We start from the raw sequence: 57,671 nt of genomic DNA, 5'->3' as shown, positions 1-57,671 counted from the left end.
TGCTCGCCGGCGAGGGCCTCGCCTCGTACGTCTGCGTCGGCGACCCGGAACTCCGTATCCCGGCCGAGGCCGGACCCGGCACCCCGTCGGCACCCGCGGCCGGCACCCGGGCCCCGGCCCGCAGCGCCGCCCGCCCGGCCGCGGCCGTCGCCGCCGTGACCGCACCGGTGCCGCTCCCGGACGAGCCGCGCGCCGCCCGCCGACTGGTGCAGTCCCGGATCGTCCGCCGCGCCGTGGCCGCGGGCGACCGCCCGGAGGCCGACCTCGCCCTCGCCGACCGCCTGGCCGCCGCCGGCCGGCCGGACCCCGCCCCGGACGGCGAACTCGACCGGACGCTCTGCGAGTTCCTCGCCGCCACGCTCGCCCACCGCGGCCCGGACGTGCACGACTACCTCAGCGGATCGGTCGGCTACAGCCCCGAGGAGCCCACCGAGCTGCGCCACCACTGCGGCCACCGGCTGCTGCGGCTGCGCGTCGTGCCGCGCGACCTGCCCGCCGGCGCCCTCGCCCTGTACGTCTGCGAGCGCTGCGGCTCCGCGCACACCCTGCCGCCCGGCGGCGAACCGCCCCGCGTCGTGCTCGGCCCGGAGACGCTCACCCTGCACCTCGCCCGGCCGCTCGCCACCGGAGGCCGGTGCACCGCGGCCCGGCAGCCGATCGGCGGCCGGCCCGAAGCCGCCCTGCCGGTCACCGAACTCGCCCCCGGCACCCGGGAGGTCACCGTGCCGCTGCCGCGGGACGGCGCCCCCGGGCTGCGCCGGATCGCCGTCGCGCTGGTCGCCGACGGCGAGTTCTCCGTCCACCAACTCCCGCTCACCGAAGCCCGATCCACCCGCACCGCACCACGAAAGGCAGGCCGGCCGTGCTGGACGCCCTGACGACCCGCTGGGACAAGGACCACCGAGACGGCACCCACCGCTCCCGGGCCCCCGCCGACACCCTGGCCGACTACGGCGGACGGATGGCCCGGCTGGGCATCACCCGGCTGGCCAACATGACCGGCCTGGACTGGCTGGGGATCCCGGTCTACAACGCGATCCGGCCCAACTCCCGTTCGCTGTCCGTCTCCCAGGGCAAGGGTGCGACGCACGACGCCGCCCGGGTGTCCGCCCTGATGGAGTCGATCGAGTACTGGCACGCCGAGTTCTTCGAGGGCGCGCTGCGCCACGAGTCGTACCGCGAACTCGCCCGCCGGCAGCCCGTCCTGGACGTCTCGCGGCTGCCGCTGCGCGGCGGCCTCGACACCGTCGGCGAGGGCTCCCGGGAGACCCCGGCCCGCGCCGGACTCCGCACCGACCTGCCGATGCTGTGGACGGAGGGCTTCGACCTGCTCGCCGGCTCGCCGCTCTGGCTGCCGTACGACAACGTCCGGCTGAACAAGGTGGGCATCGACTACGCGGCGACCACCTTCCGGGTCAGCTCCAACGGCCTGGCCTCCGGCAACAACCTGGTCGAGGCCGTCATCCACGGCATCTGCGAACTCGTCGAGCGCGACGCGCTGACCATGTGGTGGCAGGGCGTCCGCACGGCCGCCGACATCGCACGGACCAAGCTCGACCTCGACTCGGTCACCGACCCGGTCTGCCGCGGGGTGCTGGACGCCTTCGAGGAGGGCGGCATCGAGGTCGCCGTCTGGGACGTCACCTGCGACACCGGCATCCCCACCTACCAGTGCTGCGTGGTGGAACGCGCCGACCGGGTCGCCTGGCGGTCCTTCGGCGCCTGCTGGGGCTACGGCACCCACACCTCCCCCGCGGTCGCCCTCTCCCGCGCGCTCACCGAGGCGGCGCAGAGCCGGATCACCGTCATCGCGGCCAGCCGGGACGAGAACTTCCGCACCATGTACAAGGCGCAGAACGACGAGCGGACCCTCGCCCGCACCCGCGAGGTGTTCTTCGCCGCCCCCGGCACCCTGCCCTTCGACACGAGCCGCGGCATCGACCACCCCACCCTCAACGAGGACCTGCGCGCCGTGCTGGACCGGCTCGCCGGGGCCGGCATCGAGAACGTCGTCGCCGTCGACCTCACCAAACCGGAGATCGGCATCCCCACCGTCAAGGTCGTCGTACCCGACCTCGAGTTCTACTCCCTGTTCATCGGCTACACGCCGGGCCGCCGGGCCCGGCGGCGGCTGCTCGGAGCCCAGGAGGCCACCCGGTGACCGTCCACGTCTTCCTCGGCCCCAGCCTGCCCGTGGAGCGGGCCCGCGCCGTCCTCGACGCGCAGTACCACCCGCCGGTCAGCTGCGGCGACGTCACCGAGCTGGTGCTCGACCGGCAGCCGCCGGAGGCGATCGTCCTGGTGGACGGCCTGTTCGAGCAGGTGCCGACCGTCTGGCACAAGGAGATCCTGTTCGCCCTGGAACGCGGCGTGCGGGTCTTCGGCGCCGCCAGCATGGGCGCGCTGCGCGCCGCCGAACTCGCCCCCTTCGGCATGGAGGGCGTCGGCGGCATCTACGAGCGCTTCGCCTCCGGCGAGTACCAGGACGACGACGAGGTCACCATCGTGCACGCCCCGGCCGAGGACGGGTACCTGCCGCTCTCCGAGGCGATGGCCAACCTCCGCGCCGGGCTGGCGGCCGCGCTCGCCGCGGGCGCGGTCACCGCCGCCACCCACGACCTGCTGGTGGACGCCGCCAAGCGGCGCTTCTACCCCGACCGTTCCTGGGGCCGGCTGTACGCCGACGCGAAGGCCCTGGGCGTCGCGGCGGAGGAGACGGCGGCGCTGCGGGCGTACGTCCGGGAACACCGGCCGGACGCCAAGCGGGCGGACGCGCTCGCCGTGCTGCGGCACGTCGCCGGACTGCTCGACGGCGGGCTGGAGCCGCCGGTCGTCGACTTCGCGCTGGAGCCCACCTACTACTGGGAGAAGCTGCTCACGGTCGTCCGGCAGCAGCGCGCCGAACGCGAGCTGCACGAGCGGCTCGGCGCCGGGCCCGCGGAGGTCTACCGGCACCTCGCGGAGCACCGGCCCGCCGTGCTGCGGGCCGCGCTCTGCGACGTGCTCGCCGGCCAGGAGTCCGCCCGGCTCGGCCTGCTCGTCGCCGAGGAGCGGACCGCGCACCACCGGACGGTGCTCGACGGCACCGCACTGCCGGAGGCCCTGCGCGACGGCCTCGCCGTCCGCGAGGCCACCGCGGAGGCGCTGACCGGCCGGCTGCGCGCCTCGCTCGCCGGACCGGTGCTCGCCCGGCTGGAGCAGGAGGGCCTGGCCGGGCCGGTGGCCGCCGCACTCGGCGCCCCGGACGCCGCCGGTGCCGCGGGCGGCAGCCCGGCGGACGGCGTGCCGCTGCCCGCGGGCCGCCGCGAGTGACCCGACCCGGCAACGGGACCGCCCCCGGCACCGTGCAGGTGCCGGGGGCGGTGTGCGTGCTGCGGGCGGATCAGCCGCGGCGGGCGGCGGCGACCAGGCCGGCCACGTGGCCGACCGCGTCCGCCACCGGCACCTGCACGGTCTCGCCGGAGGCCCGGTCGACGACCTCGACCAGGCCCTCCTTCAGACCGCGCGGGCCGACGGTGATCCGGTACGGGATGCCGACCAGCTCGCAGTCGGCGAACTTCACGCCCGGGCGCTCGTCCCGGTCGTCCAGGACGGTGTCCACGCCGGCCTCGCGCAGGTCCCCGTAGAGGCCCTCGACGACCTTGGTGGTGTCCTCGTCCGCCTTGCCGATCGGCACGATCACGACCTCGAACGGGGCGACCGGGACCGGCCAGACGATGCCCTTCTCGTCGTGGTGCGCCTCGACCACCGCGGCGATCGCGCGCTCGACGCCGATGCCGTAGCTGCCCATGATCGGCTTGACCCGCTCGCCGTCCGGGCCGAGCACGGTGATGTCCAGCGCGTCGGTGTACTTGTAGCCGAGCTTGAAGATGTGGCCGACCTCGACGGTGCGCACCACCTGCAGCGGCTCGCCGCAGGTCGCGCAGGGCTCACCGGCCGAGATCTCGCGGAAGTCCGCCCAGCCGGTGGCGGTGATGTCCCGGGCGACGTCGACGCCGCTCAGGTGGACCCCGTCCCGGTTGGCGCCGGTGGTCATCGAGCGGCGGCCGCGCAGCGCCTCGTCCACCCAGACCGCCGGGCCCTCGACGCCGACGGCGCCCAGGCTGCCCGGGGCGGCGCCGAGCGCCTCCTTGATCTCCTCGGGGGTCGCCGGGCGCACGGCGCGGGCCGCGGTGGCGTCCAGGAGCTTCTGCTCGACCAGGGCGTGGTCGCCGCGCATCAGCACCAGGGTGAGGGCGCCGTCCAGCACGTAGACCAGGGTCTTGATCTGGCGGTCGGCGGGCACGCCGTGCTTGGTGGCCAGCTCCTCGATGGTGCGGGCCTCCGGGGTGTCGAAGGGCTCGGGGGCGGCGGGGCCCTCCGGGTCCTCGACGGCCGGCAGGGCGGCCGCGGCCTTCTCCATGTTGGCGGCGTAGCGGCAGGCGGGGCAGTGCACGACCAGGTCCTCGCCGGCCTCGGTCGGCGACATGAACTCGACCGAGGCGGAGCCGCCCATGGCACCGCTGGAGGCCTGCACCGGGATCGCGGGCACGCCGAGGCGGGCGAAGATCCGGGTGTACGCCTCGTGGTGCAGGTCGAAGGAGCGGTCCAGCCCGGCCTGGTCGAGGTCGAAGCTGTACGAGTCCTTCATGGTGAACTCGCGCACCCGCAGCAGGCCGGACTTCGGCCGCGGCTCGTCACGGAACTTGGTCTGGAACTGGTACCACATCTGCGGCAGCTGCCGGTACGAGGCGAGCTCGTCGGCGAGGGTGGTGAAGATCTCCTCGTGGGTCATGCCGAGGGCGATGTCGGCGCCCTTGCGGTCCTTGACGCGGAACATCTCGTCGCCCATGACCTCCCAGCGGCCGGACTTCTGCCAGATCTCCGCCGGGTGCATCGCCGGGAGCAGCCACTCCTGCGAGCCGATCCGGTCCATCTCCTCGCGCACGATCCCGACGACCTTCGACCGCACCCGGACGGCCAGCGGCAGCAGCGAGTAGTGGCCGGCCATCAGCTGGCGGACGAACCCGGCGCGGACCAGCAGCCGGTGGCTCGCCGCATCGGCGTCGGCCGGGTCCTCGCGCAGCGTCGGGGTGTACATCTGGGACCAGCGCATATCTGTCTGTCTTTCCTGTCTGGGTGTCAGAACTGTCCGGTGGAAGGCGCCGTGGCACCCGGGCCGGCGTCCGTCGTCCGCCCCGGCGGTGCGCGGGGCCGGGCCCGGACGCCCGCCGGCCGGCTGCCGCGGCACCGGTGCGGCCGAGGTGAACGCTACTGGATCCGGCAGCCGGGGTGGGCGCGGACGGCCGGGAGGCACCCGTCCGGTCAGGCGCCGCGGAGTCCGTCGAGGCCTTGCCGCAGGGCCTCCCGCAGCACCGCGAGCTCGTTGCCGACCGCGATCAGGTCGAAGCCCTCGGCGGCGTACTGCCGGGCCTGCTCCGGCCCGCCGGCGAAGATCCCGGCGAGCCGGCCGTGCCGGCGGGCCGCGGCGAGGACGGCCGCCCGGGCCCGGTCCATCGCCGGGCCCGTCACCACGCCGGGCTGGCCGAGCGAGCAGGCCAGGTCGCCGGTGCCGACGAAGAGGCCGTCGACGCCCGGCACCGCCGCGACGGCCTCGGCGGCCGCCACCGCCTCCGGCGACTCGATCTGCACCAGGCAGGTGGTGCGCTTCGCCGCGTCCGCCAGGTAGCCGGGCACGTCGTGGAACCAGCCGGAGGCGCGCGCCGGGTTGACGCCGCGGGTTCCGAACGGCGGGTACCGGCAGGCGTCGGCCGCGGCCCGCGCCTCCTCGACGGTGTCGACCTTGGGCACCATGACGCCGGCCGCGCCGAGGTCCAGCGCGTGCTCGATGTGGTGCCGGTGCAGGTACGGGACGCGGACGAGCGGCGCGCACGAGGAGCCGGTCAGCGCCTGCAGCATCGGCAGCAGGTCGCCCTTGGACATCGGCGAGGCCTCCAGGTCGAGCACGGCGAAGTCCAGCGGCAGGGTGCCGCAGAGCTCGGCCACCGTGCTGCTGCCGCTGAGCAGGAAGAGGCCGAGCGAGGGCCCGTCCGGGCCGGTGCGGCGGGCGAGCGGCGGCCAGCCGTCCAGCAGCGGGTGGCGGCGGGTCTCGGGTGCGGTCACGAGGGGGTCCTCCGGGTCGGGTCGGCGGGTCGGTGCTGCGGGCGGGCCGCCAGGGCGGCGAGCTCCGCCCAGAGCCCGGCGGGCACGGTGAAGGCGTCCGGCGTCCCGGCGGTCCCCGCCGGGGCACGGCCGGGCAGCCGGGCGGCGGGACGGCCTGGGGCGGTCGGGACGGTCCGCAGGTGCGCCTCCAGCCGGGCGGCCTCCCGGCCGACGGCGGCCGCGGAGCGGCCCAGCGCGTCCACCGGGAAGGCCACGAACAGGCCGCCGTTGCCGGTGCCCCGGGGCCGCGCGGCGTGGCCGGCCCCGGCGACCGCCCCCGCCAGCACCTCGACCAGGGCGGCCAGCGCGTGGCCCTTGTGCTCGGCGGCCCCGCCGAGCGGGCGCAGCGCGGCCCGCGGCGGCTCGGTGTAGAGCAGGGCGGGGTCGGTGACGGGCCTGCCGTCCGGCCCGGTCAGCAGGTCCGGCGGGACGGGCCGGCCGGCCAGCAGCGCCGAACGGACGGCGCCCTCGGCGGCGGCGCTGGTGCTCATGTCGACCACCAGCGGCGGACCGGGCGGGGCCGGGCAGGCGAGCAGGACGGGGTTGGTCGCCCACACCCCGGCGGTGCCGCCGGCCGGGGCGACCCGGGCGCCGGCGCCGCGGAAGTTGACGAAGCCGAGCAGGACGAGCCCGCGCTCGGCGACCTCCCGGCCGAGCGGGGCGAGCCGGCCGAGGTGTCCGGCGCCGCGCAGCCCGACCACGACCGGGCCGAGGTCCGCCGCGCGGGAGAGCTCGGCGACCAGGCGGCGGCGGACCTCGGCACCGGGGGCGTCGGCGCCGAGCAGCAGCGAGCCGGTCGGACCGGTGCGGCGGACCCGCGGCCGGGCTGCCGGGGCGAGCCGGCCGGCCGCCGCCTCCGCGAGGTACTCGGGTACCCGCAGCAGGCCGTGCGAGGGCCGCCCGTCGAGTTCCGCGGCGACCAGGTCGTCCGCGGTCGCGGCGGCCGTCCGGGCCGGGAAGCCCGCCCCGGCGAGGGCCGCCCGGCAGACCGCGGCGGCCTCCGCGGCGGTCACCCGGCGAGCGGGTGCGGGGGCCGCAGGCACAGCAGGCGCAGCAGGCGCAGCGGGTGCGACCGCCCGGGGGGCCAGGTCGGCGGCCTCCCGGGCGGCGATGGTGTCGACCACGCCGTCCAGGGTCAGCCGGTCGGTGTCGACCAGCCGAACCCCGGGGACGTCCGGCACCTCGGCGTCGAGATGGCCCCAGGCGAGCCGGCCGTCGGCCTCCTGCATCTTGTGGTCGCCGCGGATGCGGGCGGCGAGCTGCCCGGGCCCGGCCCGCAGGCCGTAGAAGACCCACTCCAGGCCCGGGTCGGCGAGCAGGTCGGCGAAGCGGTCGAGGGTGCGGCCGGGCAGCATGACGCCGCTGACCACGACGACCTCGGCGCCCCACTCCCGGTAGGAGGCGAGCAGGGCGCGCAGGTTGCGGTCGATCAGCGCGTACTGGCGCTCGTCGGCCCGCCAGGGGTAGACGTCGGCGGCGGTGTCGGTGTCGATCAGTGCGGCGGGGCCGCGGTAGCGGCGGACCAGCCGGCGGCCGACCTCGGTCTTGCCGGCGCCGGGGGCGCCGGTGACCACGACGACCCGCAGCGGGGGCGGGCCGCCGGGCCGGGGCGGGGCGGTCACGTCCGCGGCGAGATGTAGGCGACGGAGGTGGTGGGCCGCCCGGTGGCGGCGCAGGGCGCGGCCTCGGAGGCCTCGCGGAAGCCGAGCACCTCGCCGAGTCCCCAGCCGGCGACCTCCAGGACGCTCTCCCGGGTGTCGGCGAGCGGGGCGACGGCGACGCCGCGCTCGGCGAGCACCTCGCGGGCGGCGTCGGCGCGGTCGACCGGCCGGCACTGGCGGCGGGCGAAGCCGCGGGCCCGCCGCAGGTAGCCGGCGCCGACCTCGGCGACGGCGGCGGGCAGCAGGGCGGCCAGCGAGCCGAGGTCGTCGGGCAGCAGCACGGCCTCCTCGCGGGTGTCGCAGCGCACCACGACGGCCCGGATCCGGTCGCCGGGGCGCCGCCGCGGCTGCAGGTAGACCCGGAGCGGCACGCCCTGGCGGCGCCAGCGGCGGTGGTGCCGGCCGGCGGCCGTACGGCCCTCGCCGGCCCGCAGTTCGCAGCGCAGGCCGCGGGCGGTGAGCAGGTCGACCAGCCGGCCGGCCTCGGCCTGCTGCTCGGCGTCGTCGGTGGTGAGGGTGAGCGCCACGTGCACGGGGGCGAGGTCGGGGTGGACGAGCAGCCCGCCCTCGGAGTCCATGCCGAGCATCAGGTGGGTCAGCACCAGGCGGCGGGTGAGCGCGCCGGTGACGTGGTGGGTGTGCCGGCGTTCGGCGCCCTCGCGGAAGCCCACGTCGTACAGCTCGGAGAAGCGGCTGCCCTGGCCGTAGAGGCAGCCGGTCTGCAGGGTGCCGCCGTGCGGCAGCGGCACGTCCCCGCCGATGGTGGTCTCGGAGACGGCGGTGTTGTTCGTCCACGGCGGCCGCCGCGTCCACAGCACCGGGACGTGCATGTCGGTGCAGAGCCGGTCCGCCATCGCGACGGCGTCGACGAGGCCCTCGCGGGCCTGCGCGGCGTCGGCGAAGCAGGCCTGGAACTCGTAGATGTCGGGGGCCTCGATCGCCCGGAAGACGCTGCGTCCGGAGCGGGCCGGACGGAAGTAGCGGGCCCGGCGGTAGGTGCGCAGCGGCAGGTCGTGGCGGGAGCGGACGATCCGCGCCCAGTGGGTGTAGACGGCGCCCTCGCCGGTCGGGGTGAGCACCATGCGGCGCCGGTCGGCGGCCCAGTCGCCGTCGTCCCCGGCGTACAGCAGGGAGCCCTCCAGCGACATGAGCCGCCGGGTGGGTTCGAGCACCGAGTCGGGGACGAGCATCGGGTAGTCGTACTGCTCGTAGCCGTGCCGTTCGTAGGTGCGCATGGCGATCTCGTCGAAGCGGCGGATCAGCCGCATGCCGTGCGGCAGGGTGACGGTGGCGCCGGGCAGTTCGATCGGGTCCTGGTCGAGGACGTCGGCCTCGCGCAGCCAGCGGGCGAACCGGCCGAGGTCGAAGCCGCCGTCCTGGAGCGGGGTGTCGACGAGCGCCCGGACCCGCGTGCCGTCGTGCGGCGGGTGCCAGGGCAGCGCGGGCTCCGGGACGGGCGGCGGTTCCGGCAGCACCTCGCCGTGGTGCGGCAGCAGCGGGGCGGTGTCAGGCCGTGGCGGTCGCACGGGCACCCCCGTCCGTGCTCGCGGCGCCGAGTTCGGAGACGCACAGGCGGAACTTGCCGGTGGAGGACTCCGGCATGCGGGTCAGGCTGTCGAACTCGACGGTGAACGGGTACCCGGTGTGGTGGCGGATCCGCTCGGTGAGTTCGGTGGCGGTGCCCTTGCGCAGGCCGTCCGGCGTGTAGACCTTGATCTGCAGGCGGTCCGGCTCGCTCTGCACCACCTGGAACCAGTGCACCTCGGGGAAGCGCATGAACAAGTAGGAGAACAGGTAGGCGTCGATGTGGTCGCCGGACGGCGTCACGATGAGGTCCTGCAGGCGCCCGGCGACCGGGGTCATGCACGGGTAGGGCAGCGCGGAGGTGTGCGGCAGCGGCGCCGCGAGGTCGCTGGTCTCGTAGCGGATCAGCGGCATGGAGCGGTTGTTGAGGGTGGTGAGGACGAGCCGGCCGGTCTGCCCGTCCTCGCAGGGGTCGCCGTTCTCGTCGAGGAACTCGACGAAGACGTTCTCGGACTGGATCAGCATCGGCCCGCCGCCGGGCTGTTCGTGCGACACGATGTTGGTCTCCCGCATCCCGTACTTGTCGTAGACGTCGCAGCCGAGCACCCGGCCGATGGTCTCCCGCAGGGCGGGCGGCAGCGGTTCGGAGGTGCCCTGGACGGCGCGCAGGCCCGGGATCCGGACCTGGCGGCGCTCGGCCTCCTTGGCGATCAGGTGCATGGCGTTGGAGTAGGTGCTGACCAGGGCGGGCCGGAAGCGGACGAGCCGGTCGAGCACCGACTCGATCAGCTGCGGGGACAGCCGGAAGGTGTTGAACTCCCGCCGGTTGGTGAGCAGGTTCTCGGCCCGGTCGGTGAGCTGCTTGAACGACCAGTAGATCTCCGAGCCCCACAGCAGGACGAACGGGTCGCCCAACTGCCAGCCGCTGCACCACTCGTAGGTGCGCAGCTGGTGGGCGCGCATCCACAGCCGGAAGTCCGCGTCCTGCTGGAACTGGGCGCGGCGGCCGGTGGAGCCGGACGAGAAGTTGGTCTGCAGGGTGGCCCGGTCGGCCTCCGAGGAGAGCAGGGCGTCCTGCTCGCGGAGCAGCACGTCGCGGCTGAGCACCGGGAGCTTGCGCAGGTCGGCCGGGGACTCCAGGTCCCGCAGGCCGCGCTCGTCCATGATCCGCCGGTAGTACGGGACGGTCCGGTAGGCGTGCCGGACGGTGGCGCGGAGCTTGTCGAACTGCAGCTCGGCGATCTCGGCCGGGGTGCGCTCCTGGTTGGCGCGGAGCCACTCCAGGCGCTCGCGGACGGAGCCGCGGCCGCGCAGGCGCTGTTCCTGCCAGTAGAGCGGGCCGGCGATTCCTCGGGGAAGATGCATGACTGACGGCCTTTCAGCGGCGGTGGATCCGCCGGTAGCGGGTCAGGGGCAGCGGCGGCGGGCCGCTGGGGGCGGCGCACCCCGGGCGGTCGGCGAGCCAGGCCGCCCGCCGGTGCGCGAGCTCCTCGATCCGCCCGCCGAACCAGGCGGCGAGGATCGCCGAGTGGCTGTACGAGGTGCGCGGGTCCTCGATGTCGTGGTTGTCGTCCCAGTCGTAGAAGACGGCGTCGCGGCCGGCTGCGAGGGCGCCGGTGATCTCGGCGACGACGGTGTCGGGCACCAGCCGGTCCAGGACGTACAGGTAGGCGGGCAGGTAGACCAGGTAGCGGGCGGTGACCAGGTCGGTGGGACGTCCGGCGAAGCTGACCGTGGAGGCCGCGTAGTCGAAGCCGGGGCCGCGCCGCTCGTCCGGCGGCCGCTTCTCGGCGGGCCGGGCGAGCAGGCTCAGGTCGGTGCGGCCGTCGACGAGTTTGAGCGCCTGCCAGACGTTCTCCAGCGACTGGGAGGTCTGCGCGGTGCCGGGCACCGGGATCCGCCAGCGGCGGTCGCGGTGGAAGGGGTTCATGGTGGCGAACCGGCGCATGGACGCGGGCGCGGCCTGGCAGGTGTCGACCAGCAGGCCGGCGCCCTCGCCGAGGGCGAGGCCCTCGGCGCGGGAGACGGCCCGGGTCGTCCCGGCACCCGCCACGGCACCCGTCACGGAGGTCGTCACGGAGGTCGTCACGGCGGTCATCGGGGTGCGGCGGCCGGCCGGGCGGCCGGGTCGGCGAGCAGGTCGGCGGCGGCCCGCCCCGGGTCGGCGAGCAGGTCGGCGGCGGGACGCAGCTCGATCCAGCGGCCGTGCCGGCGGACCTCGTGGTACCGCTCCGGGGTGCTGCGGCAGCGCAGTTCGGCGTCGTCGAGGGCGGCCGCGGCGCCGTCGGACGGCCCGGTCGGCACCAGCCTGATCCGGTCCTCGCGCACGTAGGCGGTGAGGCCGTCGGACTCGGCGACCGGCCGCCACTGCGGGCGCGGAACGGGGTAGGCGTTGCCGCGCTCCCAGTCGACCAGCCGGACGCCGGCGGCGGACGCCGCCCGGCGCAGCGGCTCGGGCAGCTCGGCGAAGGGCACCACCACGACGGCGGCGCCGAGGCCGGCGTAGACGGCGAGCTCGTCGGTGCGCGGCAGGTCGGTGAGGTACACCACCAGCGGCCCGGCGGGCAGTTCGGCGGGCATCGCGGAGGCGAGCGCCTCGGCTAGCCGCCACTCGCCGTCGTCCTCGGCGGCGGCGAGCGGTCCGGCCGCGGCGCCGCCGCCGGGGACGACGGCGTGCGCGCGGGAGCGCTCGGGGCTGCCGAGGACGGACTCCTGCAGCGGCCGGAGCCGGTCGGCGTGGGTCTCGAAGGACCAGGCGTAGTCGAGGTCCTCCTTCTCCAGCATCAGCGTGCTCATGTTGTGGACGTCCAGCGGGGCCTCCAGCGGGGCCCGCTCGACGGTGAAGCCGGCCTCCTGCAGGAAGGTCTCGCGGCGGCGGTTGTTGCTGAGCAGCTGCACGGAGTCGACGCCGAGGTGGCGCAGGATCGCGGCGACCGGCTCGTAGGAGCGGGCGTCGACCGGGGCGTCGAGGCGGCGGTAGACGGCCTCGGTGTCCAGGCCCTCCTGCTGGCGCAGGGCGTAGATGGCGAAGTGCGCGGCGATGCCGAGGCCGCGCGCGTCCTGGTCGATGCCGTAGAGCAGCAGGCCGCGGCCCTGCCGGGCGAAGGTGTGCATGGCCTCGTCCAGCTGGTAGCCGCAGTCGCACTGGGCGGAGCGCAGCACGTGGCCGAAGAGGCAGGCGGACTCGATGCGCAGCGGCACCGGGGTGCCGTCGTGCAGGTCGCCGGTGTGGACGGCCGCCCAGCGCTCCCCGTCGAAGTCGAAGTGCCAGAGGACGAAAGGGGTTTCGCCGCCGGCCCAGCGCAGCGGCAGGTGGGCGGGGCCGTCCGGGCGGGGTGCGGTGGCGGTCATCGGGCGGCCGCCTCCTCCAGCGCCCCGCCGGCGAGGAGTTCGTCGTCGCGGACGAGCACCATCCGGGTGTGCGAGTCGATCGGGTGGTGCGGCACGCCGAAGGCGAGGAAGTCCAGCGGGTTGTCGTCGATCGGGCCCTGGACGCCGTGCGGGTACTCGGCGGGGACGTAGATGGAGTCGCCGGTGCGCAGCACGTAGTCCCGGCCGTCGATGTGCAGGGCGCCGCGGCCGTTCAGCACGTACAGCAGGTGGGCGCCCTCGTGGACGTGCAGCGGGAAGGCGGTGCCGGGCTGCATGGTGATCCGGTCGACGCCGATCGGCAGGCCGCCGGGCAGCACCGCGCCGGCGCCGGCCACGCCGGTGATGTCGGCGAGGCGCACCCCGGCGTCGTCGTACATCGTCCGGCGGGCGCCGTCGAGGACGTTGAGGATGTGTTCGTCGGGGCGGAAGACCTGGTTCATGGGGCAACTCCTCGGAGGGACTGGGGTGCGGCCGGGACGGGGATGCGGTCCAGCAGGCCGGACTCCTCGACGTAGCGGGCGCGCCGGTCGTAGAGCGTCCGGAGCATGTCGGTGGAGCCGTCGTAGCCGGCCGGCAGCGGCGAGTCGGCGATCGCGGCGAGCATCGGGAGGCCGGTGGCGGCGGTGAGCCGGCGGGCAGTCGGCGCCACCCGTGCGGTGCCGCCGATCTGGTTGAGGACGAACCCGTGCAGCAGGGCGCGGAGTTCGGGGACGAGCAGGGCGGTGAGCCCGGCCAGGGCGGCCAGGTGGCCGGAGCGCCGCGGGTTGGTCACCAGGACCACCGGCAGGCCCGCCCGGGCGGGCAGCACCTGGTTGGCGAGGTCGTCGGCGGGCTCCAGCTCGCCCGCGCCGGCGGCGCCCTCGACGAGCAGCCAGCGGCCGCCCGCGCGGACCTTCTCGTAGCCCTGCAGCACGGCCTCCTCGCAGTGGCGGCGCAGGGCGGCGGGCAGGGCGGCGGCGTCGAGGCTGTCCTCGCCGGCCACCGGTGCGGTGCCGACCAGCCTGCCGCGCACCCACAGGTCGCCCTCGGGGGCGCCCGGGTACGGGAGGTCGACCAGCACCGGGTTGTTCCACCACCGGACGGGGAGCCCGGCCGCGGCGCAGTTGTGCAGGACGCCGCGCCGCCAGGGGGCGGCCGCCGCGTAGGCCGGGTCGTCGGGTGCGACCACTGCGGTGGCCTTGAACGGCTCGCAGGGCACCCCCCTGGTGTGCAGGGTGCGCAGGATGCCGATGCCGATGCCGGTCTTGCCGGTGCCCGCGGCCGCACCGAGGACGGTCATCCCGTTCGGCGCGGGCGCCTGCTGCGCGGGATCCATGCGGTCACCGTTCCTTCGCCGTGTCCGGACCGGCCGGTCCGGGGTTCCGGGAAGTCCGTGCACGGCCCGCGGCACGGCACTCCCCCTGTACGCCGAGCACACTCGCAGGTTTGTGACAGTCGAGTCAAGTAGGTAGTCACATTTCTGGCGACGTCCCGTCGAGGGCATTTGACAGATGGCATGACCAGAGGTGTCATAAATGCGCGACAGCACAGACGGAACAGTTCCAGGCCCGCGGCCCGACCGCGGTCCGACACGGAAGGACGGCCGGCCTTGGCCGAATTCGACTACCGGCGCACCGCACTCCTGGTCATCACTCCCGACGCCGTGCGCCGCCATCTGGCCGGGCGGGTCGTGGCCCGGGTGCTGGCGGCGGGGTTCACCGTCGCCGCCCACCGGCTGTGGCCCGCCGCACCACCGGGGCTCGACCCGTTCCACCGGCGCAACGAACCGGTCGCCCGCGACGCCCGGCTGCGCCGCACGGTCGAGGAGCTCTTCGACCTGGGCCCGCTGCTCGCCCTCGCCGTCCAGGAGGGCCCCGGCCGCCCGGCCGAGGGCGTCCACCGGCGGCTCGCCGAGCTCAAGGGCCGCGGCGACCCGGCCTGGTCGGCGCCCGGCTCCATCCGCAAGGACCTGGGCTCCGTCAACACCGTGCTCAACGTCGTCCACTCCTCGGACGACGCCGGGGACACCGCCCGCGAGGCCGCGCTCTTCGTGGAGGCCGGCCCCGGACTCCCGGAGACCGGGCCGGCGGCCCTGCACGCCGCCGTCCGCGCGGCCGAACGCGGCCGGCCCCGGGAGGACCGCGGCCACGACGAGGTGCTCGGCGGCGTGCGCGCCCGGGTGCTGACCGCCGTCCGGCCCGGCCTGCCGCCCGAGCTGCGCGAGCGCGCCGACCGGTGGTACGGGCAGCACGGCACCGCCGGACTCGCCGGACCGGCGGGCGGCGCCCTGCTCGCCGGCCTGCTGCCGCCCGGCCACGGGATCGACGGCATCCTCGCCCCGCCCCCGCCGGGCAGCACCCCCACGGGCCCCGTCCCCGAGGTCGAGACCGCCGCCCTCGCCGACCTCGGCGTCGTGCTCGACCCGTGGGAGCACCTCGTCCTCGGCACCTCGCGCCACTACCCGCCGCCCGCGGCCGCACCGCCCCGCACCGCCGCCGTTCCCGCACCCGCACCCGCCCCGACGACCTAGGAGCCGACCCGTGACCGACCTCACCCGGCAGCAGCGCGACAGTTACCGCGAACAGGGCTTCCTCGGCCCGCTCACCCTGATGTCCGTGGCGGAGATGGAGGCGCTGCGCCCCGAACTCGCCGCCGTGCTCGACACCCCCGGCCGCGCCCCGGCGCCCGCCGCCGAACTGGTCGAGGGACGGCTCGCCGGCCTGGTGGCCGGCCGCGGCAACGGCGAGAGCCCGGTGCCGTACATGGAGAGCCGCCACCTGGACTCCCCCGCCGTGCACCGCCTGATCACCCACCCCGCGCTGCTGGCCGCGGCCCGCGCGCTGTACGGCGAGGACCTGCTGGTGTGGCGGTCGACCTTCATCGCCAAGGCCTCCGGCGGCCCCGAGTTCCAGTGGCACCAGGACTGGGGCGGCGTCTACGCCCCCGGCGAGGAATACGGGCTGGAGCCGCCGCTGCACTTCACCTTCTGGATCGCCATCAGCGACGTCACCGAGGACAGCGGCTGCCTGCGCTTCGTCCCCGGCACCCGGGCCGTGCTGCCCGCCCGGCCCTCCGGCCCGGGCCGCCGGGCCACCCTGCTCGTCCCGCCGGAGCACGTGGACGAGAGCCGTGCCGTCTCGCTGCCGCTGCGGCCCGGCCAGTGCGCCGTCTTCACCGACCGGGCCCTGCACGCCTCCGGCGTCAACACCTCGGGCGGCGAACGGCTCGCCCTGGCCGTCCGGATGACCGTGCCCGCGGTCAAGGTCCGCCCGCACTTCCCCGGCCACGCCTGCACCCTCGTCAGCGGCGAGGACCGGGCCGGCCTCAACCGGCTCGCCGAGCCGCCGCGGTGACCCCGGCCGTCCCGGGCCCGCCGGCGCCGCTCGACCCGGCCCTGCTCGCCCCGCTCGACCCCGAACAGGCCCTGCACCTGCTGGACGGACTCACCTGGCTGCCCGCCGACGGCCCCGACCGCTGGCGGCGGGTCGCCGACCACCTCGCCGCCCGGCTCCCCGACCGCCCGGCGCCCGCACCGCGGGACTGCCGGGACGCCGCCCGGGCCCTGGCCGCCGCCCTCGGCGGGCCGGCCGCCGAGGGCGGGGCGCCGGCCGGCACCGCGGCGCTGTACCGCGCGAAGTACGACCTCATCGCGCTGCTCCACCCCGACCCGTGGTTCACCTTCCTCAACATGGGCCACTGCACCGCCGGCCCCGACGGGCCCGACCGGTGCGCCGACCCGGAGCTGCCCGGCACCGGGCGGCACGGCGGCGCGCTGTACGACCTGACCGCCGCGCCCGCCCCGCTGGAGGGCGCCGCGGTGCTGGACGTCGGCTGCGGACGGGGCGGCGGCACCGCCCGGCTCGCCCGCACCCGCCGCCCGCGCACCGTCACCGGCCTCGACGCCTCGCCGCGGAACGTGGCGCACTGCCGCCGCGACCACGCCGCCCCCGGGCTCTCCTTCCGGTACGGCGAGGCCGACCGGCTGCCCTTCCCCGACGCCTCCTTCGACGCCGTGGTCTCGGTGGAGTCGGTGCACTGCTTCCCCGACCCCGGGCGCTTCCTCGCCGAGGCCGCCCGGGTGCTCCGGCCCGGCGGACACCTGCTGCTCGCCGACGAGTGGCCCGCCGCGGACGTGCACGGCCCGGCCCGCGCCGCCACCGCGGCCGGGCTGCGCGTCGAGGCGGTCGAGGACGTCACCGCCGGAGTGCTGCGCTCGCTGGAGCGGCTGCCCGCGGAGGCCGCACGGCTGCTCCCGACCCTCGACGGGGCGCGCCGCGACAGCTACGCGCGCTTCTTCGCCGACCGGGTCGGCCGCGACTCGGCCGGGCTGTACCGCTCCGGGCGCTGCGTCTACCTGCGGGTGCACGCCCGCCGGCAGGGCTGAGCCGATGGCGCCCCGCGGCCCCGTCCGCCCGGCCGGAATGATCGGAACCCTCCTTGACAGCGCTCCGCGACTGATAGTCTCGCGATCGAGTCAAGGAGGGGTGCGCCGTGGCGGACAACCAAGAGCTCGGCAACCGGATCCGACAGCTCCGGCGGGCCGCGAAGCTCTCCCAGGCCGACCTGGCCGGGGACGACCTGTCGCCCAGCTACGTCTCGCTGCTGGAGGCGGGCAAGCGGGTTCCGACGACCAAGGTGGTCGAGCAGCTCGCCGAACGGCTCGGCTGCGACCCGAAGGCGCTGCTCGGCCTGATGCCGCGCGCCCGCACCGAGGACATCGAGGTCGAACTCCGCTACGCGGAGATCATGCTGCGCAACGGCGACAGCGAGGGCGCCCTGCGCGCCTACGAGAAGGTCTCCGCCGAGGCCTCGGACGCCGGCCAGGACGACATCGCGGCCCAGGCCGAACTCGGCACCGCCCAGGCACTGGAGCTGTGCGGGCGGCTGGAGGAGGCCGTGGTGCGCTACGAGCGGCTGCACGCCGGCGGCCGGCCCGCCCGGCAGGGCGCCGGCCGGCTCACCGTGGTCGTGGCGCTCTGCCGCTGCTACCGCGAACTCGGCGACCTCGCACACGCCGTCGACCTCGCCGAGACCACCCTCAACGAGGTGCAGCGGCTCGGCCTGCTGCCCACCGTCACCGGCATGGAGCTGCTCTCCACGCTGGTCGGACTGCACTCCGAACGCGGCGACCTGCACCGCGCCTCCTACCTCGCCTCGCTCGGCCTGGAGCAGGCCCGGCAGGTGGAGGACCCGAAGGCGCTCGGCGCGGTCTACTGGAACGCCAGCCTGGCGGCCCACCGCAGCGGCGACTCGGAGAACGCCCTGATGCTGGTGCAGCGGGCGCTGGCGATCTACGCCGAGGGCGAGAACGAGCGGGCCGTCGCCCGGCTCCGCAACGCCTACGCCACCGTGCTGCTGCAGCGCGACGAACCCGACGTCGAGGCCGCCAGGGACCTGCTGCGCCGCAGCGCCGACACGCTCGTCCGCGAGGGCAGCAGCATCGACCTGGCGTACTGCGAGACCGCGATGGCCCGCGCCGAACTGCTCGCCGGCGACCCGGCGGCCGCGGCCGAGCACGCCCGCAGAGCCCTGGAACTGCTCGGTCCCGGCCACCGGCTGGAGACCGCCCGGACGCTGCTCGTCCTCGCCGCGGCCCTGCAGGAGCAGGGCGACGAGGCCGGCGCGCGGGAGTCCTGCGAGCGGGGTGCGCTGATGCTGGAGGCGTCCGGCGCGGACCGGCAGGCCGCCTTCGCCTGGGCCGAGCTCGCCGAGATCCTCGACAGAGCCGGCGAGAGCGAACGGGCCGTGCACGCCTACCAGCAGGGCATGCGCTGCCTGGGGCGGCGGGGCAGCCTGCTGCCCCACCGCCCCGGACCGGCCCGCCGCCGCTGATCAGCAGCAGGCCGGGAAGTCCCCGGTCGCCGCGTCGGTCGACACCACCGCGCCGTCCGCGGTGACCGCGCCGCCGGCGACCGGCGACGCGGCCCACCCGAGGACGGCCAGCAGGGCGAGGACGAGGCCGGCGCAGGCCGTGCCAACCGGGATACGACGCATGACAACTCCTGAGTACCGAGTGCGGGACGGGGGTCCGGCCGGTACGCCGGACACCCCGGTCGGAGCCGGCCCGGGATTCCCCGAGCGGCTCCGGAAAGCACCCGCCGGAAGGCATTCCGGCGGTCTTCCGTGCCGTGGTCGACGGCACACAGGAACGCTATCCCGCGCACATCTACAACCGATGTACAACCCGATAAACGCCGCCCGGAGAAGGCGCTTGCACCCGGAATTCTGACGCCGGTGCGACGCGCGCCCGACCGGCGGCCGACAGAAAGGCGGACCGGAGATGAAGAAGGCGACGGAAATGCGGCGGACCCTGCGGCGGGCGCTGCTCACCGGTGCGGCGGCCTGCGCGCTGCTGCTCGGCGCCGCGGGCACCTCGGCCGCGGACATCCCGATCGAGTCGTGGAACAACACCGGCGCCTCGGCCGGCGACGGCTCCACCGGATCGCCGGCGCACACCGCGGGCGTCCCGTCCCGGGAGATCCACATCGCCTCGTGGAACAGCACCGGCGCCGACTACCACCGGCCGCCGACCGTCTCCTGACCGTCCGCCGACGGCGCGTCCCGGGTACCGGGCACCCGGGACGCGCCGTGCGACGGGCCCTCAGACCGTCCGGGCCGACACCAGGTCGGCCACCAGGTCCGCGTGGTGCGCGTCGACCGGCAGGCCGAGACCGGCGAAGAGCGCCTGGGCCCGCAGCAGGCAGGACCGGGCCCGGCCGTCCTCGCCGAGTTCGGCCAGGGCCCGGCCCAGCACCAGCAGCGCGTGCGCCTGGTCGCGTTCGGCGCCCAGGACCTCGCAGGCGGCGAGGGCGGCCTCGGCGTGCCCGACGGCCTGCCGCAGCCGGCCCGCCGCCCGCAGGCTGTCGGCCAGCCGGTAGCGGGACTGCGCCGCCCGCACCTCCAGACCGAGGCCGGCGGCCAGCGCCATGCTGCGGCCGAACCACTCGGCCGCCTCCGGGTGGTCCCCCCTCGTGTGCAGGGCCAGGCCCAGCACGTACATCGCGTAGGCCCGGCCGGGGCCCTCCTCCGCCGGGCCCCCGGGCAGCCCACGGGCCAGGTCGGCGAGGACCGCCCGGCAGACCGCCGCCCCCTCCTCGGCCCGGCCGCCGTACACCCGGGCCAGTGCCACGTTGACCCGGGTGACCACCTCGCCGGCCCGGTGCCCGAGGCGGCGGGCGAGTTCGACCGCCTCGCCGTAGAGCGCGTCGGCCTCGTCGTAGTCCGCGAGGTACTGGGCGACCAGCCCGCCGTCGTTGAGCACCTGCCGCAGGATCGCGGTGTCCCCGGCCGCGCGGCTCGCGGCCGCGGCAAGCCGGGTCTGGCGGCGCGCCTCGGAGAGCCGGTGCAGGTCGAGCGCGATGTTGCCGCGCAGGAAGCGCGCCCGGCCCTCGACGCGGGCGTCGCCCCGCCGGACGGCCGCCTCGGCGAGCGCGTCCACCGCCGCCACCAGTGGGCCGCGGTGCGGACCGAGTTCGAACGGGCTCAGCATGACCAGCAGGTCGACCGCGCCGTTCAGCCGTTCCCGGTGGTCCGGGTCGGCGCCCTCGCCGTCCGGCGGCTCGGCGCCGATCCGGTGCGCCAGCGCGACGGCCGTCCCGGACTCCGCCGACACCCAGGACTGCGCCTCGACCCGGTCCGCGAAGGACAGGCCGGCGGCCGACGGACGGGCGAACACCCGGTCGATCTCGTCCCCCGGGCAGCCCTGCCGGAAGGCCTCGTGGCCGGTCGCGGCCAGGAAGCCGAGCAGCCGGTGCCGGGCGGCGGCGGCCTCACCGGGGTCGGTGCGCCGCGAGGTCCGCTGCGCGAAGGACCGCAGCAGGTCGTGGTAGCGGTAGCGGCCGATCCGCGGCGACTCCACCATCCGCACGTCCACCAGGGACTCCAGCAGGTCCTCGGCGTCGTCCGGGCCGACCGCGAGCGCCGCCGCCGCGGCGTTCAGCCCGATGTCCGCACCCGGCACGGCGGCGACCAGCCGGAACGCCCGGGCCTGCTCCGCCGAGAGCTGCCGGTAGCCGAGCGCGAACGCGGCCTCCACCGCGAGGTCGCCGATCCGCAGTTCGTCGATCCGGCGGACCTCCACCGCCAGCCGGTCGTTCATGCTGGCGACCGTCCACGCCGGACGGGCGGCGAGCCGGGCCGCCACGATGCGCACCGCCAGCGGCAGGTGGCCGCAGGCGGAGACGAGTCCGATCGCGGCGGGCCGCTCGGCCGCCAGCCGCTCCGGACCGATCACCCGGCCGAGCAGGCCGAGCGCCTCCTCCGGCGTGAACAGCTCCAGGTCGGCGTGCAGGGTGGCGAGCGAACTCGCCGCCCCCGTACGGCTGGTGAGCAGGACGGCGGAGCCCGGGGTGCCGGGCAGCAGCGGACGGACGGAGGCCGCCTCGTCCGCGTTCTCCAGCACCAGGAGCAGCCTGCGGTCGGCCACCAGGGAACGGAAGAGCGCGGACCTGTCCTCCGTCCCGTCCGGCACCGCCTCCGGCGCGATGCCGAGCGCCGTCAGGAAGTTGCCCAGCACGGCCGCCGGGCGGCCGCCGGCCGGGCCCTCCCCCCGCAGGTCCGCGTAGAGCTGCCCGTCCGGGAAGAACCGGCGGACCTGGTGGGCGACGTGGAGCGCCAGCGTGGTCTTGCCGACCCCGCCCATGCCGGCCACGGACACGATCGCGGGCGTCCCGTTCACCGGCGAGACCAGGGCCTCCCCGAGCCCCATCACCAGCGTCTCCCGCCCCACGAAGTCCGCGGTGTCCGGCGGCAGTTGCCCCGGCACGGGCAGCACCGGGGCGGTCCGCGGCGCCCGCCCGGGCAGCGGCGCGGCCGGTGGCGCCACCGCCGGTGCGGCGGCCGACGTCGGCGCCGGGACCGGGGCCGGGACCACCGGCTGCGCCGGCGCCTCGACGGAGCCCTCGCCGGCCAGGATCCGGCGGTGCTCGGCCTCCAGCTCGGCACCCGGCCCGATTCCCAACTCACCGACCAGGGTGCGGCGTACGGTACGGAAGGCGGCCAGCGCGTCGGCGGTGCGGCCGGCCTGTGCCAGCGCCCGCATCAGCAGCAGGTGGACGCGCTCGCGCAGCGGGTGCGCCGCGGCGAGCTCGGTCAACTCCGGGACGCAGCGCCGGTGGCCGCCGAGCGCGAGGTCCAGGGCGATCCGCTCCTCCAGCAGCGCCAGCCGGCGGTCGGCGAGCAGCCGCCGCCACCGTTCGGCGAACGGTCCCGGGATCCCGGCGAGCGGTTCGCCCCGCCAGAACTCCAGGGCCCCGTCGAGCAGATCACGGGCCTGGGCGGTCTCGCCGTCGGTGCTCGCCCGCTCCGCACAGGCCGCCGCCTCCTCTGCGCGGAATACGTCCACCGCGGAGGTCGGCAGGTCGAGCCGGTAGCCGTCGCCGCCGGTGGCCAGCACCGGCGGGCCATCGCCGTCCTCCAGGACGCGCCGCCACCGCCAGGCGTACGTCCGGATGATGCCGGTGGCCGTGCCGGGCGGCTCGTCGCCCCAGATCGCCTGCGCCAACTCGCCCGTACCGACCGCGAGTCCGCGCCGCAGCAGGAGCACCGCCAGCATCGCCTGCTGCTGCGGGCCGCCCGTCCTGAGCGCCGCCGCCCCCCGCCGCACCTGCATCGGCCCCAGGACGGAGAGCCTGAGATCGTCCATGGATTCGTGCCCTTTGCTGCTGATCCGCCCCACCCCCGGGGTCAGGCTAGCCCCGGCCTCCGGCGGGCACCCCCGTCGATCGACTGGAATCCCGGGCGCCCCGTCGACAGGACGCGGACAACCGGCGCCGCGGTTCGCGCCTCGTCAGGCCCGCCCGAGCCGGGTGCGCCGCGGTTCGCGCCTCGTCAGGCCCGCCCGAGCCGGGTGCGCCGCGGCCCGGCGCCGGGCCGGCCCCGCCGGACGCGCCCCCGGCCCCGCACCGGGCCTGACGGGCCGTTCGGGAACACGCCGGTGAGCTGAGCCGATCGAGTGAAGTCGCCGACCCCCCGCGCGCCGCCGAGAACCTCGGATACGAAGAATCCCGGAACCCCGCCGAATTCGACGGGATTTTCGACCTCCGGACCGTCCGGCATTGCCGTGCGAATGCAGGCACTATTCACGCGAAATCGATCACCCGACGTATCCGGTTCCTTGCTCTGCGTCGCGGCGCCGCCGTAGTGTCCAGCTCCGTCGGACACCCGTCCGACCGGGGCGGCCGAGCCGCGGCCGCCCCGAGCGCAACCGTACGGAGAAATGGATCCTCATGATCGACATGTCCGTCCTGGAGACCGAGACCGCCGAGCTGCTGCCGAAGCGCGAGGCGCTGAGCCGCTTCAGCTTCAACCTCCACAAGACCACGGTCACCAAGCACGCCGTCGTCTACGCGGAGAACAACTCGGTCTCCTACAACGACCACTCCTGGGACTCCCTGGCGGGCTCGGAGGCGAACCAGTACATCTCCATCCACCAGTGACGGATGTTCCGCCGCTGACGCCCGGCCGCCCGTGAGGACGGCCCGGGTGCTGTGAACGGAGGGCGGCCGGCAGGGCAGCCGGCACGCGGCCGGGCCCCCGACCGGCATTTCTGACCCGTTCACGGAAATCATGCGGAAAGTGTTTCCGGTGGCGCCGGAATCGCCGCCGGAAACACTTTCCGCACTTCCAACGACTGCCAGCCCGGAAGGTGACGTGACCGAGAGCGGACACGGCATCGGCAGCCGGACCCCCACGGCCGCGGAACGCCCGGCGACCGTCGGCGACACCCGCCGGCCGGCCGTTCCCGACGCCTGGGCGCGGCCCGGCACCGAGCCTCCCACCGACCCACCGACCGACCCCGGCCAGGCCGGCACCGCGCTGCGGACCGACCCCGGCCCGCACCACGGCCCGGACGCCCCGCACCACTCCCCGGAGGATCCGCACGGCACCGCCGAGGACGTCCCGCGGCCCGCCGCCGGACTCACCCTGCAGGGCGAGTACCGCGACTCCGGCTTCACCGCCCCCCGCTACCTCGTCCGCCGGGCCGACGGACAGATGGTCCAGCTCAGCCGCCTGCTCTACCTGGTGGCCGAGGCCATGGACGGCACCCGCACCCGACGCGAGATCGCCCACCTGGTCGCGGCCCGCTCCGGCCTGGAGCTCGGCCCCGAACACATCACCCACCTGCTCGACCACAAGCTGCGCCCGCTGGGACTGCTCGCCCCGCCGGACGGAACCGAGGCGGACGCACCCGTCCCGGTCACCGACCTGCTGCTCGCGCTGCGCGCCCACAGGGTCCTGCTGCGGCCGCCCTCGGTCAACACCGTCGCCGCCGCGCTGTCCTGGCTGCACCGGCCGGCCGCCGTGGCGGTCGTCCTGCTGTTCACCGCCGCCGCCGACGTCTGGCTGTTCGCGGTGCACGGCGCGATGACCCCCGTGCTGCACACCGTGCAGGAGCCCGCCCTGCTGCTGGCCGTCCTCGCGCTCACCGTGCTGTCGACGGTCTTCCACGAGTTCGGCCACGCCTCCGGCTGCCGCTACGGCGGCGGACGGCCCGGCTGCATCGGCTGCGGCATCTACCTGGTGTGGCCGGCGATGTACACCGACGTCACCGACGTGTACCGGCTGCGCCGGCCCGACCGGCTGCGCACCGACCTCGGCGGCGTCTACTTCAACGCGGTGTTCGTCGCCGTGCTGTTCGCCGCGTACTTCGCGACCGGTAGGGACTTCCTGCTGGCCGCCGTGTACGTCGCCCACTTCGAGATCGTCGAGCAACTGCTGCCCGTGCTGCGGCTGGACGGCTACTACATCCTCGCCGACCTCGCCGGCGTCCCCGACCTGTTCGGCAAGGTCCGGCCGATCCTGCGCAGCATGCTGCCCTGGCGGCCCGTGCCTCCGGAGGTCGCCGGACTGAAGCGTTCCTCCCGCGCGATCGTGACGGCCTGGGTGCTCGCCATGGTCCCGCTGCTGGTGGCCGAGGTCGTCTACGTGCTCTGGAACGCGCCGCGGCTGCTGCGGACGGCGGTGGACTCCTTCACCGGCCGGCTCGCCGACACGGCCGACGCCTTCGCCGCGGGGGCGCCCGCCGCCGCGGCCCTCGGTGTGATCGGCCTGGTCATGCTGCTGCTGCCGACGGCGGGCCTGGTCTACCTGGTGGTGCGGCTCGCCCGCCGGGCCGGACGGGCGCTCACCCGGGCGCACCGCACCCCGCGCGGCCGGGCGGCACTCCTGCTGACCGCGGCGGCCTGCACCGGCGCGGCCCTGGCCCTCGCCTGGGGCCACCGGGCCGCACCGGTACCGCTCGCCCCGCGGCCGCCGCCCGCCCGGGCACCGGCCCCGGCGGACCGGACCGAACTGTCCGTCACCCCGTCCGCGGCCCTCGCTCGTCCGCCCTCCGCCGCCGCCGCACCGTCGCCGACGGACGGCACCACGGCAGCCGCCCCGCAACGCGGCCGGCCGAGTCCGGCGCCCGCCCGGACTCGGGCCGGCCGGACCACCTCCGCCGCCACCGCGCCGGCGCCCGCACCGGGCAGTCCGGCCGCGGCGGCCACCGCGGCCCCCTCGCCGACCTCGACGGTCCCGGCCGGGGGCGGCACCGCCACCGCACCGTCCGGCACTCCGACCGGCACGCCGACCGGTGGGCAGGCGTCCGGTGAAGCACCGGTGACCGCCGCTCCACCCACGTCCGCCCCGACCACCCAAGCCACTTCCTGAACCCCGCCTGGAGCACCTCGTGAACCGATCGCACCGCACCACCCCGACCCGCCGGCTCGGCCGCCTCCTCCGCTCGGGCCCGCTCGTACCCGCGGTGGCCGCCGCCGTCCTGCTGGTCGGACCGGCCGCCGCCACCGCGGACGCCAGCCAGGTCCGCTACGAGCGGACCCACGCCGTCGCCGTGGCCAGCCCGGTGCGGACCCACAACACCGACGTCGCCTTCGAGATCCGCCAGTTCGGCCGGACGAGCGGGCTCGACGTCGACAACCGGGCGGTCGCCACGGCCCGGTACTGCAGCGAGGGACAGCACTGCCGCGCCGTCGCGCTCTCCTTCCAGATCGTCACCACGGGCGGCAGTGACGTGCACGTCGACGCCGACAACAACAGCAAGGCGACCACCGTGCACTGCGGCGGCTGCCAGGCCGTGGCCGGCGCCTACCAGTTCGTCATCAACACCCCGCAGCCCGTCCGGCTCGGCCAGGACACGCTGCGCAGACTGGCCGCGGTCGAGAAGGCCGTGCGCTCGGCCGCGCGGACCCAGGACCCGGCGCAGCTGAAGGCCACCGTCGACGCGAAGGTCGCCGAGATCACCGACATCCTGCAGGCCGCCGTCGCCGCCCAGCCCGCCGCCCCGGCCGCCCCCTCGAACCGCAGCCTGGCCGAACGCCCCGGCGTGACGGTGCACCGCATGCTCGACGGCTGGCCCGGCAACGACTAGGACCGGGCACGCCCCCAGGGGCACCGGAGACCCCAGGGGCGCTGGGGGCACCCCCCACGCGCCCCTCACCCGAGTTCCGTTCGAAACGGTTCCTACGGCGTGCCCGACGGGCCGTCACCACGGTTCCGCGTCGCCACCTCGGCCCGCCGTCCGGGCGGCGGGGGCGGCGCGGTCGAGGCCCGGACGACCAGCCGGGTGGGCAGCAGCCGGCGCACCGGCTGCTGCTCGCCGCGGATCGCCGCGATCAGCGCCCCGGCGGCCGTCCGGCCCTTGGCCTCGGCGTCCTGCCGGACGGTGGTGAGGGCGGGCCTCGTCCGGGCGGCCTCCGCGAGGTCGTCGAAGCCCACCACCGACACCTCGCCGGGCACGTCCACCCCGAGGTCGCGCAGCGCCTCCAGGGCGCCGAAGGCCAGGATGTCGGAGAGCGCCAGGATCGCCGTCGGCGGCTCGGGCCCGGCCATCCACCGCCGTACGGTGCGTCCGCCCTCCGCGCGGCTGATCGGCACCTCGGCGAGGTCGACGTCCGCCATGCCGCGCCCCGCCTCGGCGAGCCCGTCGACGAGGCCTGCGAGGCGGCGGGCGAGCGGGCCGCGGTAGCCGCGGACGGCGGCGTCCGGCCCGGGGTCGAAGGAGAGCACGGCGATCCGGCGGTGGCCGAGCCCGACCAGGTGGCGGACGGCCTCCCGGGTACCGCGCCGGTCGTCGACGTCCACCCCGGGTGCGTCGGACTGCGGGTCGCCGTCGACCAGTACCACCGGGGTCTGGTGGCGGGCGAGTTCGGCGACCTCGCCGCGGTCGGTCTCCAGTCCGCAGACCACGAAGCCGTCGACGGCGGCGTACGGGATCGCGTCGAGCATGGAGTCCCGCAGCGGCGGGGTGAGCAGCAGGGTGTACCCCTCCCGGTCGCACACCTCGCCGACGCCGCGCAGGAATTCGGTGTAGTAGGGGTTGCGCAGGATCGCGGCGAGGCCCTGCGGCAGCAGCACGCCGAGGGCGCGGGTCTGGCCTGCGCGCAGCATCCGGGCGAGCGGGCTGGGCCGGTAGCCGAGCTCCTCGGCGACGGCGAGGATGCGCTCGCGGGTCGCCCGGGACAGCTGGTCCGGGCTGTTGAACGCGAAGGAGACCGCGGTGCGGGAGTATCCGGCCGCGGCCGCCACGTCCCCGGCGGTCGGTTTGCCCCGTCCGCCGCCGGTTCTCCCTCCGGGCATGGTGCTGCCCTCTCCCTCTCTCCCCCGTGTCCGCCCGTGCCCGGCCGTCCGGTCGTGCCCCCGCAGCTGCCCGGCGGACGGGGAGAGCCCCGCCCGCCGGGCACCCGGGACCGCTACTTCAGGTACGGGCCGTCGGTGCCGATCTTGCCGGGTGCGGCGTTCTTGCCGCCCAGGTCGAGCACGTAGACCCGCAGGTTGCCCTTGCCGGGGGCGGCGACCGCCAGGGTGCCGTTGGTGACGGTCTTGACGTCACCGGTGACAGCGTCCTTGTAGGTGCCGTTGGGGATCCCGCTGTAGGTGGCGCCGTCGGTGACGGCGACCAGGGCGAAGCTGTCCACGCCGGTGGCGGTGTCGGTGTAGCGGCGCTTGAAGTTCATGCCGCCGCCGCTGATGCCGTCGGTGGAGTACTGGCCCATCTGCAGGGCGGGGATCGCCCGGCGGATCTGGTTGAGCCGCTGCAGCTGCTTGACCAGCGGCTGCTGCAGGGTGGTGGCGACGGCACCGGTGGCGCCGGAGACCACCGAGTAGTCGCTCGCGGTGACCGTGCCGGCGATCTTGTCGCCGTAGTAGGCGCGGCCGGTGGTGGCGAGCGGGCAGGACGGGCCGCAGTCGATCTGCTTGCCGGACTGGAACTCGATCTCCGAGCCGTAGTACAGCGTCGGGATGCCGCGGAAGGTCCACATCAGGGCCATGTTCTCGGCCCAGGCGTCGGTACCGCCCGCGTACCGGGTGCTGGACTTGTTCGGGCCGAAGTCGTGGCTGTCGACGTACACCACGTTGTAGGTGGCGTCGTTGTAACTGTCGTCCGAGTCCTTGCCGTTGTAGTAGGCGTTGTGGGCGTCCCCGAAGTTCATGTGCATCCGCATGTCGATGACGTTCATGCCGGAGAACTGCGAGTGGTCCGGGGTGTGGTACGCGTTGCCGCTGAGGAAGGCGTTGGTGGAGGTGGGCTGGTTGCCGGTGCCGAGCTGCTCCTCGTAGTTGTACTGGTCGAGGGCGGCCTGCACGTCGTCGGCGGTGTAGTCCTTGCGCTCCTTCCAGGTGAAGAACTGGGCGGAGTGGTTAACCGAACCGCGGTTCCACTTGTCGTTGACGAACGCGCCGACCTCGCCGAAGACGAAGAAGTTCTGCGCCTTGGCCGGGCCCCAGTCCTGGGTGATCCGCTGCTGGATCGCGGGCAGGAAGCGGCGGTTCCAGGTCACCCGCGGGACGTGCACGGCGGTGTCGACCCGGAATCCGTCCACGCCCATGTCGATGTACTTGTTGTAGGCGCCGATCAGGTAGTTCTGCACCTCGGGGCTCTCGGTGTTGAAGTCCGCGAGGTCCTCGTGCAGCCAGCAGGAGCGCGAGTCCTCGCCCTCCCAGTTGCCGATCCAGCACTGGTGGTAGTACTTCGACGGGAACATCCCCGAAGTCGGCGAGGGCCACTGGCAGTTGTAGACGGTGTAGCCCTCGGCGCTCTTGTTGCCGGTGGGCGTGCCCCAGCCGACGCAGGTGGAGCCGGCCGGCTTCTCGGTCGACCACAGGTCGCCGTTGTACCAGGACTTGCCGGTCTTCGGGTCGATCGTCAGGCCGTCGTACTCGAAGCCGGTCTGCTTCTCGTCGTAGTACCAGGACCACTGGGAGTCCCGGACGCCGTAGACGGCCGGCACGAACAGGCCCTTGGCGCCCCACCGGGAGCTGTGGTTGTAGACCACGTCCTGGTAGATCTTGATGCCCTTGGCGTGCGCGGCGTTGATCAGGTCCTGGTACGAGGCGCCGGCGGACTCCAGCCGCGGGTCGACCTTGTAGAAGTCCCAGCCGTGATAGCCGTGGTAGTCGTAGTCGGAGCGGTTGAGGACGACCGGCGTGATCCAGATCGCCGAGAAGCCGAGGCCCTTGACGTAGTCGAGCTTCTGGACGAGGCCCTTGAAGTCGCCGCGGAACATCGGGTCGTTGTTGGCCGCGTTGCCGGACTTCACGTCCTGGCTGCCGCCGCGGTTGTTGCTGCTGTCGCCGTCGTTGAAGCGCGCGGTGAGGACGAAGTAGATCGGGTCCTTGCGCGGGTCGGTGCCGACCATCTCGCCGTTGGCGGGCTGCGGCGGGGCCGTGCCGGTGGTGGCCACGGCCGCCGCGGAGACCGCGGAGACGTTCCCGGCCGCGTCCTGCGCCTTGACGGTGTAGGTGTAGACGGTGTTGGCGTCGAGGCCGGTGTCCGAGTACACCGTGGAGCCGGTGTTCACCACGACGGTGCCCTGGGTGCCACCGGTGCGGGTGACCTGGTAGCCCGTCACCGCCTTGTCGTCGGTGGACGGGTCCCAGGTGAGGACGATCGAGGTGTTGGTGGCGGTGGCCGCGACCTTGGACGGCACGGTCGGCGCGGTGGTGTCCGGCACCACGGCGGCGCACGGGTCGGCCGCGTTCGCCGTCACCTTGCCGTTCTGCACCGTCACCGTGCCGGACGGGACGACGTAGTTGGCGCCGTTGTTGTTGTCCCAGGTGCCGTTGCCGTTGTTGAAGGTCGCGGCCATCGTCGAGGCGGAGCCCAGCGAGACCGTCTTCTTGAACCAGCCGGTGCAGGCCGCGTCCATCCCGATGCCGGGCACGGTCGTCCAGGAGCCGCCGGCCGGTGCGTAGTGCAGGTTGACGGTGCTCCAGCCGACCACCGCGGTCGAGTAGTAGACCGTCGAGGTGGTGCCGGTGGGGGACGGGCTGGGCGAGGGGCCGGTGCCGCCGCCCGCGCACGGGTCGCTGTGGGCGATCACGCCGTCCTTGACGGTGATCGAGCCGGTGCCCAGGGCGTAGTTGCGGCCGCCGTTGTTGTCCCAGGTGCCGGAGCCGTTGTTGAAGGTGGCCTGCAGGCCGGTGGCCGAGCCCAGGTCGACGGTCTTCTTCACCCAGTCGGTGCAGGCCGCCTCCATGGCGACGCCCGGCACGGTCGTCCAGCTGCCGCCGTCCGGGGCCCAGTGCAGGTTGTACGTCGACCAGTTGCGGGTCTTGGTGTAGTAGAAGACGGTCGCCGTGTTGGAGGCCGTGGCCTCGGTGGTGGCCGCGTTCGCCGCGCCGCCCAGTGGCGCCGTGGACAGCAGGGTGGCCGCGAGACCGGCCGCCGCGGTCAGGGCGACGGCCGTGGGCCGCCGCCGGTGGCGTGATCGCGATGTCACAGTGAACCCCTCGGGTAGTGCCGCAGGCAGGGGGGAACCCGGCTCCACCGCACCCGGGGACACGGGAGCAGCGTGGGGGACGGAGGCACGGGGCTGCCGGAGCGGCAGGAACAGGTGGGTGGGTGGTGCGGGGTGGACGGCGGCGCGGGCAGGGGGCCGGCGGCCGGGCGTCTGCGTGCGGCTCCCCGAGCCGGCGGATGCGCCGGCTCCCCGGGCGGGACGCCGCGGTGGGCGGCCGCTCCACCGTGGCCGCCGCTCCTTGCGCAATTCACTGCAAGAAGCATCAGGAGATTACCGAGCGGCACCCCCTCTGTAAACCCTCACCGCAGCGGTCCGGACGCACGGCGCAACCGTCCTGACCTGCCGTCGGATTTCTGAATCGAGCCAGAACGGCCTCTGACCCGATTCAGGAAGAAATGTCTTGCAGAAACTTTCAGATTTCCCCGGCGAACACCTTGACCCGCCCTTTGCCGCCACGGCATTGTCCTCAGCGACCGGCACCACCCCTGCCGGCCGCCCGCCCGCCGGTCTCCCCCACGCCCGGCGGGCCGCGGGCCCCACCACCCGCACCCGTCACCCGTCACACCCGCACCCCGACACCCGACCGGGAGGCGCCCGTTCCCCCACCCCGCACCACCGGGCGGCCGGCCCGTACCGTCAGCGGCCGCGGGGCTTCCCGCGCCGTGCGCCGCCCGAGCCGCCGGAGGCCCCGGCACCGCCCCGCGCACGGCCGCCGGCCGCCGCGGGCCGCTTCGGCTTCTGCTGCGGGGTCTTCTGCTGCCCCGGCTTCTGCTTCGCACCGGCCTTCTGCTGCGCGGCCGACTTCTGCTGCGCGGCGGGCTTCTCCTGGGGCTGGGCGCCGCGGCCGCGCGAGCTGTTCACCGTCCGCCCGCGGACGATGCCGATGAACTCCTCGACCAGGTCGGTGGTCCGGTCCTCGCGCCAGGAGAGCACCACCTGCGACTGCGGCACGTCCGCGAGCGTCCGGTAGGTGAGGTCGCGGCGGTGGTGGAGCCGCGCCAGCGACTGCGGCACCGCCAGCACGCCGATGCCGGCCGCGACCAGCTCGATCGCGTCGGCGGTGGTCGCCGGCCGCTCGAAGGCGGGCAGGCCCGGCAGGTTCTCCCAGCCGAGGGTGTCGTCCAGCGGGTGCAGCACGATCTCCTCGGCCAGGTCCGCCACCGCGACCTCGTCGGCCGCGGCCAGCCAGTGGTCCTTGGGGATCACCACCACCGTGGTCTCGGCGTAGAGCGGGATCGCGCTCAGCACCGTCCGGTCGACCGGCAGCCGGACCAGCCCGGCGTCCGCGGCACCGGACACCAGGGCCTCGGTGCCGCCCTCCGCGGGGACGGCCACCAGCACGAGCGGAACGTCGGGCAGCCTCTCCCCCCAGACACGCACCCACTTGGTGGGGGTCACGCCCGGAACGTACGCCAGCCGGAAGGAGGAGGGGGTCGCCTGCATCTCAGTCACGGAGCCCAGGCTACCCACCGTGATCGGGGCGGGCCTCCGCTCGCTTACCCTTGTCTCCATGACATCGCGCAAGCCCCGGACGACCCAGACGATGAAGCCCGCCACGGCGGCGAAGAAGCTGGGCGTCTACCTCGAGGCCACCCCCGACGAGTTCCGGGAGGGCGTGGTCTCCCGTGACGAGCTGAACGCGCTGCAGACCGAGCCCCCCGCGTGGCTGGAGGAGCTGCGCCGCAACGGCCCGCACCCCCGCCAGGTGGTCGCGGCCCGGCTCGGCGTCTCCGTCTCCGGCCTCGCCCGCGGCGGCGTCAGCGAGGCGCTCACCACCGAGCAGATCGAGGCCCTCCGGGACGAGAACCCGGAGTGGCTGCAGAAGGAGCGCACCATCCAGGCCGAGGTCCGCCGCGAGACCGTGCGGATCAAGGAGAAGCAGGCCAAGGAGGCGAAGCAGGCCCAGCAGGCCGCCGCCCGCAAGGACCGCTGAGGCCGCACGCCGCCCAGCGCAGTACAGCACCGCACCGCATTCCACGGGCCCGTCCGGCAGCTGCCGACGGGCCCCGCGCGTGCCGGCGGCGTCCGGCACACCCGCCGCGGGGCCTCTGCCGCCCGGGGGAAGGAGGACGGCGGAGGCCCCGCGGCGACGCACCCCGTCAGCAGGTGCCGTTGTCGCGCCAGACCGCCCAGGAGCCGGGGTCGTTCGGCACCGCGCCGGTCGAGTAGTAGGTGGCGCCGTACCGGTGGCCCGCGTAGGCGACGCTGTCGCCGGGCACGTAGGACTTCGCCGCGCTCCAGGCGGCCGGGCAGGCGGTGCCGCCGCCCCCGCCGCCGGTGGCGGCGGTGGTGGTGGTCGCGGTGACGGCAGCGGACTGGGTGCCCGCCTTCCCCGCGGAGTCCACCGCGGCGACCGTGTACCGGTACCCCGTGGCAGCGGTGAGGCCGGTGTCCTTGTACGAGGCACCGGAGGCGGTGCCGACCTTCGTGCCGCCGCGGTAGACGGCGTACGAGGAGGCGCCCGGGACGGCCGTCCAGGCGAGGGCGACGCTGCTCGCGGTGGTGGCGGTGGTGCGCAGCCCGGCGGGGGCGGGCAGGGCGGTCGTACCGCCGCCACCGCCCGTGCCGCCGCCGGTGCTTCCGCCCGTGCCGCCGCCGGCCCCGACGAACTTCCAGGTGATCCCGGAGACCACGCCGACGTCCAGGTCGGCGAGCTTCTGGAAGGCGGTCTTGCTGAGGTCGATGTGCTCGGCGCTGCAGGACGGGCACTTGTCCTTGACCGGGACGGTGATCGTCCGACCGTTGTAGCTGACCTGGACGGAGATGCCCTTGCAGAGGTCGTCGTTGTTCGGGTTCGCCGAGGTCCACCAGGAGGTGGAGACGGCGACCAGGTCCTCGGCGGCCGCGTTGATCGCCGTCCCGCAGGCCCCGTAACCGGCGTCGTCGTACCAGGTCATCTTCCCGGTCCTGGACTGGCCGACCGGTATCGAGGCCAGCGCCGATCCGATGCCGACCACCGTGAGCATCAACGCACCGACCAGGCCGGCGATCCACCGTCGACGGATCCGTTTGGGAGCGGAGTGCACGCGTCCTCCTGGAGGGATGGGGGGTGTCTCTCGTCGTGCCGGCAGGTCCGCGCACAGCTCCGACTGACTGGCCACCATCAATAGCCGTCCCCGCTCCGCCCGGTCAACGCCCGCCCGCCGTCCGCCCGTTGGCCCTCCGCGCCCGCTCCCCCACCATCGCCGCAGGTCAGGGCCTCCGGCGCCTGTCCACTGCCGCACCGGGGCCCCTCCGCGGCCGGAACAGCCTTATGCGCCCGTTAAGTTCGCGACAAGGTCGGACGGAGCCGCCCGGGGCCCGGTCCGGCGCCCGGCGCCGGGGCGCGCGACGGCCCGTCGAGGAGGCCGTTCCGGGATGCGCGAAGACGCCGGAAGGGCCGGAGGCAGCAGCCTCCGGCCCTTCCGGTGACCGTCGTCATGACGGTCGGAGCGTCCGTCGCGGATCAGACCGCCGGAGCCGGGTAGGTCGGGTACTCGACGCCCGAGACGTGCTGGACGACCCGGATGACCTGGCACGAGTAGCCGAACTCGTTGTCGTACCACAGGTAGAGGATCGCGTTGTCGCCCTCGACCTTGGTGGCGCCGGCGTCGACGATCGAGGCGTGACGCGAGCCGATGAAGTCGTTGGAGACCGCGTCGGGAGCGGTGGTGAAGTCGATCTGACGCTTCAGCGGCGAGGTCAGCGAGACCTCGCGGAGGTACTCGAGGACGTCCTCGCGGGTGGTCTCGCGGGCGAGCTGCAGGTTGAGGATCGCGATCGAGACGTCCGGCACCGGGACGCGGATCGAGCTGCCGGTGATCTTCGCCTTGAGGTCCGGCAGGGCCTTGGCGACGGCCGAGGCGGCACCGGTCTCGGTGATGACCATGTTGAGCGGCGCGGAGCGGCCGCGGCGGTCGGCCTTGTGGTAGTTGTCCAGCAGGTTCTGGTCGTTGGTGAAGGAGTGGACGGTCTCCACGTGGCCGCGGAGCACGCCGTACTCGTCCTCCATCGCCTTGAGCGGCGGGACGATCGCGTTGGTGGTGCAGGAGGCGCAGGAGAGGACCCGCTCCTCCGGCTTGATCGTGTCGTGGTTGACGCCGTGCACGATGTTCGGGACGTCGCCCTTGCCCGGCGCGGTCAGCACGACCTTGTCGATGCCGGGGCGGAGGTGCTTCGACAGGCCCTCGCGGTCACGCCACTTGCCGGTGTTGTCGATCAGGATGGCGTCGTCGATGCCGTACGCCGTGTAGTCGATCTCCGACGGGTCGTTGGCGTAGATCACCTTGATCTCGTTGCCGTTGGCGACGATGGTGCTGTTCGCCTCGTCAACGGTGATGGTGCCCTGGAACTGGCCGTGGATGGAGTCGCGGCGCAGCAGCGAGGCGCGCTTCACGATGTCCTGGTCGCCGCCCTGGCGCACGACGATGGCGCGCAGCCGCAGGCCGTGGCCGGAGCCGGCCTTCTCGATCAGCAGGCGGGCAACGAGGCGGCCGATGCGGCCGAAGCCGTAGAGGACCACGTCGCGCGAACCGGAGCGCTCGATCTTGTTGGCACCCGTGGCACCGGCGACCGCCTCGGCGGTGAACTCCGCGATCGACAGGCCGCGGTCGTCGGCCCGGTAGGTGGCCGCGAGCATGCCGATGTCGATCTGGGAGGGGCCCAGGTCGAGCGTGGTGAGGGCCTGGAGGAACGGCATCGTCTCGGTGACCGAGAGCTCCTCGCCGGCGATCTGGCGGGCGAACCGGTGCGTCTTGAGGATGCTGACAACCGACTTGTTCACCAGGGAGCGGCTGTGCAGCAGGACAGTGACGTCCCTCTCCCGGTGCAGTCGGCCGATGATCGGGATCATCGACTCCGCGATCTCCTCGCGGTTCATCCAGTCCGTGAACACGTCGTCGTTGACAGTCACAAGTCCATCTTTCGAGCTAGGAGGGTGCCTCCATGCTAGCTTTCGAAAGTTGTTGATCATTTGGGCGGCCCCGCGCCCGGCCCCCTCCCGACCGATCCCGCGGGCAGGTCGCACACCGTGCCGCCCCGGCCGACCCGCCGCCCGCCCGGAGGCGCTCGGGCCGCCCCCGACCGGGCGGGAGCCGAGCTCAGCGGGGTCGGCATCACCCCGCTCCGGTCGACACGACTTGAACGATGACCCTCCTACCGGCGGGGTCAATCGTTCACTACATGACGTCCAGGGCGGGACCGCTCCACCGCTCCGCGCCTCAGGCGCGGCGGATCGACAGGCGCCACGGCGCACCGTCGCAGACACCACACACCACCCGCGTTCACTTCACGGACGGACTCCGGGCGGACACGAAGTGATCGCCGGCCGCTCGCGGCGCCGGCCGTGCACGCGGCCGAGGCCCTCGCGGCGGATCCGCCCCACCCGGAGTAGACGCGCGTAGACTCCGGCGGCCGCCCTGGCGCCGGCCGCCGTTCCCGCGGCGGCCACCGTGGCAAACCTCACAGGCCGACCGGCCCGGGCCGCCGGGTCAGCCGGCCGCCACCCGGGCCGCCGCCCTCACCTGGGTCTCCACCGCCGCCTTCGCCTCGGCCATCGCGGCGGCATTGGCCGCGATCACCTGCTGCTGGTAGCCGGCGTCGACGGCGTACCAGACACCGACCACGTTGTGCGCGTGCCGGCAGCCGGCGTCCGCGGTGGCCACCTTCAGCTCCTGCGGCGTCGGAGTCGGCGACTTCCGCCACTGCGGGTCGCCCAGGGCCGCCAGCGGGTCGGCGTAGTCGAAGCCCGCGTCCTTCATGCACTGCGACCACTGGCGGAACACCGCCTGCGTCCGCGGGTCGTTCCGGGACTGCTCCAGCGTCGTGAACTTGGCGTCGTCCGCGAACTCGGTGTCGCCGATCCCGCCGTCCGGGGACCCGGTCAGTTCCTCGACCGCCTCGCCGACGCAGCCGCGCGCGGACACCGTCCGGCCGTTGACGGTCCGCCCGCCCGACCCGGCCCGAGCCGCCGCGTCCGCCGTTCCCCGCAGGACGAGCTCCATCTCGGGCGACACCGACGGGCCGCTCGGCCTCGCGCCCGCCCCCGCCGGCACTCCGCCCTCGGGGTGGTAGCCCCACTTCGCCATCAGCGCCGCGTTCTGGTGACCGTAGCGGGAGTCCACCCGGGTCTTCGGGGCGTCGCTGTCGCGCCGGCTTCCGCTGCCGGACGGCGGGGCGTAGCTCAGGCCGAAGGAGGCCATGCAGCGGACGATGAGCTTCTGCTGCGCCCTCTCGACCGCGGACTGCTGCTCCGCGTTGAGCAGGTAGGGGTCCAGCGGCAGCGGTTCGGCGTTGGCGGAGTCCAGCTGCGGCGTCGCGCCGACCGTGGGCGGTGCCGCGGCGGTCCGCACGCTCGCCCTCGGGCTCGGCGGTGCGGCGTCCGTGTCGGGGGAACCCGCCGCGCTCGCGCAGCCCGCCAGGAGCAGCGGCAGCAGGGTGAGCGTCACGGCGGAGCGGGCGGAACGGCTGGACACGGGCGGGTCTCCTTCGGAACGGCGCGGCCGGCGGGGACGGGCGGCCGTGCGCCGGCCCCCGGCCGCAGCGGGGCGGCCGGGGACCGGTGCGGGGTGCTCGGTGCTGACGGGTGCCGTCGGATCACGGGCCGACGAGCTCGCCCGAGGCGTTGTTGTTCTTCAGCTGGGCGTTGAGGTCCCGGTGAGTGTTCATCGGGATCGGCTGGCAGGCGACGCTGCAGTCCCAGCCGCTGTTGTAGAAGACGTTGAACGTGCCGTACCAGTGGTTGTCCACGGCGGCAGCGTTGTTCTTCACCGCGACGCCGGCGCCGGCGCTGCCGTTCTTGCCGGCCTTGAACGTCAGGCCCGCGTAGTTCTCGATGCTGGTGGTCTCGATGTACACCGCGCCGTAACCGTGGGCGCTGGAGTTGTAGTAGAGGCAGACCTGGCCGCCCTGGCAGTCGGCAGTGAGGGCGGAGGCGCTCCCGGCGGACGCAAGTCCGGCCGTCACGACGGTGCCGGCCACGAGCGCGGCCGAGATGAACTTCCTGATCGCCATGGTGTTCCTTCCGTACAGGGCTCCGGAGCGTCCGGCGCCCTCCGCGGGCGACCGTCCGGTCCCCGCAGCGTGATGCCGGCCGCCGTGTTGATCATGGCGGCCGGTGGCGGATTCATGCTGGCGAAGGGCGGTATCGCGGCCGTAGCCGCCCGGTGGCGCGGCCCGTCCTGACCCCAACTCCCGCTCAAGGGACGGCCATTGAGGCATGACCTCGCTGCCCGGGCGACTCCGGACGCGATACGGGCGCGCTATCGGCACCTCCTAGCGTCTTGGACGAAACGAGCCCCGACGCGGGCCCGGCGACGCAATCCCCTTGCACCCGTGGCCCGTTCAGAGCGGACCGATCCCTCTTCGAACCCTCACGTGCCGTGCGACCACGGCCGCTGCCCCGTCGACGGCCGCAGCGACCGGCGGTGCCGCTCGGCGCCGCGCCGGTCGGGAGCCGTCCGTCGGAGCCCTCACCCGCCCGGTGCCCGACAGACAGCGGGACGGGGTCGGGCCGGATCCTCCACCGAACCGAAAGGAACCACCACATGGCATCCGTCATCAAGACCCGGAGCACCGCCACCCGGCTGCTCGCGGCCGTCGCCGTCCTGAGCGGCCTGGTGGCGAGCGCCGCACAGGCCCACGCGGCAACCCCTCCGCCCCGGACCGAGGCATCGGCCGCCACCGCCGCCGCACTGCCCGTGGTGGACATGGAAGCCACCGTCAAGGCCGCCCAGATCGACCCCCGGCGCGCCGACAGCACGCTGACCCCGGGGGCCAAGGACTCGGTCCTGGCCGTCGAGCGGGCCCTGCAGGCCCGTAACCTCCTCGACGCCCGCTGGGTGGACGGGTACTTCGGCACCACCACCATCACCGCCTACGCCGCCTTCCAGCGCTCCCTCGGCTACACCGGCCTGGACGCCAACGGACTGCCCGGCGCCTCCTCCCTCGCCGCACTCGGGCAGGGCCGGTTCACCGTCACCGACAAGATCGGCCCCGGCGCGAAGCTGCAGCGCGACGGATACACCGTCGACACCCGCACCCAGAACATGCTCACCGAGGCCGAGCGCATCCTGGGCTCCCACCTCACCCTGTCCCAGGGCTCCTACAACCCCGGCGGCGACCCCACCTCCGCCGGCACCCACGACGGCGGTGGCGTCGTGGACATCAGCGTCGACGGCATGTCCAGCAGCACCCGCACCGCCGTCGCCAAGGCACTGCGCCAGGTCGGGTTCGCCGCCTGGGTCCGCAACCCCAACCAGGGCAACTGGCCGTGGCACATCCACGCTGCGGCGATCAGCGACACCGATCTGTCCACCCAGGCCCAGAACCAGACCGGTGACTACTACCTCGGCCTCAACGGCCTGGCCAACCACGCCGCCGACGACGGCCCCCGCATCCCCATCCAGACCTGGGAGGAGTACCAGCGCACCCACTGACCGCGCACGGCACCTCCCGAGCACGACCGAAGCACCCGCTGACGACACCTCACCGAGAGAGAAGACCATGAGGAACATACGCACCACGCTCACCATCGCCGGCACCGCACTGGCCATGGCCGTTCCGCTCATCGGCGCCACCTCCGCGCCCGCCTTCGCCGCGTCCCGCGACGGATCCTGCGACACCGGCGAGTTCTGCCTCTACTACAACAGCGACCAGGCCGGTTCGGTCTCCGACTTCACCGGCTCCATCAGCGACTACGGCGCCACCCAGCCGTCCTGCTACGAGTTCAAGAGCGCCGGCAACGGCCAGGGCGTCTGCGTCAAGAACAACGCCGCATCGGTGTGGAACCGCTCCGACAAGACCGTCCGCGTCTACTTCAACAGCGGCTACGCCGGCGCCAGCCAGGACTTCGCCCCCGGCGCCAAGGGCAACCTCAACTCCACGCTGAAGAACAACGAGGCCTCCCACCAGTTCCTCGGCAGCACCGGCGGCGGCGGCAGCAACCAGAGCCCCACCAACGACTTCGACCACGGCACCCGCGGCTTCGCCGCCGACAACTGCACCGCCTTCGCGGCGTACCGCATCGCCAGCCGTCTCGGCGTCCCGAACTTCAGCAACTCCTGGGGCGGCACCACCTGGGGCAACGCCGCCACCTGGGACGACGCCGCGCGCCGCGTCGGCGTCACCGTCAACACCACGCCCACCGTCGGCGCCATCGCCGTCAACGACACCCACGGGGAGTACGGCCACGTCGCCTACGTCAACGCGGTCTACTCCGACGGCTCCTTCGACGTCGAGGAGTACAACTGGAACAACCGCCTCGCCTACGGCACCCGCAGCCACCTCCGCGTGAGCAGCGCGGAGAACTCCTTCCAGCACATGCTCCACTTCTGAGCAGCCCCCGGCACACCCGCGCCCGGGACCACCTCGCAGCCGGGGTGACCTCGCGAGCGTGCAGGTGACGGCGGTGTGACGACGTGCGCCGGAGCCGCAGCGACACACGGCGAAGCCCCGTCGGGCAGATGACCCTCCCAGGTCGCCCCTGCCCGACGGGGCTTCGCCGTGCCGCCGGTCCGAGGTCGGGCACACGGCGGGCTACGGGCGCGCTACACCGGACCGGTAGAAGGTACGGGCCCGGACAATCCGCGCGCACCGACCCAGGGAGCACCCACATGCGTACGACACTCTCCGCACTGGCCGCCGCAGGCCTCGTGCTCGTCGGCGGCATCACCCTCGCACCGCAGGCGAGCGCCGCCTCGACCTACGGCTGCAGCGGCAACCTGGTCGACAGCTACGACCTCAAGACCGACAACGGCACCGGCACCAAGTACGGCGAGCTGTACCTCTACTACAGCAGCGCCAACGGCGGCACGAACTGCGCGGCCGCCGTCGACACCCACTTCGGCTCGGGGGTCACCAAGTACCAGTCCGTGTTCATCTGGCGCTGCGTGGCCGGCACCAAGGCCGGCGAATTCTGCGACTACGACAAGTCCGACAGCAACGACGGCACCTTCGCCTGGTACGCCGGCCCCGCCAAGATCACCGGCACCGCCAACCGCTGCATCATGGTCTACGGCCGGGTCGACGACCCCCACAACAGCAAGGTCGCCGAGAAGAGCACCCTGGCCAGCCACTGCGGGTGACGCCAAGTCAGATAGTCTGCGGCAGGCGCCCCCGGAGCGGATCGGGAACGGGACGGGAACGGCCGGCGGGAGGCTGCGGGGAAAGCCCTGATCGAACAGGAGAGCCCCCATGCCTCTGCCCGTGCGCACCGGTCCGCGCCCGCTCGTCTCCGTCGAACCGCCCGTGGAGCAGATCACCCAGTGCGGCCCGGCCCCGTTGCGGGCGGCCCTGGAGCAGTTGCTCGGTGCGCTGCCCGGGGTGCGCCCCGGGCCGTCCTTCGACTGCGTGGCCGGCAGCGTGGGCGGACACGTGTCCCCGACGCTGGCGCACGGCCCGGCGCAGGCGTTCCTGGCGGTCACCGAGTTCGGCCACCTGCACCCGCCCTACGACGGGAGCCTGCACCTGATGCTGCCGCCCGGACTGGCCGCCGAGGTGGTCGGCAGCGGCTGGGGCACACCCAGCGCACCGGCCGGCTCGGTGCTGGTCTACGGGCCCCGGGACGAGCAGGAGGCTGAGGTCGCAAGGCAGTTGCTGCTCGCCTCGTACCACTGGGCGTGCGGCCGGGACGCCGCCGCGGACGACACACCGACGGGCGGCGGCACCCGGGAGTGATCCCCGGCCGGTCGGGCCCGCTCCCGCGGTACCAGGGCGGGGGTATCGCAACGGGAACGGAGCGGGAACGGCCGTCGCGAGCATTCGGGGTGTCGGAACAAGGCACCACAACGAATTGCTGGGGGAACGATGAAGAGCAAGCTGGTCGGCCTGATCTCGGCCGGTGTCCTCGCCGCGCTGGCGCTGGGCCTGTCGGGCGCCGCGCACGGGGCGGTCGACGCCGGCCGGGGCCGCGGGGAGGCGGCCCGGGTCACCCTGGCGAGCGACAACCCGACCGGGAACGTCATCGGCTCGCACTGACCCCCGGCGGATGCCGGGGCCGGTCAGCGGCGGAGCGCCGCCGGCCGGTGGTACTGCTCGGGGACGCCCATCCGGTCGAAGAGTCCGTCCGCCCGCCGGCGGTGTTCCCGGGCGCCGTCCGGGTCGCCGAGGGCGAGCGCGGTCAGGGCCAGCCCGTCGAGGGCGTAGGCCGCCTCGATCCGGGAGCCGATCTGCTCGGCGAGGCGCAGGGCGTGCCCGTGCCGCTCCTGGGCGAGCAGGTGTTCGTCCAGGTCGTACTGGATGCGGCCGAGGATGTTCTCGGCGGTGGCCTTCCAGGTGGTGAGGCCGCTGCTCCAGATCAGGTCGAGGGCGCGCAGCCCGTTCTCGCGGGCCTCGTCGAGCCGGCCCAGCCGGTGGTGCGCCTCGGCGAGACGGGCCAGGACCAGGCCGGTGTTGGCGGACTGGCCGAGGCGCAGCTGGATCTCGTACGCCTCGCCGAAGGCCGCCATGGCGGAGTCGACCTCGCCGAGGCCGAGTTGGGCGGCGGCCAGGTTGATCAGCCCGAGTGCGCCGTTGTCCGGCTCGCCGAGACCGCGGTGCAGGTCGACCCCGCCGCGGGCGGCCTCGGCGGCCTCCGCGTAGCGACCGAGCTGGACGCTGGCGGAGCTGATGCTGACCAGGGTGGCCGCCTCCTCGCGGGGGCTGGCCGAGGCCCGGTGCAGCGGCAGCGCCCGGTGCAGCAGGTCCAGGCCCTCGGTGTACTCGCCGAGGCTGTTGTGGAAGATGCCGAGGCGGCTCAGGCAGGCGGCCTCGGCCGCCCGGTCGCCGAGCCGGACGGCGAGTTCGCGGGCCTCGTTGAGGCAGGCCACGCCTTCCTGGATCCGGCCGAGCGGCCACAGCGCGACGGCGAGGTTGGTGAGACCGAGGCGCAGCAGCTGCAGGTCCCCGGCGGCGCGCGCGGAGTCGACGGCGATCCGTCCGACCTCCTGGTTCTCGTCCGGGCAGCCCTGCAGCCGGAGGTAGGAGGTCAGTCCCCGCGGCAGGTAGGCGGCGTGCCAGTGCCGTCCGGAGCGGGCGGCGAGGCGGACGGCGGCGAGCAGGGAGCGGTGCTCGCCGCGGAACCAGCCGAGCGCGCTGTCGGTGTCGGGCAGCGGCGGCAGGTCGACGGCCACGGCGGGCAGGTCGACGCCGTAGCTGAGGCGGCCGGGGAAGAGCCGTTCGCAGGCGGCCTCCACGGCGAGCACGTAGTAGTCGAGCAGCCGGGTGAGCGAGGCCGCGTCGGGCTCGGCCGTGTCGGCGCCGCGCAGGCCGTGGGCGAAGCTGCGCACCAGGTCGTGGAAGGAGTACCGGCCGAACTCCTGCTGCTCCAGCAGGTGGGCGTCGAGCAGTTGCTCCAGCAGGTCCTCGGCCTCGGCGGAGCCGACGCCGAGCAGGGCCGCGGCGGAGTGGACGTCCACGTCGGTGCCGGGGTGCTGGCCGAGCAGCCGCAGCGCGGTGCGGCACTCGGGTTCCATGCTCAGGTAGGACAGCCGGAGGCTGGCGGCGACGCTGCGCTCGCCCGCGCTGAGTTCGGTCAGGGTGCGGGTCTCGTCGGCGAGCCGGTCGACGAGGTGGCGGACCGTCCACAGCGGGCGCTTGCGCAGCCGGGCGGTGCTGATCCGCAGCGCCAGCGGGAGGCGGCCGCACAGCCGGACGAGCTCCGCGGTGGCGGCGGGGTCGGCGGCGGCGCGCCCGCCGTCGAGGGTGCGCTCCACCAGGGCGGTGGAGTCCGCGACCGACATCAGGCCGAGCGACATCGACTCGACGCCGTCCAGGTCGACCAGCCGGACCCGGCTGGTGACCAGCACCAGGCAGTCGGCGGAGGCCGGCAGCAGGGCACGGACCTGCTCGGCGTCGGAGGCGTTGTCGAGCACGATCAGCAGGCGGCGGCCGGCGGTCACGACCCGCCAGAGGGCGACCCGGCTGGGCAGGTCGTCGGGGATCTGGTCGCCGGGCAGACCGAGGATGCGCAGCAGCACGTCGACGGCCTCGGCGGGGGCGAGCGGCGGCTGCTGCGGGGTGAAGCCGTGCAGGTCGATGTGGAGCCGGCCGTCGGGGTACTGCCCGGCGAGGCGGTGCGCGGCGTGGATGGCGAGGGCGGTCTTGCCGCTGCCGCCCATGCCGTCGATGGCGATGATCCGGGTGCCCCGGTCGCCGGGTGCGGCGGCGAGTTCGAGCAGCCGCTCCAGTTCGTCCTCGCGGCCGGTGAAGTCGGCCAGGTCGTAGGGGATGGCGCTGGGCGCGGGGCCGAGCGCGTGCGGGCCGCGCTGCGGCGGTTCCTCGGCGGCCGGCCGGGGCGGGGCGGCGAGTTCGGGGCTGCCGCGCAGGATGGCCTGGTGCAGGGCGGCGAGTTCGGGGCCGGGGTCGATGCCGAGTTCCTCGGCGAGCAGTTCGCGGACCCGGCCGTACTCCTCGATCGCCTCGGCCTGCCGTCCGGAGCGGTACAGGGCGAGGATCAGGCGGCCGCGCAGGGTCTCCCGCAGCGGGTGCTGCCGCGCCGCCTCGCGCAGGTCGCCGACGAGTTCGGCGGCCTCGCCGAGTTCCAGCCGCAGGTCGAGGAGTTGTTCGGTGGCGGCGAGGCGGCGCTCCTCCAGGGCGGTGGCGGCGGCCTGCAGCACGGGGGTGGCGAGCCCGGAGAGGACGGGGCCGCGCCACAGGTCGAGGGCGGCCCGCAACTGGTCGACGGCGTTGGCGCGCAGCCCCGCCGCCACCGCCTCCCGGGCGCGGTCGAGGCGGACTCCGAACAGGCCGAGGTCGAGCTGGTCGGGTTCCAGGGCGATCCGGTAGCCGGGGCCGTCGGTGAGGATCAGCTCGACGCCCGCCGGCAGGCGTCTGCGCAGGTCGGCGATGATCTTGCGGACCTGGTGGGGCGCAGTGCCGGGCGGTTCGTCCTCCCAGGCGGCCTCCACGAGGCGGGCGACCGGGACGAGCCGGCCGGCCTCCAGCAGCAGGGTCGCCAGGACCCGCTCCTGCAGGGGCCCGCCGAGGCGGATCCGCTCCTCGCCCTCCCAGCACTCGAGCGATCCGAGGATCTTGAAGCCGATCCGGCGCCGCTGGGGACCCTCCCGCATGTGCCAACCACCCCGTCGTCCGAAACCCGCAGGTCATCGACCTGGCGGCAGATCATAACCCGGGTAGGTCGGACGGGAACGGATGGGGACCGGAGGGGTAACGGCGACCCGGATGCTGCTCCATGACAACGCCGGAGACGTTGGGGAGGAGACCCGACCATGCTCGACTTCGCAAACCTGGACGAGACGACCGTCACCGTGTACCGCACCCGCGTCGCCCACCCGGCGGCCACCGCCGCCGAGCTCACCGCCCTGCTCGGCCTCACCCCCGCCGAACTGGACCACGCCGACCGGGCGCTCACCTCGCTGCGGCTGCTCAGCCCCGCGCCGAACGACGGCTGGGTGGCGGTCAGCCCGGAGACGGCGTCCGACCTGCTGCTGGCCGAGGCCGAGCAGGAACTCCTCGCGCAGCGCGCCGCGGTGGCCGGCACCCGGGCCACGCTGACGGCGCTGACCGCCGAGTACCTGGACGCGCGCAGCCGCCGCGCCGGGTCCGGCGGCCTGGAGCGGGTGGAGGGCGAGGCCCGGCTGCGGGCCGTCCTGGACGAGCTGGGCCGCTCCTGCCGCTCCTCGGTGGACGCGATGGTGCCGGTCGGCAGCGACCGGCCGCTGCTGCCGGAGATCCCGCTGGGGCTGGCGCTGCTGGAGCGCGGGGTGGTCATCCGCACGCTGTTCCAGCAGGTCGGCTCCGGCCACCGGGCCACCGTCAGCTACGCCCGGACGATCTCCACGGCCGGCGCGCAGGTGAAGAGCATGTCGCTGCTGCCGGCCTGCCTGCTGGTGTACGACGGGAAGACCGCGGTGCTGCCGCTGGAGCCGGGCCCGGCGGGTGCGGACGCGGTGGTGATCAGCGACCAGGCGGTGCTGCAGGTGCTGGTGACGCTGTTCGAGCGGCACTGGGAGCAGGCCGGGGACTTCGGGGCGGCCGAGCCCGACCCGGTCGCCGGCCCGAGCGACCTGGAGCGGGCCGTGCTGCGGCTGATGGCGGCCGGCAAGAAGGACGAGGTGATCGCCCGCCAGCTGGGCATCTCGGCCCGGTCGATCAGCCGGATCGTGGCCTCGCTCATGGAGCGGCTGCAGGCCGCGGGCCGCTTCCAGGCCGGGGTGCGGGCCGCCTCGCTCGGCTGGCTGGCCTGAGCCCGGCCAGCACCCGGACGCGGCGGCCGGCCAGCCCGAGGATCTGCCTCATGCCCGCCCCCGGGTCGGCCAGTGCCGCATCGCGGGGACGAAGGCCAGCACGATCAGCAGGTTGAGCGCGCCGCCGACCAGCCAGGGGGCGCGCAGCCCGTACGAGGCGGCGACCAGGCCGCCGGCCACTGCGCCGAGCGGGATCGCACCGAAGCAGACCATGCGGGTGCCGGTGGAGACCCGGCCGCGCAGCTCGTCGGGGACGAGCCGCTGGCTGACCGACTGGGCCATCACGTTCCACAGCGACAGGCCCGCCGACCAGACGCAGAACAGCGCGGCCACGACTGCCGCCTGACGGCCGATCAGGCCGATGACGAGCAGGCTGGCGGCCCCGGCGGTGGACACCGTGACGGCCACCGCGCGGGCGCCGCACCGCTCGACGACCCGGCTGCTGGCGAGCGCCCCGAGCACACCGCCGACGGCCATCGCCGCGACGAGCAGGCCGTAGCCGCCCCGGCTGACGTGCAGGGTCTGCTCGGCGAACAGCACCAGCACCGACTGGGCCATGGTGACGCAGAAGTTGCTGGCGGCGGCGAGCACCACGATGGTGCGCAGCACGGGGTTGCGGAACAGCAGCTTCAGCCCCTCGGTGGCCTCGGCGAGCATGCCGCGCGCGTCGAGCGGCGCGGCCGTGCGCCCGGGCCGGAACCCCTCACCGGTGCCGCGGATCCGGGAGATCAGCAGCAGCGAGCCGAGGTAGGTCAGGGCGTCCACCCAGAACGGCAGCGGCAGCAGGAGGGCGAACAGCGCGGAGCCGAGCGGCGGCCCGACGAACTGCCGGCCGAGGGTCTCGGCGGTGACGCTCCGCCCGTTGGCGGTCTCCAGCGCGGCGCTGGGCACCACGGTGGGGATGACCGCCCGGTTGGCGCCGATGAACAGGACGTCCCCGGTGCTGAGCCCGAAGGCGAGCAGGTAGAGCATCCAGATCCGGGTGAGGTCGAAGGTGGCGAGGACGGCGACGGCCAGCAGCAGGACGGCCTGGACGGCCTGGGTGCCGATCATCAGCCGGCGCCGGTCGAACCGGTCGACGATCACCCCGCCGGGCAGCGCGAGCAGCAGCCACGGCAGGCCCTCGGCGAGGACCACCCCGGACACCAGCCGGGGGTCGCTGGTGATCCGGCTGGCCAGCAGCGGCAGGGTGGCGAGCAGCACGCCCTCGCCGAGGGTCTGCAGCGAGTAGGCGGACAGCAGGTACCGGAAGTCGCGGCCCGGGCCGGTGCGCGCGGCGGTGGCCGCGGGCGGGGGCAGGACGGTGGTGGCCATGCGTCAGTTCTCCTCGGTCGCGTCGGGGTACAGGAAGACGCCGGCCAGCTTCTTGCGCGCCGCCTCCAGGGTGAACGGTTCGCCGGAGGGCACCAGGCGGCTGCCGCCGCCGGCGAACCCGCCGGGCATCCAGTACAGGCCGAGGCAGGAGTCCCAGTCCTCGGTGCGGCCGGTCGCCGGGTCGTGGACCGGCTCGCGGCGCGGCACGACGCGCTGCTGGACGACCGCGCCGACCTCGGCGGCCTGTCGCAGCGCCCGCTCCCACTGCCGGTCGTCGACCAGCCAGCCGCAGGTGATGCCGGAGCCCGCGAAGCCCTCGTTGAGCTTGAGGATCAGGTCGGCGCGGCGCTCGCGGCACTCCTCGACCGTCGAGCGGTCGGCGCCGCGGCCGGCGGTCAGCATCCTCGTCCAGGGCAGCACCCGGTCGACCGTCGCCCGCTCCTCGGCGGAGAGGTGGCCGCGCAGGCTCGGGTCGGAGAGGTACGCCATCCACCGCTTGTTGGCGTGCAGGTCGGTCTCCAGGGGGCTCCACAGCACCACCCGGCCGTCCCGGTGGGCGTCGCGCAGCCGCTCGGTCAGCGCCCGGCCCTCGGGGTGGTCGACGACCTGGTCGAGGTCGAAGACCCGGTACACCAGGTCGACCGGTGTCCCGTCGAAGCGGACCCGGCCGCGGTCGACGGTGAGGTCGCCGATCTCGCCGAGCCGGCACTCCAGGCCGTGGCCCCGGAGGATCCGCTGCAGGGGGCGCCAGGCGTGGCCGTAGCTCGCCATCCCGCCGGGCCCCTCGACCAGCGCGACCACCGGGTCCCGCCCGGAGGTGACGGCGGAGGCGGCCGCCCGCAGCGAACGGGCGAGTTCCGCCGTGGTGTCGACGTGGTGCAGACCGTGGGCGCCGGCGAACTCCCGGAAGGCGTCCTGCTGCAGCAGGGCGTCGGCCACCGCGCCGACCCACTCCTGGCCGCCGGTCTGGCTGGAGGCGTTGAACTCCAGGATCCGCAGCGACTCGCCGTCGTGGTAGGCGTCGATCCGGCCGAAGCGCGGCGGCTTCGTCTTCTGGAGGTCGCCGACCAGTGCGGCCTTGGCGGGGCTCAGCCCGAGGGCCTCGCACACCCGGGCCGTGTCGCCGTCGAAGAGCCGCTCGGGCAGCGAGGTGAGCAGGTCGACGGTGCCGAGCAGGTCCGCCTCGAAGCGGCGGATCTCCTGCTCGCCGAAGAACACCGGCCGGTCCAGGTAGCGGTAGCCGAGGGCGGCGAGCGCCGGGTCGGTGCCGGAGTTCAGGTCGACGGCCGCCAGCGGGCTGCCCGGCCGGGCGAGTTCCCGGTTGTAGCGCCGGGTCATCCGATCAGTCATGGGTCTTCCGTTCTGCGTCCGGCCGGTGCGCGGGTCCGGCGCCGGAGGTCGTGGTGTCCGACGGTCGTTCAGGTGAGGCGCCGGTCGATGACGGTCTTGATCTTGCCGCTGACGGCGTTGCGGGCCAGCTCGCCCTCGGCGTGGCACTCCACGACCAGCTCGAAGGGGTTCAGCGAGGCGTCGAAGGAGTGGTGGTCGCTCAGCACCTCGAAGCGGTCGGCCAGGTGCGCGTGCACCGCCTGCGGGTCGAGCGGGGCGGGCGACTCGGTGCGGACGGTCACGGTCTCCCGGGCGTCCGAGGAGTTGATCTCGACCTGGAGCTGGGAGACCTCGAAGCGGGCCAGCTCGGCCATGATCTCGCCGTACAGCACGGTGCGGCCCTTGACCTTGATCTGGCCGTCCGAGCGGCCCAGGTACTCCAGCACCCGGCCGGTGACGCCGCAGCCGCAGGTGTGCCGGACGATGCGGCCGAGGTCGCCGATCCGGTAGCGGATCAGCGGGCCCTCGAACTTCTGCATGCTGGTCACCAGCAGCTCGCCCGCGGTGCCGTCCGGGACGGGGCGGCCCTGCTCGTCGACCACCTCGATCAGGTTGTAGTCCTCGCACAGGTGGTGCAGGGTGCCGCCCAGTTCACCGCACTGGTAGCCGAGTTGGGCGCCGTCGTTGGCCGCCAGCACACTGGCGATCACCTCGGTGCCGAGCTCCTCGCGCAGCCAGCGCTTGTCGGACTCCTGCATCGGCGTACCGCCGTAGACCACCTTCTCGATCCGCAGCCCGGGGTGGCGCGCCTTGGACTCGCGCAGCACCGGCAGCAGCAGGGCCGGCTGGCCGAGGACCACATTGGCGTCGAAGCTGCGGGTGAGCATCAGCACGTCGTCCGGGGTGATCATCTGCGCGGTGCTGTACGCCTCCACCGGCATCCGGGACAGCTCCATCGCACTGGTGATCAGACCTCCGTACAGGCCGCCGCCGAACAGCGAGTTGATCACCCGGTCGCCGGGCCGCAGCCCCAGCGCGTAGAACAGCGGCACCGCCTCGCGCATCATGTTGTTCCAGTCGCCGCGCGAGTAGACGATGTAGCGCGGTGCGCCGGTGGTGGCGCCGCTGCGCAGCACCTCGCCGCTCGGCCGGGCGCCGCTGCTCAGGCCCCGGGAGGCCGGCAGCGAGTTCCGCTCCAGGTCGGCCTTCTCCAGCACCGGCAGCTTCGCCAGGTCGGCCCGCTCGGCGATCGGCGGCAGGTCGCGGTAGTACGGTGCGCGGCGGGCCTGTTCGACCAGGTAGCGCAGCTTGGCGGCGAGCCGCTCGTCCTCCTGCGCCGCGTCCGCGCTGCGGGCGTCGGCCAGGCGGGTGCCCATCAGGTAGTCCTGCCGGTACAGCTCGCCCACCCAGGCGGAGCGGCAGTCCAGGCGCAGCGCGCCGGCGGCCGGCCGGGCGGCGGCGTCCGGGCCGCGGTCGGCGCCCACCCGCACCCGCAGCGCGGGCACACCGGGGCGCTCGGCGGCGGTGGTGACGGTCCCGTCGGCCAGGTCGACCGGGACGAGCAGGTCGGGCACGGTGACCGGGTGACCGTCCACGGCCGCACCGCGGGGCGCCGTCCGGGCGGGCGGCAGCGGCACGCCGGCCGCCCGCACCTCCGCGACGAGCGCGGCCCAGAACGGCTCGCGCACGGTGCGGATCACCACCTCGTTGCCGGCCGCCCAGGCGAGCAGCAGGCCGCGCAGCGTGTTGCCGGGCCGCAGGTCGTCGAGGACCACCGTGCCGACGGGCGCGTACTCCAGCACCTCGTCGGAGTCGACCAGGTGGTGCCACGGGTACTGGGCGAGACCGTCGAACAGCTCGTCCAGGCCCTCGGCGAGCTCCGCCGAGTCCCACAGCGCGGCCAGGCCGGCCGGGCCGATCAGCCGGGCCGCCGCCGAGTCGGGCCGCTCGGCGAGCTGTCGCTCGACGTGCCGAACGGCCAGCACCAGGTCGGTCGGGTGGAACCGGGTCGCCTGCTTCGTGGGGGTGGCGTTCTCCGTACGGTCCGCGTTCTCCGCGACGGTGGCGTTCTCCGCACCGTCCGTGTTCTGCGTACGTGCGGTGTTCATGCGGTGGCTCCCGCCAGGACGCACTGCTCGACGGTGATCTCGCGCAGGCAGCGCTCCAGGAACTCCCGCAGCACGGCCGGGTCCTGGTGCGAGGCCTCGACGAACAGCGGCACCTCCCACTCCTGGTAGCTGACCGAGCCGGTCGCCGGTGCGGCGTCGCCGTCCTGCTCCAGCAGGTGCAGCCGGTCCACGCAGGGGTGCTCGCGCAGCTCGTCCGGGATGTCGACGGCCACCCGGGCACCGGGCTCCAGGTGGTGCCCGGGGAAGATCAGGAAGCCGTGGTAGCGGCCGCTCGGCCGCTGCGGCTCCGGCCGTTCGAAGCCCAGCCGGATCGCGATCTCGTGCGAGGGCAGGTGCACGCCGGTGTGCCGCAGGTGAGAGTCGACGATGCCGCCGCCGCCCAGCCGGTTGGCCACCTCCAGGAAGACCAGCTCGCCCTCGGCGGTCTCGAAGAACTCCAGGTGCAGGCAGCCCTCCTCGATGCCGAGCGCGGTCACCACCTGCGCGGCGAAGCGGTGGTGCCGCTCCTCGTGGGGCAGTTGGCCGGAGCCGATCGGCTCGCCGGCCGCGAAGTCCACCGGCTTGCCGGCGTACCGGCTCACCACCAGGTCGGAGAGCCGGCCGGCGGTCACCAGGGCGTCCGCGTGGAACAGCTCGCCCTCGATGTACTCCTCCAGCTGGTGGTCGCCCGGCTCGGCGAGGGTGCGGTAGTGCTCGACCGCCTCGCGGGCCGTGTCGTGGACGGTCACGCCCTCGCTGGAGGCGCCCTGCCGGGGCTTGACCACGGTCTTCCCGGTCCACGGCAGCGGGCCGCAGACCGGCGGCGCGGCGACGAAGCGCGGGTGGCGCACCCCGGACTCCAGCAGGGCCCGCTTCATCGCCACCTTGTCGCGGACGTTCTCCAGCTGCTCCAGCGAGGGGCCGGGCACCCCGAGGTGCTCGCGGATGCGGTGCGCTCCGAGGATGCCGGACTCGGACAGCGCCAGCACCTGCTCGTAGCCGTCCTCCCGCGAGGTGCGGGCGACGACCTGCTCGGTGAGGTCCAGGGCCGGGTCGATCAGCAGCCGCTCGCAGCGCAGGCCCTCGGGCAGCTGCGTGTTGCCGATCGGCCCGCAGACGTACGTGACGTCGTGCTTCTCGTGGTCGATGCCCAGGTGGTACTGGATCTTCCGGTACGGCACCTGATTCATGATCAGAATCTTCATCGGTGATACTCCAAAGCAGTGATGCCCCAGCTGAAGCCCATGGCGCTGGTGGCCAGCAGGATCAGTTCGCCGCCGCGCAGCCGTTGCTGGGCGCGCAGCCCGTCGAGGGCGATCAGGGTGTCGGCTCCGCCCATGTGGCCGAGCCGGTGGTAGTTGAAGACGCTCTTCTCCGCCGGGAGTCCGAGCTCCGCCAGCAGCCGCCGGTGCATGTCCCGGTCGCCCTGGTTGATGAGCAGGTGGTCGACGTCCCCGGGCTTCGCGCCGATCGCGTCCAGGGTCTCGTCGATCAGCGCCGTGAAGTTCTCCACGTACGCGGCGGCCAGGCCCGTGCGGTGCGCGGCGCGGCGGATCGCCACCTTCCCGTCGCGCAGCTCGCCGGCGTAGTAGTCCGACCAGCTCGGGTCGGTGCGCATCGCGGTGTGCAGCAGCCGGAAGGGCGCGTGCCCGCGGGCGACCAGCATCGCGGCCGCCGCGTCGCCGAAGTTGAACAGCGCCTTGGAGGCGGGGTCGGTGTAGTCCACCATCCGGCTGAGCCGGTCGCCGACCAGGACCAGGGCGTACCCGCCGGTCTCCGCGGGCGCCGAGTCCAGCCGGTCGGTGGCGACCTTCAGCGCGGCCATGCCGGCGTTGCAGAAGTTGGCCACCTCGAAGCAGTGCGCCCGGCCGATCCCCAGGTGGTGCGCGACCTTCGCGGCCGGCGACCAGAACGGGCGGTCCCACTGGCCGGAGCCGGCGTAGATGACGTACCGGATCTCCTCCCGCGCCACGGGGGTGCGCTCCAGCAGCTCGGCCGCGGCCTGCGCGGCCAGCTCCCAGGCGGTCTCGCCGTCCCCGAGCACCGGGAACCCCTCGGCGTGGGTGATGGCGAGGATGTCGGCCAGGGGCACCCCGGAGGCGGCGTGCATCGCGTGCACGTCGGCCCGCCCCCGGGGGAAGCCCACGGCGAAGTCCAGGACGCCGCTCACTGCACCTTCTCTTCGACCGGCCCGACCTCGGCGTCCGCCGTCTCGATGCTGACCCGGTACACCGTCCGGCCGACGCCGGGCTCGACCTCGGTGGCGACGTGGTACGCCGTGCGGGTCTTCCAGATCACCAGGTCGTTGGTCGTCCACACGTGGGTGTAGACGTGCTCCTCGTCGTGGATCAGACCGTCGAGCAGCGCGAAGAACTCCTCGCTCTCGTTGAGGTCGAAGCCCACCACCGAGTCCATGTACTCGCGGGAGCCGTAGACGTACTCGCGCCCGGTGAACTCGTCCTTGCAGATCAGCGGGTGCTCGACCGGGGGGTGCTCGATGTCGATCACCGCCTTGAACTCCGCGACCGACAGGCCCACGTGCTCGGGGCGGATCCGCAGCCGCTTGGCCACCGTGTGCACGCCGATCCGGTCCGCCAGCCGGGCCTTCCACTCCTCGGGCAGCCGGTCGTAGACGTCCGCCGCGTTGGCGAACTTGGTGTGCCCGCTGGTCGACGGCACGTTGAGGCCGTGCAGCATCGTGTACGGCGGCGGCGCGGCCGTGAACGAGGAGTCCTGGTGCCAGAAGTTGCCCACCCGGGCGACGCCGATCGGCTTGCCGTCCTTGAGCTCGTTCGAGGAGATCATGATCTCCTCGAACTCCGGGTGGCGGTACTTGCTGATGACGAACGGCACCGGACGGCCGAGCCGGCCCGCGAGCTCGATCTGCTGCTGCGGCGTCAGCTCGATGCCCCGCACCACCACCAGCTCGTGCAGCTGGACGCCGTCGACGACCTCCTGCCAGACCTCGGGACGCTCCAGGTCCTCGTAGCCGACACCGCTGATCTCCACACCGATGAACGGCGTGATCTGCTTGACCTGCACTGTCCTTCTCCTCTTTCTCTGTTGTGTTCGTCCGGCCGTCAGGCCAGTTCGAGGCAGCGCTGCATGGCCTCGGCGAAGTACGCGATCTGCTCGGGGGTGCGGAACGGCGCGACCGTGACCCGGAAGCGCTCGCCGCCACGGGCGACCGACGGGAAGTTGATCGGCTGGACGTAGATGTCGTAGTGCTCGCGCAGCAGCTCGGAGACCCGTCGCACCCGCTCGCCGCCGGGCACCATGACCGGCACCAGGTGGCTGTCCGCGTCGAGGAAGTCGATGTTCCTGGCGCGCAGTTCGGCCTTCATCAGGGCGACCTTGCGGTACAGCTCGGCGCGCATCCCCTCGCCCTGCTGGACGATCGAGAGGCTCTTGAGGGTGGCCTCCATGGCGGCCTGCGGCAGCGAGGTGGTGAAGATGAAGCCGGGAGCGTGCGAGCGCACGTAGTCGAGCACCGTGTCGGGGCCCGCCACGTACCCGCCGACGGTGCCGATCGCCTTGCCGAACACGCCCTGCACGAAGGTGGCGCGGTGGTCGTCGAGCTCCTCGCAGAGGCCGGCGCCGGTGGCGCCGCGCACGCCGATGGAGTGCGTCTCGTCCAGGAAGGTCAGCGCGTTGTACTTCTCCGCGAGGTCGAAGATCGCGCTCGCCGGGGAGGTGTCGCCGTCCATCGAGTACACCGACTCGAAGACGATCAGCTTGGGGCGGTCTGCGTCGTACAGCGCGAGCTTCGACTCCAGGTCGGCCAGGTCGTTGTGGGCGAAGACGTGCTTGCGGGCGCCCGAGCGGACGATGCCCTCGATCAGCGAGCGGTGGTTCAGCGAGTCGGAGAACACCACCACGTCGTCGAGCGCCGCGATCAGGGTGCTCAGCGTCTCGAAGTTGGCGACGTAGCCGCTGGAGAAGATCAGTGCGCGCTCCTTGCGGTGCCAGCCCGCCAGTCGGCGCTCCAGCTCGACGTGCGCGGTGCTGGTGCCTGCGATGTTGCGCGAACCGCCGGTGCCGGTGCCGTGCTTCAGGGTCGCGTCGACCTGCGCGGCGATGACCTCGGGGTGCTGGCTCATCCCCAGGTAGTCGTTGCTGCACCAGACCTGCACCGTGCGGTCGCCGTGCCGGGTGTGCCCCCGGTCGTTCGCCAGGTGGCCCACCGGGAAGAACTCCCGGTACAGCCGGCTCTCCTTGAGCTCCTCGATCCGCTGCTCGAAGACGTCGAGCACGGCGTCCTGCCGCACGGCAAAAGTTGAAATAGACATGACACTCCTCTGGAACGTGCCGGGCCGCAAGGCGATTCGACGGTGTGTGTGACGACGGCCCCCGGAAGCCGTCCGGCCCCCTCTTTCCGACACCCATCCTGCTCCACCGCCAACACCCCGACCTAGCGATTCACCTGGCATGACCTCGCCTGGCGAGCCCCTGCCAGCGGGATGCCGAAGTCGGCCTCGACCAGGGTCGGGCGGTCCTCGGAACCCGCCTGCAGGAACGGGCCCGCACGCCCCTCGGATTCGGCCCGGCCCGGAGCAGTTGCGGTCGGCTTCCGTCCACTGCCGACCGGCGCTCGCGTCGCGACTCGATTCGGGGCCCGTGGCGGCACAATGAATCCACGTGACGCACTCCGGCCTGCAGCAGCCCCCGCTCTACGGCCCCCCCGCGGCCGCCGGGCCGGCGATCTGGTCCCGCAACTTCCGCTACTACTTCACCGCGCGCACCGCCGGGCTCCTCGGCCACACCATGCTCCCGGTCGCGGTCTCCGCAGGACTGATCGGCTCCGGCCACGGGCTCGGCAGCGTCGGCCTCGCACTGGCGTGCCTGACGGCACCCTTCGCCGGCCTGGTCCTCTTCGGCGGCGTGCTCTCCGACCGGTTCACCGCCCGCCGGATGATGATCGGTGCCGATCTCACCAACCTGGTCACCCGGTCCCTGATGGCCGTCCTGTTCTTCCAGGGCATCGACCGGCTCTGGCAGTTGTACGCGCTCATGGCGGTGGCCGGCGCCGCCGCGGCGATGTTCCAGCCCGGCGCCGCGAGCACCGTCCCCCTGGTCGCCCGTGACGTGCAGGGCGCCAACGGCGTGCTGCGCACCTCCGAGGCGCTCACCGCGCTGCTCGGCCCGGCCCTCGCCGGCCTGCTGGCGGGCGCCGCCGCCACCGGCTGGGTGATGGTCATCGCCGCGGCCACCTACGGCGTCAGCGCCTGCGGCCTCTCCGCCCTGAGGCTCGCCCCCGCGACCACCCCGGAGCAGGACGACAGCCTCTGGCGGAACCTGGTGACCGGCTGGCGCGAATTCCGGTCCCGGACGTGGCTGTGGGGCACCATCGTGGTCTGGATGTTCTACACCGTCGCCTCGACCGGACCGCTACTGCCCGTCGCCGCCGGCGTACTCGTCCCCGCCTACGGGGCGACCCTGTTCGGGCTGCTCAGCTGCGCCTTCGCCGTCGGGACGGTGTGCGGAGGGCTGCTCGGGATCCGGCTCAAGCCGCCCCGACCGCTCGCGGCCGGCGCGGTGGCGCTGCTGGCCGTCCCGCTGTACCCGTTCGGGATCGTCCTCGGCTGGCACGTCCCGGCGCTCGCCGCGGCCCAGGTGCTGGTCGGCACCGGCGCCACCTTCTGGGGCGTCATGTGGGCGACCAGCGTGCAGACCCAGGTCCCCGGGCAGGTACTCAACCGCATCCACGCCTACGAGGTTGCGGGCTCGGTCTGCATGCTCCCGGTCGGGAGCGCGCTCGCGGGCCCGGCAGCCGCGTCCTTCGGCCCGAACGCCGTGCTCGCCACGGTGGGAGCGGCCGCCCTGCTGGTCGTCGCGGCCCTGCTGCTCAGCCGCCCCATCCGCGAGCTGCGGCGGGTCCCCGGCACCTGAGGGGGAACCCTCGGGCCCATCGACGCCACTCCGCACCACTGGCCCTCGATCGCCCCAAGCGCAGGCTCTCGTAGCCGAGTTGGTTTCTCATGGGCCGCGTGGCGGGCACCTAGAATCGTGGATGCCGTCGGGTCGGGTGCGGGCCGACGGCCGGGACTGGGGGGAACCGGATGGAGAGCAAGCAGCGCGTCGTTCGCCGGAACATGCTGCTGTCCAGACTGCTGAACGCGTCGGCCGCAGTGGCGTTGGCGCTGTTGGCCTACAGCGTCGTCCGCGACAACCTCTCGGCGACGCTCCAGGACGCCTGGCCGTGGAAGCTGAGGCTCCTGGACATCCAGAGCGCGACCACCGCGGCCCTGGCCGCGGTGGGGGCGTCACTGGCACGCGCCCAGTACGCCAGGACCGTCAAGCCCGTACTCGTGCACTCCGGGCGGGCCGTGGACGGCATGGCCCCCTTCGGCCAGCGGGTCTGGGCGTGCAGCCTGACGAACGCCGGCCCGGACGTCGCCGTCCTCTCGGAGATCAGCTACCTGGTCACGTTCCTGCCCGCCGCGCCCGACGCACCACCCCGCGCGTCCGGCACCTGGGGCACCGCCCTGCAAGCGGTCGACTCGATCGCCGCCGAGGGCCTGGAGATGCGGAAGGACTTCATGCTCACGGTCATCACGGCGGGCAGCGCGCTCCCGGCCCAGGGGATGAAATTCCTGGGATGGTTCACCGAGAAGGCCATGCGCACGGTCGACGAGGTCTACATCCGCATCCGGGTCGTCGACCGGGTCGGCGACACCCACGAGCGGATCATCGCCTGCCTCAAGGCCGCCGACCGCACCCCGGCCCACACGGACCCGGAGCTCTCCTGACAGGGACGGGCGAACCCAGCATCGAGTGAGTGTGACAGGCGCACAGAACAGCGGCACCGGCGCAGTTGCACAGGCGTACCGCGGACAGGGCGCCGTCTCCGAGACCAATGGAAGCACCACCCGGGCGAACCGCTACGGCCCCTGCATCGTCATGCGGCCGACGCCACAGAGGCGCCGGACCCGACGCCCATCACGCGCGGCCTCCCCACCAACGCCGTCCCGGTCGCACGCGCCCGACGTCACCTGCAGACGTCCGAGGGCCGGAGGCATGCGGCTCCGCCCCGTGGAGCAGTGTCGGGACCCCGGGTGAACCTGCGGCCCATGGCCCCGACCACGCCTCCTGGCAGCGCCTTGGCCCGTCCTGGAGCAGGCGGTCCACACCGCCAGGACGATTCTCGCCGTTGGCCCGTGCGCGTCGCCTTTGTTGTCAGCGGTGTTGTCAGGCATCGACCCCCACTTCCCGCACCCACTGACACGCCATCGGCACGAGGCACCTAGTGTCCTGAGTCTGGAATTTCATTCATAAATGTAGACTGAGCTTGTGGCGCGGACGGGGCGGCCGAAGGCCGAGTTGATGTTGTCGGACGATGAG

Annotated in this window: 46 protein-coding genes (1 of these 46 running past the window's edge); 20 read left to right on the top strand and 26 right to left on the bottom strand. The window is 74.2% G+C overall.

All coding sequences use genetic code 11. The features are described from left to right. The 3 genes in view from IE98_RS0116520 to IE98_RS45685 are tightly spaced (each overlapping or abutting the next) and all read left to right on the top strand, a layout consistent with a single transcriptional unit that may run on beyond the window. Window positions 1-878 carry the 3' portion of a hypothetical protein gene (locus tag IE98_RS0116520; RefSeq protein WP_159400934.1) on the top strand. 868 nt of this gene lie to the left of the window's left edge, so only the last 878 of its 1,746 coding nucleotides appear in the window; its start codon lies off the left edge, out of view; it ends in the stop codon at window positions 876-878. Beyond that, window positions 863-2,161 (top strand): YcaO-like family protein, encoded by a 1,299-nt coding sequence (locus IE98_RS0116515; protein WP_030269598.1) that lies wholly within the window; start codon window positions 863-865, stop codon window positions 2,159-2,161. Before IE98_RS0116520 ends, IE98_RS0116515 begins: the two co-directional genes overlap by 16 nt. Beyond that, window positions 2,158-3,312: a TfuA-like protein gene (locus IE98_RS45685; RefSeq protein WP_063748937.1), complete on the top strand. Its 1,155-nt coding sequence runs from the start codon at window positions 2,158-2,160 to the stop codon at window positions 3,310-3,312. Before IE98_RS0116515 ends, IE98_RS45685 begins: the two co-directional genes overlap by 4 nt. Before the next feature lie 70 nt (window positions 3,313-3,382). Here IE98_RS45685 and IE98_RS0116505 read toward each other — a convergent pair whose 3' ends face one another. The 9 genes from IE98_RS0116505 to IE98_RS0116465 form a co-directional block, all read right to left on the bottom strand. After that, entirely contained in the window at window positions 3,383-5,095 is a 1,713-nt protein-coding gene (locus tag IE98_RS0116505) for a proline--tRNA ligase (protein ID WP_030269594.1), read from the bottom strand. A gap of 209 nt (window positions 5,096-5,304) precedes the next feature. Continuing rightward, complete coding sequence (locus IE98_RS0116500) at window positions 5,305-6,102, bottom strand: HpcH/HpaI aldolase family protein (RefSeq protein ID WP_159400933.1); 798 nt, start codon at window positions 6,100-6,102, stop codon at window positions 5,305-5,307. Next, the gene (locus tag IE98_RS44645; RefSeq protein WP_052390592.1) at window positions 6,099-7,763 is read right to left on the bottom strand and encodes an Ldh family oxidoreductase; all 1,665 of its coding nucleotides are present in this window, start codon (window positions 7,761-7,763) and stop codon (window positions 6,099-6,101) included. The genes IE98_RS0116500 and IE98_RS44645 overlap by 4 nt, the downstream gene beginning before the upstream one ends. Next, window positions 7,760-9,328 carry a hypothetical protein gene (locus IE98_RS0116490; protein WP_159400932.1) on the bottom strand — a complete coding sequence of 523 codons (1,569 nt, stop codon included), beginning with the start codon at window positions 9,326-9,328 and terminating at the stop codon, window positions 7,760-7,762. The genes IE98_RS44645 and IE98_RS0116490 overlap by 4 nt, the downstream gene beginning before the upstream one ends. Next, on the bottom strand, window positions 9,309-10,691 hold the full coding sequence (locus tag IE98_RS0116485) for a phenylacetate--CoA ligase family protein (RefSeq protein WP_030269588.1): 1,383 nt from the start codon (window positions 10,689-10,691) through the stop codon (window positions 9,309-9,311). The genes IE98_RS0116490 and IE98_RS0116485 overlap by 20 nt, the downstream gene beginning before the upstream one ends. A 13-nt stretch (window positions 10,692-10,704) precedes the next feature. Continuing rightward, window positions 10,705-11,415: a DUF6939 family protein gene (locus tag IE98_RS0116480; protein WP_159400931.1), complete on the bottom strand. Its 711-nt coding sequence runs from the start codon at window positions 11,413-11,415 to the stop codon at window positions 10,705-10,707. A 5-nt stretch (window positions 11,416-11,420) separates the two neighbouring features. After that, a complete protein-coding gene (locus tag IE98_RS44640; protein WP_052390591.1) occupies window positions 11,421-12,677 on the bottom strand; it encodes a hypothetical protein in 1,257 nt (418 codons plus the stop codon). Then, a complete protein-coding gene (locus IE98_RS0116470) occupies window positions 12,674-13,138 on the bottom strand; it encodes a cupin domain-containing protein (RefSeq protein WP_052390590.1) in 465 nt (154 codons plus the stop codon). Before IE98_RS0116470 ends, IE98_RS44640 begins: the two co-directional genes overlap by 4 nt. Beyond that, entirely contained in the window at window positions 13,135-14,013 is an 879-nt protein-coding gene (locus IE98_RS0116465) for an AAA family ATPase (RefSeq protein ID WP_030269577.1), read from the bottom strand. Before IE98_RS0116465 ends, IE98_RS0116470 begins: the two co-directional genes overlap by 4 nt. 273 nt (window positions 14,014-14,286) lie before the next feature. Between IE98_RS0116465 and IE98_RS0116460 the strand changes: the two genes are divergently transcribed. The 4 genes from IE98_RS0116460 (at window position 14,287) to IE98_RS0116445 (ending at window position 18,509) form a co-directional block, all read left to right on the top strand. Beyond that, entirely contained in the window at window positions 14,287-15,207 is a 921-nt protein-coding gene (locus IE98_RS0116460) for a nucleoside-diphosphate kinase (RefSeq protein ID WP_030269575.1), read from the top strand. A gap of 10 nt (window positions 15,208-15,217) precedes the next feature. Further along, window positions 15,218-16,030 carry a phytanoyl-CoA dioxygenase family protein gene (locus IE98_RS0116455; protein ID WP_030269573.1) on the top strand — a complete coding sequence of 271 codons (813 nt, stop codon included), beginning with the start codon at window positions 15,218-15,220 and terminating at the stop codon, window positions 16,028-16,030. After that, complete coding sequence (locus IE98_RS44635) at window positions 16,027-17,061, top strand: class I SAM-dependent methyltransferase (RefSeq protein WP_052390589.1); 1,035 nt, start codon at window positions 16,027-16,029, stop codon at window positions 17,059-17,061. Before IE98_RS0116455 ends, IE98_RS44635 begins: the two co-directional genes overlap by 4 nt. Before the next feature lie 107 nt (window positions 17,062-17,168). Further along, window positions 17,169-18,509, top strand: a complete 1,341-nt coding sequence (locus tag IE98_RS0116445) for a helix-turn-helix domain-containing protein (RefSeq protein WP_030269569.1) — start codon at window positions 17,169-17,171, stop codon at window positions 18,507-18,509. Here the strand turns inward: IE98_RS0116445 and IE98_RS49105 are convergent, their stop codons facing one another. Then, on the bottom strand, window positions 18,510-18,671 hold the full coding sequence (locus IE98_RS49105) for a hypothetical protein (RefSeq protein ID WP_159400930.1): 162 nt from the start codon (window positions 18,669-18,671) through the stop codon (window positions 18,510-18,512). Between the two features lie 286 nt (window positions 18,672-18,957). Between IE98_RS49105 and IE98_RS0116435 the strand changes: the two genes are divergently transcribed. After that, on the top strand, window positions 18,958-19,218 hold the full coding sequence (locus tag IE98_RS0116435) for a hypothetical protein (RefSeq protein ID WP_030269567.1): 261 nt from the start codon (window positions 18,958-18,960) through the stop codon (window positions 19,216-19,218). Window positions 19,219-19,278: 60 nt separating this feature from the next. Here IE98_RS0116435 and IE98_RS0116430 read toward each other — a convergent pair whose 3' ends face one another. Then, entirely contained in the window at window positions 19,279-22,320 is a 3,042-nt protein-coding gene (locus IE98_RS0116430; protein ID WP_234443563.1) for an AfsR/SARP family transcriptional regulator, read from the bottom strand. A gap of 583 nt (window positions 22,321-22,903) precedes the next feature. Between IE98_RS0116430 and IE98_RS0116425 the strand changes: the two genes are divergently transcribed. From IE98_RS0116425 to IE98_RS0116415, 3 genes are all read left to right on the top strand, one after another. Further along, window positions 22,904-23,113 (top strand): hypothetical protein, encoded by a 210-nt coding sequence (locus IE98_RS0116425; RefSeq protein ID WP_030269562.1) that lies wholly within the window; start codon window positions 22,904-22,906, stop codon window positions 23,111-23,113. A 214-nt stretch (window positions 23,114-23,327) separates the two neighbouring features. Continuing rightward, window positions 23,328-25,328, top strand: a complete 2,001-nt coding sequence (locus tag IE98_RS0116420) for a hypothetical protein (protein ID WP_052390588.1) — start codon at window positions 23,328-23,330, stop codon at window positions 25,326-25,328. A 19-nt stretch (window positions 25,329-25,347) separates the two neighbouring features. Then, window positions 25,348-26,046 carry a hypothetical protein gene (locus IE98_RS0116415; protein ID WP_052390587.1) on the top strand — a complete coding sequence of 233 codons (699 nt, stop codon included), beginning with the start codon at window positions 25,348-25,350 and terminating at the stop codon, window positions 26,044-26,046. A 92-nt stretch (window positions 26,047-26,138) separates the two neighbouring features. Here IE98_RS0116415 and IE98_RS0116410 read toward each other — a convergent pair whose 3' ends face one another. From IE98_RS0116410 to IE98_RS0116400, 3 genes are all read right to left on the bottom strand, one after another. Further along, the gene (locus tag IE98_RS0116410; RefSeq protein ID WP_078661066.1) at window positions 26,139-27,254 is read right to left on the bottom strand and encodes a LacI family DNA-binding transcriptional regulator; all 1,116 of its coding nucleotides are present in this window, start codon (window positions 27,252-27,254) and stop codon (window positions 26,139-26,141) included. A gap of 113 nt (window positions 27,255-27,367) precedes the next feature. After that, window positions 27,368-30,397, bottom strand: coding sequence for a carbohydrate binding domain-containing protein (locus IE98_RS0116405; RefSeq protein ID WP_199922920.1), 3,030 nt, complete (start codon window positions 30,395-30,397; stop codon window positions 27,368-27,370). A 657-nt stretch (window positions 30,398-31,054) separates the two neighbouring features. Continuing rightward, window positions 31,055-31,861 carry a LysR substrate-binding domain-containing protein gene (locus IE98_RS0116400; RefSeq protein WP_030269555.1) on the bottom strand — a complete coding sequence of 269 codons (807 nt, stop codon included), beginning with the start codon at window positions 31,859-31,861 and terminating at the stop codon, window positions 31,055-31,057. A 67-nt stretch (window positions 31,862-31,928) separates the two neighbouring features. Between IE98_RS0116400 and IE98_RS0116395 the strand changes: the two genes are divergently transcribed. Continuing rightward, a complete protein-coding gene (locus IE98_RS0116395; RefSeq protein WP_030269554.1) occupies window positions 31,929-32,351 on the top strand; it encodes a DUF5997 family protein in 423 nt (140 codons plus the stop codon). A 166-nt stretch (window positions 32,352-32,517) separates the two neighbouring features. Here the strand turns inward: IE98_RS0116395 and IE98_RS50825 are convergent, their stop codons facing one another. The 4 genes from IE98_RS50825 to IE98_RS0116375 form a co-directional block, all read right to left on the bottom strand. Then, complete coding sequence (locus IE98_RS50825; protein ID WP_063748935.1) at window positions 32,518-33,444, bottom strand: cysteine/serine endopeptidase inhibitor; 927 nt, start codon at window positions 33,442-33,444, stop codon at window positions 32,518-32,520. A gap of 419 nt (window positions 33,445-33,863) precedes the next feature. Then, window positions 33,864-35,309, bottom strand: a complete 1,446-nt coding sequence (locus IE98_RS0116385) for a glyceraldehyde-3-phosphate dehydrogenase (RefSeq protein ID WP_030269551.1) — start codon at window positions 35,307-35,309, stop codon at window positions 33,864-33,866. Between the two features lie 577 nt (window positions 35,310-35,886). Then, complete coding sequence (locus IE98_RS0116380; RefSeq protein ID WP_052390586.1) at window positions 35,887-36,870, bottom strand: hypothetical protein; 984 nt, start codon at window positions 36,868-36,870, stop codon at window positions 35,887-35,889. A gap of 121 nt (window positions 36,871-36,991) precedes the next feature. After that, on the bottom strand, window positions 36,992-37,408 hold the full coding sequence (locus IE98_RS0116375; RefSeq protein ID WP_234443562.1) for a hypothetical protein: 417 nt from the start codon (window positions 37,406-37,408) through the stop codon (window positions 36,992-36,994). 533 nt (window positions 37,409-37,941) lie between these two features. Here IE98_RS0116375 and IE98_RS0116370 point away from each other — a divergent pair. The 5 genes from IE98_RS0116370 to IE98_RS49100 all read left to right on the top strand — a co-directional run bounded on the left by IE98_RS0116370 (window position 37,942) and on the right by IE98_RS49100 (window position 41,371). Beyond that, complete coding sequence (locus IE98_RS0116370) at window positions 37,942-38,832, top strand: peptidoglycan-binding domain-containing protein (protein ID WP_052390585.1); 891 nt, start codon at window positions 37,942-37,944, stop codon at window positions 38,830-38,832. Window positions 38,833-38,899: 67 nt separating this feature from the next. Beyond that, the gene (locus IE98_RS46310) at window positions 38,900-39,730 is read left to right on the top strand and encodes a CHAP domain-containing protein (RefSeq protein WP_078661065.1); all 831 of its coding nucleotides are present in this window, start codon (window positions 38,900-38,902) and stop codon (window positions 39,728-39,730) included. Between the two features lie 278 nt (window positions 39,731-40,008). Beyond that, window positions 40,009-40,479, top strand: coding sequence for a hypothetical protein (locus tag IE98_RS0116360; RefSeq protein ID WP_030269543.1), 471 nt, complete (start codon window positions 40,009-40,011; stop codon window positions 40,477-40,479). 109 nt (window positions 40,480-40,588) lie between these two features. After that, entirely contained in the window at window positions 40,589-41,071 is a 483-nt protein-coding gene (locus IE98_RS0116355) for a luciferase family protein (protein ID WP_052390584.1), read from the top strand. Between the two features lie 129 nt (window positions 41,072-41,200). Next, a complete protein-coding gene (locus IE98_RS49100) occupies window positions 41,201-41,371 on the top strand; it encodes a hypothetical protein (protein ID WP_159400929.1) in 171 nt (56 codons plus the stop codon). A 23-nt stretch (window positions 41,372-41,394) separates the two neighbouring features. On the opposite strand, the gene IE98_RS0116345 is transcribed toward IE98_RS49100, so the two are convergent. Then, a complete protein-coding gene (locus tag IE98_RS0116345) occupies window positions 41,395-44,442 on the bottom strand; it encodes an AfsR/SARP family transcriptional regulator (protein WP_030269541.1) in 3,048 nt (1,015 codons plus the stop codon). A 159-nt stretch (window positions 44,443-44,601) separates the two neighbouring features. Between IE98_RS0116345 and IE98_RS0116340 the strand changes: the two genes are divergently transcribed. After that, window positions 44,602-45,579 carry a helix-turn-helix transcriptional regulator gene (locus IE98_RS0116340; protein WP_030269540.1) on the top strand — a complete coding sequence of 326 codons (978 nt, stop codon included), beginning with the start codon at window positions 44,602-44,604 and terminating at the stop codon, window positions 45,577-45,579. A gap of 48 nt (window positions 45,580-45,627) precedes the next feature. On the opposite strand, the gene IE98_RS0116335 is transcribed toward IE98_RS0116340, so the two are convergent. The 7 genes from IE98_RS0116335 to hemA all read right to left on the bottom strand — a co-directional run bounded on the left by IE98_RS0116335 (window position 45,628) and on the right by hemA (window position 54,619). Then, a complete protein-coding gene (locus IE98_RS0116335) occupies window positions 45,628-46,893 on the bottom strand; it encodes an MFS transporter (protein WP_052390583.1) in 1,266 nt (421 codons plus the stop codon). Between the two features lie 3 nt (window positions 46,894-46,896). Beyond that, on the bottom strand, window positions 46,897-48,243 hold the full coding sequence (locus IE98_RS0116330; protein ID WP_043174319.1) for a hypothetical protein: 1,347 nt from the start codon (window positions 48,241-48,243) through the stop codon (window positions 46,897-46,899). Between the two features lie 68 nt (window positions 48,244-48,311). Next, the gene (locus IE98_RS0116325; protein WP_234443561.1) at window positions 48,312-50,330 is read right to left on the bottom strand and encodes a phenylacetate--CoA ligase family protein; all 2,019 of its coding nucleotides are present in this window, start codon (window positions 50,328-50,330) and stop codon (window positions 48,312-48,314) included. Next, window positions 50,327-51,535, bottom strand: a complete 1,209-nt coding sequence (locus IE98_RS0116320; RefSeq protein WP_030269533.1) for an ATP-grasp domain-containing protein — start codon at window positions 51,533-51,535, stop codon at window positions 50,327-50,329. The genes IE98_RS0116325 and IE98_RS0116320 overlap by 4 nt, the downstream gene beginning before the upstream one ends. After that, window positions 51,532-52,500 (bottom strand): 3-oxoacyl-ACP synthase III family protein, encoded by a 969-nt coding sequence (locus IE98_RS0116315; protein ID WP_030269531.1) that lies wholly within the window; start codon window positions 52,498-52,500, stop codon window positions 51,532-51,534. The genes IE98_RS0116320 and IE98_RS0116315 overlap by 4 nt, the downstream gene beginning before the upstream one ends. Further along, on the bottom strand, window positions 52,497-53,372 hold the full coding sequence (locus IE98_RS0116310; protein ID WP_052390581.1) for a TauD/TfdA dioxygenase family protein: 876 nt from the start codon (window positions 53,370-53,372) through the stop codon (window positions 52,497-52,499). Before IE98_RS0116310 ends, IE98_RS0116315 begins: the two co-directional genes overlap by 4 nt. A gap of 38 nt (window positions 53,373-53,410) precedes the next feature. Then, window positions 53,411-54,619, bottom strand: coding sequence for a 5-aminolevulinate synthase (gene hemA / locus IE98_RS0116305; RefSeq protein WP_030269528.1), 1,209 nt, complete (start codon window positions 54,617-54,619; stop codon window positions 53,411-53,413). A 349-nt stretch (window positions 54,620-54,968) separates the two neighbouring features. Between hemA and IE98_RS0116300 the strand changes: the two genes are divergently transcribed. Then, window positions 54,969-56,219 (top strand): MFS transporter, encoded by a 1,251-nt coding sequence (locus tag IE98_RS0116300; protein WP_234443560.1) that lies wholly within the window; start codon window positions 54,969-54,971, stop codon window positions 56,217-56,219. A gap of 170 nt (window positions 56,220-56,389) precedes the next feature. Continuing rightward, the gene (locus IE98_RS0116295) at window positions 56,390-57,079 is read left to right on the top strand and encodes a hypothetical protein (RefSeq protein WP_030269525.1); all 690 of its coding nucleotides are present in this window, start codon (window positions 56,390-56,392) and stop codon (window positions 57,077-57,079) included. Window positions 57,080-57,671 lie beyond the last annotated feature (592 nt).

The organism is Streptomyces sp. NRRL B-24484 (genome assembly GCF_000717715.1).
Classification (GTDB): Bacteria; Actinomycetota; Actinomycetes; order Streptomycetales; family Streptomycetaceae; genus Kitasatospora.
This window is presented reverse-complemented; position numbering and strand designations above follow the sequence as displayed.

Bases quoted from the DNA above. Each gene is read 5' to 3' on its own strand.
- IE98_RS0116330 (WP_043174319.1), bottom strand. From the start codon at position 48,243: ATGACTGATCGGATGACCCGGCGCTACAACCGGGAACTCGCCCGGCCG.
- IE98_RS0116345 (WP_030269541.1), bottom strand. From the start codon at position 44,442: ATGCGGGAGGGTCCCCAGCGGCGCCGGATCGGCTTCAAGATCCTCGGA.
- IE98_RS0116470 (WP_052390590.1), bottom strand. From the start codon at position 13,138: ATGAACCAGGTCTTCCGCCCCGACGAACACATCCTCAACGTCCTCGAC.
- IE98_RS0116505 (WP_030269594.1), bottom strand. From the start codon at position 5,095: ATGCGCTGGTCCCAGATGTACACCCCGACGCTGCGCGAGGACCCGGCC.
- IE98_RS0116375 (WP_234443562.1), bottom strand. From the start codon at position 37,408: ATGGCGATCAGGAAGTTCATCTCGGCCGCGCTCGTGGCCGGCACCGTC.
- IE98_RS49105 (WP_159400930.1), bottom strand. From the start codon at position 18,671: ATGCGTCGTATCCCGGTTGGCACGGCCTGCGCCGGCCTCGTCCTCGCC.
- IE98_RS46310 (WP_078661065.1), top strand. From the start codon at position 38,900: ATGAGGAACATACGCACCACGCTCACCATCGCCGGCACCGCACTGGCC.
- IE98_RS0116400 (WP_030269555.1), bottom strand. From the start codon at position 31,861: ATGCAGGCGACCCCCTCCTCCTTCCGGCTGGCGTACGTTCCGGGCGTG.
- IE98_RS0116425 (WP_030269562.1), top strand. From the start codon at position 22,904: ATGATCGACATGTCCGTCCTGGAGACCGAGACCGCCGAGCTGCTGCCG.
- IE98_RS0116340 (WP_030269540.1), top strand. From the start codon at position 44,602: ATGCTCGACTTCGCAAACCTGGACGAGACGACCGTCACCGTGTACCGC.
- IE98_RS0116355 (WP_052390584.1), top strand. From the start codon at position 40,589: ATGCCTCTGCCCGTGCGCACCGGTCCGCGCCCGCTCGTCTCCGTCGAA.
- IE98_RS49100 (WP_159400929.1), top strand. From the start codon at position 41,201: ATGAAGAGCAAGCTGGTCGGCCTGATCTCGGCCGGTGTCCTCGCCGCG.
- IE98_RS0116485 (WP_030269588.1), bottom strand. From the start codon at position 10,691: ATGCATCTTCCCCGAGGAATCGCCGGCCCGCTCTACTGGCAGGAACAG.
- IE98_RS0116325 (WP_234443561.1), bottom strand. From the start codon at position 50,330: ATGAACACCGCACGTACGCAGAACACGGACGGTGCGGAGAACGCCACC.
- IE98_RS0116360 (WP_030269543.1), top strand. From the start codon at position 40,009: ATGCGTACGACACTCTCCGCACTGGCCGCCGCAGGCCTCGTGCTCGTC.
- IE98_RS0116430 (WP_234443563.1), bottom strand. From the start codon at position 22,320: ATGGACGATCTCAGGCTCTCCGTCCTGGGGCCGATGCAGGTGCGGCGG.
- IE98_RS0116335 (WP_052390583.1), bottom strand. From the start codon at position 46,893: ATGGCCACCACCGTCCTGCCCCCGCCCGCGGCCACCGCCGCGCGCACC.
- IE98_RS0116370 (WP_052390585.1), top strand. From the start codon at position 37,942: ATGGCATCCGTCATCAAGACCCGGAGCACCGCCACCCGGCTGCTCGCG.
- IE98_RS0116295 (WP_030269525.1), top strand. From the start codon at position 56,390: ATGGAGAGCAAGCAGCGCGTCGTTCGCCGGAACATGCTGCTGTCCAGA.
- IE98_RS0116465 (WP_030269577.1), bottom strand. From the start codon at position 14,013: ATGGATCCCGCGCAGCAGGCGCCCGCGCCGAACGGGATGACCGTCCTC.
- IE98_RS0116435 (WP_030269567.1), top strand. From the start codon at position 18,958: ATGAAGAAGGCGACGGAAATGCGGCGGACCCTGCGGCGGGCGCTGCTC.
- hemA (WP_030269528.1), bottom strand. From the start codon at position 54,619: ATGTCTATTTCAACTTTTGCCGTGCGGCAGGACGCCGTGCTCGACGTC.
- IE98_RS44640 (WP_052390591.1), bottom strand. From the start codon at position 12,677: ATGACCGCCACCGCACCCCGCCCGGACGGCCCCGCCCACCTGCCGCTG.
- IE98_RS0116395 (WP_030269554.1), top strand. From the start codon at position 31,929: ATGACATCGCGCAAGCCCCGGACGACCCAGACGATGAAGCCCGCCACG.
- IE98_RS0116320 (WP_030269533.1), bottom strand. From the start codon at position 51,535: ATGAAGATTCTGATCATGAATCAGGTGCCGTACCGGAAGATCCAGTAC.
- IE98_RS0116410 (WP_078661066.1), bottom strand. From the start codon at position 27,254: ATGCCCGGAGGGAGAACCGGCGGCGGACGGGGCAAACCGACCGCCGGG.